Annotated in this window: 54 protein-coding genes, 3 pseudogenes and 2 riboswitches; of the genes and pseudogenes, 44 read left to right on the forward strand and 13 right to left on the reverse strand. The window is 49.6% G+C overall.

Features of this window, described 5'->3' with window-relative positions:
• Positions 1 to 208: 208 nt before the first annotated feature.
• Positions 209 to 1,156 carry a Gfo/Idh/MocA family oxidoreductase gene (locus tag AWJ19_RS15860; protein ID WP_068725107.1) on the reverse strand — a complete coding sequence of 316 codons (948 nt, stop codon included), beginning with the start codon at positions 1,154 to 1,156 and terminating at the stop codon, positions 209 to 211.
• Positions 1,157 to 1,442: 286 nt separating this feature from the next.
• Here AWJ19_RS15860 and AWJ19_RS15865 point away from each other — a divergent pair, with 286 nt between their 5' ends.
• On the forward strand, positions 1,443 to 2,900 hold the full coding sequence (locus AWJ19_RS15865; protein ID WP_082707920.1) for a glycosyl hydrolase: 1,458 nt from the start codon (positions 1,443 to 1,445) through the stop codon (positions 2,898 to 2,900).
• A gap of 117 nt (positions 2,901 to 3,017) precedes the next feature.
• On the forward strand, positions 3,018 to 3,980 hold the full coding sequence (locus AWJ19_RS15870; RefSeq protein WP_198536579.1) for a YafY family protein: 963 nt from the start codon (positions 3,018 to 3,020) through the stop codon (positions 3,978 to 3,980).
• A gap of 749 nt (positions 3,981 to 4,729) precedes the next feature.
• Here AWJ19_RS15870 and AWJ19_RS15880 read toward each other — a convergent pair.
• Positions 4,730 to 5,959: an MFS transporter gene (locus AWJ19_RS15880; RefSeq protein ID WP_068725113.1), complete on the reverse strand. Its 1,230-nt coding sequence runs from the start codon at positions 5,957 to 5,959 to the stop codon at positions 4,730 to 4,732.
• A gap of 147 nt (positions 5,960 to 6,106) precedes the next feature.
• Between AWJ19_RS15880 and AWJ19_RS15885 the strand changes: the two genes are divergently transcribed.
• The 3 genes from AWJ19_RS15885 (at position 6,107) to AWJ19_RS15895 (ending at position 10,087) form a co-directional block, all read left to right on the forward strand.
• The gene (locus tag AWJ19_RS15885; protein WP_082707921.1) at positions 6,107 to 7,906 is read left to right on the forward strand and encodes an ABC transporter substrate-binding protein; all 1,800 of its coding nucleotides are present in this window, start codon (positions 6,107 to 6,109) and stop codon (positions 7,904 to 7,906) included.
• A gap of 104 nt (positions 7,907 to 8,010) precedes the next feature.
• Positions 8,011 to 8,898, forward strand: a complete 888-nt coding sequence (locus AWJ19_RS15890; RefSeq protein WP_068725114.1) for an aldo/keto reductase — start codon at positions 8,011 to 8,013, stop codon at positions 8,896 to 8,898.
• Between the two features lie 193 nt (positions 8,899 to 9,091).
• Complete coding sequence (locus AWJ19_RS15895) at positions 9,092 to 10,087, forward strand: cation diffusion facilitator family transporter (protein ID WP_068725116.1); 996 nt, start codon at positions 9,092 to 9,094, stop codon at positions 10,085 to 10,087.
• Between the two features lie 93 nt (positions 10,088 to 10,180).
• Here AWJ19_RS15895 and AWJ19_RS35895 read toward each other — a convergent pair whose 3' ends face one another.
• Positions 10,181 to 10,348 carry a hypothetical protein gene (locus tag AWJ19_RS35895; RefSeq protein ID WP_167347615.1) on the reverse strand — a complete coding sequence of 56 codons (168 nt, stop codon included), beginning with the start codon at positions 10,346 to 10,348 and terminating at the stop codon, positions 10,181 to 10,183.
• A gap of 151 nt (positions 10,349 to 10,499) precedes the next feature.
• Between AWJ19_RS35895 and AWJ19_RS15900 the strand changes: the two genes are divergently transcribed.
• On the forward strand, positions 10,500 to 11,075 hold the full coding sequence (locus AWJ19_RS15900; protein ID WP_068725119.1) for a histidine phosphatase family protein: 576 nt from the start codon (positions 10,500 to 10,502) through the stop codon (positions 11,073 to 11,075).
• Between the two features lie 72 nt (positions 11,076 to 11,147).
• Here AWJ19_RS15900 and AWJ19_RS15905 read toward each other — a convergent pair whose 3' ends face one another.
• Positions 11,148 to 11,564 (reverse strand): hypothetical protein, encoded by a 417-nt coding sequence (locus AWJ19_RS15905; RefSeq protein WP_068725121.1) that lies wholly within the window; start codon positions 11,562 to 11,564, stop codon positions 11,148 to 11,150.
• The gene (locus AWJ19_RS15910) at positions 11,561 to 11,764 is read right to left on the reverse strand and encodes a helix-turn-helix transcriptional regulator (protein WP_068725123.1); all 204 of its coding nucleotides are present in this window, start codon (positions 11,762 to 11,764) and stop codon (positions 11,561 to 11,563) included. The genes AWJ19_RS15905 and AWJ19_RS15910 overlap by 4 nt, the downstream gene beginning before the upstream one ends.
• 1,247 nt (positions 11,765 to 13,011) lie before the next feature.
• Between AWJ19_RS15910 and AWJ19_RS15915 the strand changes: the two genes are divergently transcribed.
• The 4 genes from AWJ19_RS15915 to AWJ19_RS15930 all read left to right on the forward strand — a co-directional run bounded on the left by AWJ19_RS15915 (position 13,012) and on the right by AWJ19_RS15930 (position 16,457).
• Positions 13,012 to 13,263: a multiubiquitin domain-containing protein gene (locus AWJ19_RS15915; RefSeq protein WP_068725125.1), complete on the forward strand. Its 252-nt coding sequence runs from the start codon at positions 13,012 to 13,014 to the stop codon at positions 13,261 to 13,263.
• Positions 13,238 to 14,413, forward strand: coding sequence for a ThiF family adenylyltransferase (locus tag AWJ19_RS15920; protein WP_068725127.1), 1,176 nt, complete (start codon positions 13,238 to 13,240; stop codon positions 14,411 to 14,413). Before AWJ19_RS15915 ends, AWJ19_RS15920 begins: the two co-directional genes overlap by 26 nt.
• Positions 14,397 to 14,822, forward strand: a complete 426-nt coding sequence (locus AWJ19_RS15925; protein ID WP_198536580.1) for a DUF6527 family protein — start codon at positions 14,397 to 14,399, stop codon at positions 14,820 to 14,822. Before AWJ19_RS15920 ends, AWJ19_RS15925 begins: the two co-directional genes overlap by 17 nt.
• Before the next feature lie 411 nt (positions 14,823 to 15,233).
• Positions 15,234 to 16,457 (forward strand): aminotransferase class I/II-fold pyridoxal phosphate-dependent enzyme, encoded by a 1,224-nt coding sequence (locus AWJ19_RS15930; protein ID WP_068725129.1) that lies wholly within the window; start codon positions 15,234 to 15,236, stop codon positions 16,455 to 16,457.
• Positions 16,458 to 16,506: 49 nt separating this feature from the next.
• Here the strand turns inward: AWJ19_RS15930 and AWJ19_RS15935 are convergent, their stop codons facing one another.
• Positions 16,507 to 17,256 carry a DUF4184 family protein gene (locus tag AWJ19_RS15935; RefSeq protein ID WP_068725131.1) on the reverse strand — a complete coding sequence of 250 codons (750 nt, stop codon included), beginning with the start codon at positions 17,254 to 17,256 and terminating at the stop codon, positions 16,507 to 16,509.
• A 219-nt stretch (positions 17,257 to 17,475) separates the two neighbouring features.
• Between AWJ19_RS15935 and AWJ19_RS15940 the strand changes: the two genes are divergently transcribed.
• Entirely contained in the window at positions 17,476 to 17,832 is a 357-nt protein-coding gene (locus AWJ19_RS15940; RefSeq protein WP_068725133.1) for a hypothetical protein, read from the forward strand.
• Positions 17,833 to 17,918: 86 nt separating this feature from the next.
• On the opposite strand, the gene AWJ19_RS15945 is transcribed toward AWJ19_RS15940, so the two are convergent.
• The 3 genes from AWJ19_RS15945 to AWJ19_RS15955 form a co-directional block, all read right to left on the reverse strand.
• Complete coding sequence (locus AWJ19_RS15945; RefSeq protein ID WP_347231123.1) at positions 17,919 to 18,788, reverse strand: histidinol-phosphate transaminase; 870 nt, start codon at positions 18,786 to 18,788, stop codon at positions 17,919 to 17,921.
• A gap of 194 nt (positions 18,789 to 18,982) precedes the next feature.
• Entirely contained in the window at positions 18,983 to 19,933 is a 951-nt protein-coding gene (locus tag AWJ19_RS15950) for an alpha/beta hydrolase (RefSeq protein WP_068725135.1), read from the reverse strand.
• 295 nt (positions 19,934 to 20,228) lie between these two features.
• Complete coding sequence (locus AWJ19_RS15955; protein ID WP_068725137.1) at positions 20,229 to 21,542, reverse strand: amino acid permease; 1,314 nt, start codon at positions 21,540 to 21,542, stop codon at positions 20,229 to 20,231.
• A 119-nt stretch (positions 21,543 to 21,661) separates the two neighbouring features.
• Here AWJ19_RS15955 and AWJ19_RS15960 point away from each other — a divergent pair, with 119 nt between their 5' ends.
• The 3 genes from AWJ19_RS15960 to AWJ19_RS15970 all read left to right on the forward strand — a co-directional run bounded on the left by AWJ19_RS15960 (position 21,662) and on the right by AWJ19_RS15970 (position 24,729).
• Positions 21,662 to 22,576: a LysR family transcriptional regulator gene (locus AWJ19_RS15960; protein WP_068725139.1), complete on the forward strand. Its 915-nt coding sequence runs from the start codon at positions 21,662 to 21,664 to the stop codon at positions 22,574 to 22,576.
• Positions 22,573 to 23,505, forward strand: a complete 933-nt coding sequence (locus tag AWJ19_RS15965; RefSeq protein ID WP_068725141.1) for a tyrosine-type recombinase/integrase — start codon at positions 22,573 to 22,575, stop codon at positions 23,503 to 23,505. Before AWJ19_RS15960 ends, AWJ19_RS15965 begins: the two co-directional genes overlap by 4 nt.
• Before the next feature lie 252 nt (positions 23,506 to 23,757).
• Positions 23,758 to 24,729 (forward strand): glycosyl hydrolase family 53, encoded by a 972-nt coding sequence (locus AWJ19_RS15970; protein WP_068725143.1) that lies wholly within the window; start codon positions 23,758 to 23,760, stop codon positions 24,727 to 24,729.
• A 228-nt stretch (positions 24,730 to 24,957) separates the two neighbouring features.
• On the opposite strand, the gene AWJ19_RS15975 is transcribed toward AWJ19_RS15970, so the two are convergent.
• A complete protein-coding gene (locus tag AWJ19_RS15975) occupies positions 24,958 to 25,884 on the reverse strand; it encodes an L-lactate dehydrogenase (RefSeq protein WP_068725145.1) in 927 nt (308 codons plus the stop codon).
• A gap of 230 nt (positions 25,885 to 26,114) precedes the next feature.
• Here AWJ19_RS15975 and AWJ19_RS15980 point away from each other — a divergent pair, with 230 nt between their 5' ends.
• The 19 genes and pseudogenes from AWJ19_RS15980 (at position 26,115) to murB (ending at position 46,284) form a co-directional block, all read left to right on the forward strand.
• A complete protein-coding gene (locus tag AWJ19_RS15980) occupies positions 26,115 to 27,497 on the forward strand; it encodes an amino acid permease (protein WP_068725147.1) in 1,383 nt (460 codons plus the stop codon).
• A 24-nt stretch (positions 27,498 to 27,521) separates the two neighbouring features.
• Positions 27,522 to 28,703 carry a hypothetical protein gene (locus AWJ19_RS15985; RefSeq protein WP_082707922.1) on the forward strand — a complete coding sequence of 394 codons (1,182 nt, stop codon included), beginning with the start codon at positions 27,522 to 27,524 and terminating at the stop codon, positions 28,701 to 28,703.
• Positions 28,704 to 28,954: 251 nt separating this feature from the next.
• Entirely contained in the window at positions 28,955 to 29,581 is a 627-nt protein-coding gene (locus AWJ19_RS15990; protein WP_068725149.1) for a pyridoxamine 5'-phosphate oxidase family protein, read from the forward strand.
• Positions 29,582 to 29,743: 162 nt separating this feature from the next.
• The gene (locus tag AWJ19_RS35900) at positions 29,744 to 29,920 is read left to right on the forward strand and encodes a hypothetical protein (protein ID WP_167360582.1); all 177 of its coding nucleotides are present in this window, start codon (positions 29,744 to 29,746) and stop codon (positions 29,918 to 29,920) included.
• A 206-nt stretch (positions 29,921 to 30,126) separates the two neighbouring features.
• A complete protein-coding gene (locus AWJ19_RS15995) occupies positions 30,127 to 30,519 on the forward strand; it encodes a DUF2500 domain-containing protein (protein ID WP_068725307.1) in 393 nt (130 codons plus the stop codon).
• A 154-nt stretch (positions 30,520 to 30,673) separates the two neighbouring features.
• Positions 30,674 to 31,428, forward strand: a pseudogene (locus AWJ19_RS16000) (glucose 1-dehydrogenase).
• A gap of 189 nt (positions 31,429 to 31,617) precedes the next feature.
• Positions 31,618 to 32,040 (forward strand): cell wall hydrolase, encoded by a 423-nt coding sequence (locus AWJ19_RS16005; RefSeq protein WP_068725150.1) that lies wholly within the window; start codon positions 31,618 to 31,620, stop codon positions 32,038 to 32,040.
• A gap of 190 nt (positions 32,041 to 32,230) precedes the next feature.
• Positions 32,231 to 32,632 carry a spore coat protein GerQ gene (gerQ, locus tag AWJ19_RS16010; protein ID WP_241781775.1) on the forward strand — a complete coding sequence of 134 codons (402 nt, stop codon included), beginning with the start codon at positions 32,231 to 32,233 and terminating at the stop codon, positions 32,630 to 32,632.
• A gap of 311 nt (positions 32,633 to 32,943) precedes the next feature.
• Positions 32,944 to 34,260: a hemolysin family protein gene (locus AWJ19_RS16015; protein ID WP_068725152.1), complete on the forward strand. Its 1,317-nt coding sequence runs from the start codon at positions 32,944 to 32,946 to the stop codon at positions 34,258 to 34,260.
• Positions 34,261 to 34,432: 172 nt separating this feature from the next.
• Positions 34,433 to 36,349: an ATP-binding protein gene (locus tag AWJ19_RS16020; protein ID WP_068725154.1), complete on the forward strand. Its 1,917-nt coding sequence runs from the start codon at positions 34,433 to 34,435 to the stop codon at positions 36,347 to 36,349.
• 92 nt (positions 36,350 to 36,441) lie between these two features.
• Entirely contained in the window at positions 36,442 to 37,194 is a 753-nt protein-coding gene (locus tag AWJ19_RS16025; RefSeq protein ID WP_068725156.1) for a thioredoxin domain-containing protein, read from the forward strand.
• Entirely contained in the window at positions 37,194 to 37,625 is a 432-nt protein-coding gene (locus tag AWJ19_RS16030) for a disulfide oxidoreductase (protein WP_068725158.1), read from the forward strand. The genes AWJ19_RS16025 and AWJ19_RS16030 overlap by 1 nt, the downstream gene beginning before the upstream one ends.
• Positions 37,626 to 37,852: 227 nt before the next feature.
• Positions 37,853 to 38,012: riboswitch (cyclic di-AMP (ydaO/yuaA leader) on the forward strand.
• Positions 38,013 to 38,147: 135 nt separating this feature from the next.
• Entirely contained in the window at positions 38,148 to 39,965 is a 1,818-nt protein-coding gene (locus tag AWJ19_RS16035) for an APC family permease (RefSeq protein ID WP_068725159.1), read from the forward strand.
• A gap of 203 nt (positions 39,966 to 40,168) precedes the next feature.
• Positions 40,169 to 41,194, forward strand: a complete 1,026-nt coding sequence (locus AWJ19_RS16040; protein ID WP_068725161.1) for an iron-hydroxamate ABC transporter substrate-binding protein — start codon at positions 40,169 to 40,171, stop codon at positions 41,192 to 41,194.
• A 237-nt stretch (positions 41,195 to 41,431) separates the two neighbouring features.
• Positions 41,432 to 42,490: an iron ABC transporter permease gene (locus tag AWJ19_RS16045; RefSeq protein ID WP_068725163.1), complete on the forward strand. Its 1,059-nt coding sequence runs from the start codon at positions 41,432 to 41,434 to the stop codon at positions 42,488 to 42,490.
• Positions 42,490 to 43,524, forward strand: a complete 1,035-nt coding sequence (locus tag AWJ19_RS16050; RefSeq protein ID WP_068725165.1) for an iron ABC transporter permease — start codon at positions 42,490 to 42,492, stop codon at positions 43,522 to 43,524. Before AWJ19_RS16045 ends, AWJ19_RS16050 begins: the two co-directional genes overlap by 1 nt.
• A 31-nt stretch (positions 43,525 to 43,555) precedes the next feature.
• On the forward strand, positions 43,556 to 44,362 hold the full coding sequence (locus AWJ19_RS16055; protein WP_068725166.1) for an ABC transporter ATP-binding protein: 807 nt from the start codon (positions 43,556 to 43,558) through the stop codon (positions 44,360 to 44,362).
• Positions 44,363 to 44,397: 35 nt separating this feature from the next.
• Positions 44,398 to 45,216: a (2Fe-2S)-binding protein gene (locus tag AWJ19_RS16060; RefSeq protein ID WP_068725168.1), complete on the forward strand. Its 819-nt coding sequence runs from the start codon at positions 44,398 to 44,400 to the stop codon at positions 45,214 to 45,216.
• 156 nt (positions 45,217 to 45,372) lie between these two features.
• Complete coding sequence (gene murB / locus AWJ19_RS16065) at positions 45,373 to 46,284, forward strand: UDP-N-acetylmuramate dehydrogenase (RefSeq protein WP_068725170.1); 912 nt, start codon at positions 45,373 to 45,375, stop codon at positions 46,282 to 46,284.
• A gap of 88 nt (positions 46,285 to 46,372) precedes the next feature.
• On the opposite strand, the gene AWJ19_RS16070 is transcribed toward murB, so the two are convergent.
• Positions 46,373 to 46,714 carry a hypothetical protein gene (locus AWJ19_RS16070; RefSeq protein ID WP_068725172.1) on the reverse strand — a complete coding sequence of 114 codons (342 nt, stop codon included), beginning with the start codon at positions 46,712 to 46,714 and terminating at the stop codon, positions 46,373 to 46,375.
• A 185-nt stretch (positions 46,715 to 46,899) separates the two neighbouring features.
• Here AWJ19_RS16070 and AWJ19_RS16075 point away from each other — a divergent pair, with 185 nt between their 5' ends.
• From AWJ19_RS16075 to AWJ19_RS16120, 10 genes are all read left to right on the forward strand, one after another.
• Positions 46,900 to 47,640 carry a hypothetical protein gene (locus AWJ19_RS16075; protein ID WP_068725174.1) on the forward strand — a complete coding sequence of 247 codons (741 nt, stop codon included), beginning with the start codon at positions 46,900 to 46,902 and terminating at the stop codon, positions 47,638 to 47,640.
• Between the two features lie 76 nt (positions 47,641 to 47,716).
• Positions 47,717 to 47,760, forward strand: a riboswitch (PreQ1 riboswitch).
• Between the two features lie 78 nt (positions 47,761 to 47,838).
• Entirely contained in the window at positions 47,839 to 48,339 is a 501-nt protein-coding gene (queF, locus tag AWJ19_RS16080; protein ID WP_039873634.1) for a preQ(1) synthase, read from the forward strand.
• A 31-nt stretch (positions 48,340 to 48,370) separates the two neighbouring features.
• On the forward strand, positions 48,371 to 49,033 hold the full coding sequence (gene queC / locus AWJ19_RS16085; RefSeq protein WP_068725175.1) for a 7-cyano-7-deazaguanine synthase QueC: 663 nt from the start codon (positions 48,371 to 48,373) through the stop codon (positions 49,031 to 49,033).
• Positions 49,033 to 49,515 (forward strand): 6-carboxytetrahydropterin synthase, encoded by a 483-nt coding sequence (locus tag AWJ19_RS16090; protein ID WP_068725177.1) that lies wholly within the window; start codon positions 49,033 to 49,035, stop codon positions 49,513 to 49,515. The genes queC and AWJ19_RS16090 overlap by 1 nt, the downstream gene beginning before the upstream one ends.
• Positions 49,508 to 50,230 carry a 7-carboxy-7-deazaguanine synthase QueE gene (queE, locus tag AWJ19_RS16095; RefSeq protein WP_068725179.1) on the forward strand — a complete coding sequence of 241 codons (723 nt, stop codon included), beginning with the start codon at positions 49,508 to 49,510 and terminating at the stop codon, positions 50,228 to 50,230. The genes AWJ19_RS16090 and queE overlap by 8 nt, the downstream gene beginning before the upstream one ends.
• A gap of 180 nt (positions 50,231 to 50,410) precedes the next feature.
• Positions 50,411 to 50,929, forward strand: coding sequence for a cysteine hydrolase family protein (locus AWJ19_RS16100; protein WP_068725181.1), 519 nt, complete (start codon positions 50,411 to 50,413; stop codon positions 50,927 to 50,929).
• Positions 50,929 to 51,774, forward strand: a complete 846-nt coding sequence (locus AWJ19_RS16105; protein WP_241781768.1) for a VanW family protein — start codon at positions 50,929 to 50,931, stop codon at positions 51,772 to 51,774. Before AWJ19_RS16100 ends, AWJ19_RS16105 begins: the two co-directional genes overlap by 1 nt.
• Before the next feature lie 98 nt (positions 51,775 to 51,872).
• Entirely contained in the window at positions 51,873 to 53,009 is a 1,137-nt protein-coding gene (locus AWJ19_RS16110) for a zinc-dependent alcohol dehydrogenase (protein ID WP_068725183.1), read from the forward strand.
• Positions 53,010 to 53,238: 229 nt separating this feature from the next.
• Positions 53,239 to 54,153: a DMT family transporter gene (locus AWJ19_RS16115; protein ID WP_198536581.1), complete on the forward strand. Its 915-nt coding sequence runs from the start codon at positions 53,239 to 53,241 to the stop codon at positions 54,151 to 54,153.
• Between the two features lie 47 nt (positions 54,154 to 54,200).
• A complete protein-coding gene (locus AWJ19_RS16120) occupies positions 54,201 to 55,037 on the forward strand; it encodes a class I SAM-dependent methyltransferase (RefSeq protein ID WP_068725185.1) in 837 nt (278 codons plus the stop codon).
• Between the two features lie 103 nt (positions 55,038 to 55,140).
• On the opposite strand, the gene AWJ19_RS36700 is transcribed toward AWJ19_RS16120, so the two are convergent.
• The gene (locus AWJ19_RS36700) at positions 55,141 to 55,596 is read right to left on the reverse strand and encodes a substrate-binding domain-containing protein (RefSeq protein WP_082707925.1); all 456 of its coding nucleotides are present in this window, start codon (positions 55,594 to 55,596) and stop codon (positions 55,141 to 55,143) included.
• A gap of 266 nt (positions 55,597 to 55,862) precedes the next feature.
• Positions 55,863 to 56,036: pseudogene (locus AWJ19_RS36705) on the reverse strand (LysR family transcriptional regulator); the annotation flags it as partial.
• Between the two features lie 316 nt (positions 56,037 to 56,352).
• On the opposite strand from AWJ19_RS36705, the pseudogene AWJ19_RS16135 reads away from it, so the two are divergent.
• Positions 56,353 to 57,305 (forward strand): annotated as a pseudogene (locus tag AWJ19_RS16135) (phosphate ABC transporter substrate-binding protein PstS family protein).

Genomic DNA, 57,305 nt, shown 5'->3' on the forward strand with positions numbered 1-57,305 from the left:
TATCATTATTTACCTTATTTCAACATATGAAAAATTCACATTAGTAAAAACAAAGTAAACCTTTCGCTCTGCCACATACTACTCCACAGATAAACTTCTCCTCTCCCTATCCACAATAAAACATGAAAAAGGAAGGGGGCAACCCCTCCCGGAAATAACGAAACACAGACAATGAAATCTAAATATCCTCATAAAATCTGACTGGCCGCTAGTGGAGTAATTCTGTTAAGCGTTTTTTTAGCTCAAATGCAGTGTTGATAGCAGACAGGGCGTGATTCAGCGAAAGTACGGATGCTGTTCCGTCCCTGAAGCATTCCAGAGCATGCCGCAGGCTTTGCTCATAAGGGTTGACCTTGTCCAGCAGTATTTCCTGCCGGCCGGCCTGGCCGTAAACGTAAAGAGCAGTATCTATGCCGCCCTGCATATCATCTTTTTCATAAAATTCAAGCTTGGCGTGCTCAAAATAAGCCTCATATCCTACAGTAAACGGATAGGCCGAAGGCATTAAAGAGACTGCAGTAACCTGCGCATTAATCTGCGGTGTGTTGAAGGTAGCCTGTACCAGTGCCTGGCCTGCTTCTGCGTCCTGAGTACCCCAGACACTCGTTGCAGAAGCGCCATTCAGCAGCCAATTTATATAATCCAGCTCATGAATCATCAGATTGGTCGTAATGTTGTCCAGCCCCAAATCGCCCCACAAAGGCGGGGTTTCCCGGATCAGGCTCACCTTTAACAGCCGGCCGAATTTCCTTTGCTGAACGGCTTCATACAGATATTGATAGGCAGGGTCGAATTTAATGAACTGGTTGACCAGCACTCTTTTTTTATAATGGGTTTCAGCGCGCTTCATGGCTAACGCATCCTCGGCCGTCAGGCAGACCGGCGTTTCACAGAATACATGCTTCCCGGCTTCAAGCGCCATCAAAGTATACTGTTTATGTAAGGCTGAGGGCAGACATATGTCAATGATATCAAGGCCGGGATCATTAATGACTTCTTCAACCGAGGTGCTGGTTTCCACGCCTAGTTCTTCCTGCAATTTCTTAAGCTTCTCTTCATTTCGTCCAAAGACGACTATGCGTCCGGCAATTCCGGATTGATGGAACAAGCTGGCATGGTAAGCACCAAACCCGGTCCCGAGTATCCCAATATTCATAACTAACAGCTCCTTTTGTGTTATACAACCATAATAAATAACTATTATTGACAACAGAGTGGCAAGAATGTCCATGAACTTTTACGGATTTTTGTCAGAGTGTCCCCTTTTAAAGTGCAAGATAGATTACAAAGTTTCACTCTTGATTTTAAGGATATATATGGTAAAATATAAAAATAAAACGAACATACGTTCTTGTTTGGGTGAGGTTTTCTAGTCCACAGTATTCCAAATCCGGTGGTTTAACCGCCTTTATATAGATATTTTCCGACGAGGAGTGGTGGGAATGGATAGGAACGATAGAATGTGGCAGATGATCAGTGCGGTGAAATCTACGGTTACGGACCCGGCGTGGACAGCCAGCTATAAGGAGCTGCTCAGGCAGCCTGTTAATCCTTGTATTAGTGATGGAGCTAGAGAACTGCTGGAATTGTTGTATTCGGTACAGGGCAAACGAATGTTAACCGGCCAGCATGAGTATTTAGAAGCCCCCAATAACTATAGCGGACAAATTTATGATAAGACGGGTAAACGGCCCATGCTAAAGGGTTTTGAGTTTGGCGGCATCAGCGGTCAGAACGAAGCGCTTCTGGCAGAGCAGAGAGATAAAATTGTTACTGCGGCCAAGGCATGGCATGATGCCGGAGGAATCGTTACCGCTACCTATCATCAGGTGTATCCTGGGACTGCCCTGGAATGGCCCAATGTTAAACGTAAAACCACTCCGGATGAGTTTGACCAGATTCTTACACCGGGGACGGTTCTTCATACAGCCTTTCTTGCTGCCATTGATGAGGTGGCTGTCTATCTAAAACAGCTTAGAGACTATAAGGTTCCGGTACTCTGGCGGCCTTATCACGAGATGAACGGTGACTGGTTCTGGTGGGGAGACAAAACGAATTTCAATGCTTTATGGGAGCTCATGTATCAGCGGTATACCCGTTATCATGGACTTAACAATCTACTGTGGGTATGGAGTGCAAATGCCAACAATGAGTGGACCAAGCCTGCCAGAGATTACTATGTCGGGCATAACCGGGCGGATGCACTCGGATTTGATATCTACGACAATGCTTATTACTATTCCAATTACGACGAGCTGCTCTATCTGGCAGAAGGTAAGATTATCAGCGTAACGGAGAATGGGCAGCTCCCGGACATGACCCGGACAAGCCTTCGCCAGTTCAAATTATCGTGGTTTATGACATGGGGCAGTTATTTGACAGACAAAAATACCGATGCAGTTATTCAGACAGTTTATAACCATCCGTTTGCACTGAACCGCGGAGACTCTTTTACACCGGTCGTTGTTCCGCCTGCCTCAGCGGCTGACGGTATATTGGGAAACTACTATTTCGGCCAGAACTTCAATACGCTGAAGGTTACCAAAGTAGTACCGACCGTTAATTTCAATTGGACTTCCAGCACTACCATTAATTCATGGAACATGACGGTAAGATGGACCGGTTTTGTGCAAGGCGTCCATGATGAGGAGTATACGTTCTATGTCCAGTCGTCCGATGGTGTCAGACTTTGGATTGATAATATATTAATTATTGACGACTGGACGGTACATGGAACACTGGAGGTATCGGGAACTGCAGTGCTGGCCGCCGGCAAGCAGCATCGCATCAAGCTGGAGTACTTTAACAACCAGGATACACTGGCTAATGTTAAGCTCTCCTGGGAAAGTGCAAGCACGGTAAAAGAAGTGATCCCGCAAACTCAGCTCTACAGTGTATAAAGGCTCCGGCCGGAAGCTTTGCCTGATGTTTGTTTACAACCGTTCTTTTGGTCTGATACATTGAATATATAAGCACTTATTGACAGAAGAACGGCAAGAACTAAGGTTGAGAGGCTGATGGCTGTGCGTGTACACCGGTTAATTGCTATTATGCTGCTGATTGAATCCCGGGGGAAAATCAAGGCAAATGAGCTGGCAGCTGCTCTGGAAACCTCCGTCCGGTCCATATACAGGGATATCGATGTGCTGGCGGAAGCCGGAATACCTATCGTGACTACAACCGGACCGAACGGAGGGATTTCCCTCATGGAGGGCTATACAGTCAATCTGCGCCAGTTGAACGGGGATGAGCTGATCCATCTTTATTTAACCGGTCTGGGGTTTCATCAGGGCATGCAGAAGGAATCCACGCTTAAGCTCAAGAACGCATTATTGAAGCTTGAGAAGTCAATGCCGCCGGCTTACCGGGAGGACATTACCAAGGCCAAAAATGTCTTTTACTTCGATGAAACGCCGTGGTGGAACGAGCGTCCTGCAGTTCCTTTTCTGGAGAGGCTCCGTGCCGCTCTATGGCACTCTCATAAGCTCAGTGTGGAATACCGCAAGGTTAACGGGGAACGTTCCAGCCGTACGCTGCGGCCTTACGGGCTTGTGGTAAAGCAGGGGGAATGGTATCTGGTCGGCTACTGTGAAGATGCTCAAGAACTGCGTACGTTTAAATGTGAACGGATTACAGCGGCAGAACAATTGGAAGAGGAATATACGATTCCTTCAGATTTTTCTCTGGAGGAATACTGGAGGGGTACGGAGAAGAATTTTAGACAAAACCGCAGAGCAGAGGAGTATTATCCTGTAACTCTCCGGTTGGACAAACCTCATCCTGAGCTCGTTAACCGGCTGGAGGTAATGAATAACGTTGCAGATCATAAGGCTTTTATTCTGACCGTTAACATGTACAGCTATGAACAGGCTTGTGAGAAGGTGATGCAGCTGCCAGGTGACGTTGAGGTTCTGGAGCCCATAATACTGAGGGAATACATAATGGAGAAAATTAAGCTTTTACAGAAAATGTACTTTTAGTTATGGGAATTACTGGATATAGAAATGAAAAACAATTTTAGTTAACATATATAATATTATGTAAACAATAATACGTTAATGCTGTACCTTGTCAGCGTGACTGGCGCCATTTCAAAACTTTTTTGATTGATAATCCATTCAGGTCGAGGTAAAATTATACATTGGTTGAAAAGCGCGGAAAATGGATGTGCATCTATTCCATTCACGGTTTGGTTAGCAAGTTTGAGACGAGAGGAGTGACTTCCGCTGAAAAGCATTAAGCCTGGCCGCGGCCCTTCCGGCATGAGTGCAATCGGGAGTATTGCTGTAGGAGTATTTGGAGTCTTCTGGACGATAACAGCGGCACAGATGGGTGCGCCGGTATTTTTTGTAGCATTCGGTGTTATTTTTGTCGGGTTAGCTATAGTGCAGGGGATATATCACTTTAAGAACGCGACCGGGAAGAACCGGATGTCCCTGATGGACATTACAGACAGACATGAAGAGCCTGATCCTCTGGACACCTTTTTTCAAAAATCAGTAGACTCTGATCATTATAACCACGAGTCCCATGAAAGTGATAACACTCTAAGTTATTGTCCTTATTGCGGCAGTAAAGTAACTAACGCAGCCTACCAGTTTTGCCCGAGATGCGGAAAGGCTTTGGAGTCATAATGCTCATATGAACGGAATCTATTTAACGCAAACAGCGGCAGCCCCGGACCATGAGGTCCTGAGCTGCCGCTGTTTGTGTGCGGTGAATGTCCGGGTTAAGCGCAGATTTTGGCCTCTGCCAGCTCTCTGGCTTTCAGCCTTTTATGGGCGGTAATCAGAAACGGCAGACCGAGAGCTGTGGTCAGTGCCAGAGGGACAAATACAGCAGGGCCGCTGGAAGCGCCGAACTGATCCAGCAGCAGGCCGCCGAGAATCGGGGCCATAACCCCGCCGAACCCGTTGAAGCCGATTGTTCCGAAATAGGTGCCTTTCCATTCCGGCTTGGCAATCCGGTCAATCAGCATATCCATCATCGTGAACAGCAGCACTTCGCCGATGGTGAACAGAATTACTCCGGCCATCAGGAGCCCTATTCCGCCGGCAGCGCCGAACAGCAGCATGCTAACGGCGACGCAGATATTGCCTAGAATCAAAGGAACAATTGGCGAAAACCTGTTTGCCGTGCGGACAATCGGGTATTGGACTACCAGTACGGTAACCGCGTTGAGCGACAGCATATAGGAGAAGACCTTGCCGCCGTCTGTGAAATGAGTGTTCATCGCCAGATACTGCGCCAGTGTGGAACTGAAATGCCCATAACCAAGCACGCAGAAAATAGTGCCGAGCAGTACAGGCAGGAAGACCCGGTCCCGGCCTGTAACGGCCAGTGCTGTGCTGAGTTTGGGTGCGGTGACCTCTGAACGTCCTGGCAGTGTGTTATGGTGAATCCGGAACTGCATTAACAGCACAAGCCCGTAGGCAATATAGACGATTCCTGCAATCACGAAAGGAAAAGTCGATTCGGCGGAGCCGAGCTGCAGGCCGATAATCGGGCCGAATACCACGCCAAGGTTAACCGCAGCATATCTCAGGTTGAACACAAGCAGCTTATGCTCAGGCGGTGTAATGTCTGACAGCATGGCCCGGGAGGTGGGCTCAAACACTGCACGGCAGATCCCGTTCAAAGTATTAACAAGGAAAAAGACCCATAAATGCTGGGCGGCGGCAAAGCCGAAGAAGACACAAGCCCATCCGAAGACGGACACCAGCATAACGATTTTGCGGCCGATCACATCGGAAATGTAACCGCCGTAGAAGCTGATCATCACCCCGGCTAGTGAGCTGACCGCTACGGTAAAACCGGTCTGGGTAGGTGAAGCCCCGAGCACCTGGGTCAGATAAATGGACAAGAACGGAATACTCATGGAGGTAACCAGGCGGCCGAACATCGTACCGATAATAATGGTCCAAGCGAGCGGATGGATGTGCTGTAGATAATGTTTCATAAGTCAGGGAATCTCCTAATCTGCTGGATGAATTTTGAGGACTGCCTATTTCAGGCGGTGTCATATATAATTATTGTAATATTTAAAGGGGGAAAGAAAAGTGTAAGGTTTCCCCCTATCCTTTCACCTTTAACAGGAGCATACCCAATGGATAACCATATCGTACACTATCTCCGCATATCGGCCGGGTTCAACAGCCTCTCCAGACTGCAGGAGCCGCTTCCGGCAAGCATTGAGGTGCTGGCGGAGGTGCTGTGCTGCACCCCGCGCAATGTCAAATTCATATTGCGCCGGCTTGAAGAGAAGGCCCTGATTCAGTGGCGGCCCGGCAGAGGCAGAGGGCATTTCTCGTCTATTACTTTTCTGCGCAGTATGGAAGATGTACTGGAAGACCAGCTGCTTGAGCTGGTCAATAACGGAAAAATCAAGCAGGGGATCGAGCTGATCGGGCTGCCCGAGGTGAATAGTCCGCTGAGGGAACGTCTTCTGGCTGTTCTGAACAAGCAGATGGGCTACCACAGTGAAGCGGAGTCAACAACCGGTCTGGACGTCCTGCGGATCACCAGCAACCGGCAGATGGAGGAGCTGGACTCCGCTTCTGTGTACACCGCGTTTGAGGCTTTTTTGCTCGGGCAGATATACAGTACCCTGTTGACCTACGAGGCTTCCAGCGGCAGCTTCACCCCGGGCATTGCCCATATGTGGGAAACGAACGAGGATTATACCAGCTACATTTTCTACCTGCGCAAAGGGGTCCGGTTTCATCACGGCCGGGTTATGACATCCAGAGATGTAAAGGATACGCTGGTGCGGCTCAAGGATAAGAACAGCCCGGCGATCTGGCATGTCCGCGACGTAGCCGGTATAGAGCTGTTAGGAGATCACCGTATACGGTTTGATCTGTCGCGTCCGAACCGTTTTTTTCTGCATACGCTTAGCTCCGTCTATATGTCGGTTCTGCCCTGCGACCAGGAGTTTAATGCTGCCCGTCCATCGGGAACCGGACCTTACCGGGTAATCAATCTGAGCGATGATGTGCTTGAGCTTGCAGCATTCGATGATTATTACGGAATCCGTCCGCTGCTTGACCGGGTAGAGATATGGTCATTGCCGGATAAGTGGGCCAGTGTACGCCAGTACCAGCTGCCTGAAGCAGGGGAGATCCGACCGTCGCCGGCGCTTTGTACCAATAACAGCATTGACTATCCGGCTACAGGCTGCAGATATATCCTTACGAATTTCCGCAAAGAAGGGCTGCAGCATGACCCGCATTTCCGCCAGGCCATGAGCCTGCTGTATCACCCGCTTGCCTTGATTAAAGAGTTGGGCGGGAACCGGCTTACTCCGGCTGCCAGCTTTTTACCCTGGTTAAGCCGCCGGATGGACTGGACCGAACCCGGTATGGCTCAGATCAGGGAACAGCTGCAGCAAAGCAGCTACAACGGTGAAGTCATCACTATTGCTTATACAGCTGCCAAGAAAGAGGAGCGTGAGGAAGCCCAGTGGCTGCAGCAACGCGGAGCAGTGGCCGGGATAAGAATCAGCTTGCTGGAATATAAGGATTTTCAGCTGGATGAGATTATCGGGAGGGCGGACTTTGTGTTTGCCGAGGAGGTGCTGGAGGATGACTGGCAGTGGGGGATGATTAACTATTTTGTCAACCGGTCGAATCATTTGCACAGACTGCTGCTGGAGCACCAGCTTACGCAAATCCGGCAGGCCGTCGACTGCTTTGCAGGACTGGATGAGCACAGCAGAAGCAATCTGCTGGAGCAGACAGAATCCATACTCCGGGATCAGGCATGGGTGCTGTACGGCTGTCATCTGAACAAAAGAGCCCAGCTTAATCAGAGCCTGTTTGGTCTGCATACCGGCTCCTTCGGCTTCCTGGATATCTCCAAATTGTGGATTAAATCAAGCTTTCCGGAGTCTGGCGGCCGTCCATAACGTTTCCTTTTTGTACCGGGGGGTATAATGTATAAGATGTGCCAGCTTCATAGACAGTTCCCGGCTCCCCCAATTCATACCCACTACTAAAGGAGGAAACTACTATGGAAAAACGCAAATACGGCAATACAGACATGGAAGTAAGTGTACTGGGCTTCGGCGGCTCTGAAATCGGCAGCTCGGATCAGAAAACGGTAGACCGGCTGCTGGGAAGCGCAGTGGACGCCGGGCTTAATCTGATTGATACAGCGGAATGCTACGGCAACAGTGAAGAGCTTATCGGCAAAGCGCTGGGCTCACGGCGGAGTGATTATTATCTGTTCACCAAATGCGGCCATTCCGCAGGAATGGATTATCCGGACTGGGATCTGGTTTTACTGGAAAAGAGTATTGACCGCAGCCTCCAGCGCCTTCAGACCGACTATGTTGATATGATCCACCTGCATAGCTGCCGGGAAGAGGTTCTGCGCGACGGGGCGGTCATTGAAGTGCTGCAGCGGGCCAAGCAGGCCGGCAAGACTCGTTATATCGGCTACAGCGGCGACCGGAAGGATGCGCTGTATGCGGTGCAGACCGGCGTATTTGACAGTCTGGAAATCTCGGTCAATCTCGCCGATCAGGAAGCCATTGACCTGACCTTGGACGAGGCAGCTAAACGGAACATGGGCGTAACCGCAAAACGCCCGATTGCCAATGCAGCCTGGATGTTTGAGAGTATGGACGAGAGCGAATACCCTTTTATCTACTGGAACCGGCTGCGTGAATTGTCTTACGGCTTCTTGGCCGACCCGCAGGAAAGTGTGGAGACTGCCCTGCGCTTTACGCTCAGCACACCCGGTGTGCATACCGCCATTGTCGGAACCACCAAGCCGGAGCGCTGGCAGCAGAATGCCGGATTGCTCAGCAAAGGCGCACTGCCGGCTGACCAGTACGATGAGATCCGCAGCATCTGGCGGAGCATCGCCGGGGCAGACTGGGTTGGACAAACCTGATAAGCCTGTACTAAGCCGCCTGATACTAGAATGGATAATCTATACCTTGTTGAAGCTCACGCCTGATTAAGGGTGTGGGCTTTTTAAGTTCCACATGAAGAACCGAACGAATGCCCGGCTAAGCCTGATAGAAATCTGATCCTTTAGGTTAAGTAAATACATATGCAAAACGTGTGAGGAGGCATCATGACCTATGGCAGAGAATGCAGAAAGTATTAGAAGCTTAATTAGGAAAGGAAACAAGTCTTCAGGATCTGCAGCAATCGGGAATACATGCATCGCTGTTGTTAAAGGAGTTGCCTTTGCGCTGACCGGCAGCGGTTCGATGTTTGCCACGATGATGCATTCGATCGCTGATGCCGTTAATCAGCTGTTCGTTTTTACCGGCAGTGTGCTCGCAGAGAAGCGGCCGACCCGCCGGTTCCCGGACGGCTTCGGACGGGTCATTAATCTTTTTTGTATGATAGCGGTAATAGTGGTTACCATTATGGCTTATGAAACGATGCTCGAAGGCTTCCATCTGCTGCAGCATCCGGCTGAAGAAGCAGGCGGCTACTGGATCAATGTGCTGGTACTGGCGCTGTCGATCGGAGCGGACGCCTTTGTATGGGTGAAAGCGATGAATGAAGTGCTGCACGATGCCCGTGTGGAAGCCAAGGGCTTCCGCAAGTTTACAGCCTCACTCAAAAACGTTAAACGGGCCGCACCGCCGACACGGCTTGTCTTTTACGAAGACCTTGTTGCAACAACCGGGGGGCTGCTGGCGATGATTGCTGTACTGGTGACTGCGCTGACCAGTTTCCATCTGCTGGACGGGATCACAAGCATCCTGATTGCGTTTATGATGATCGGGGTAGCCTTCCGTGTCGGTTATGACAATATGGTCGGATTGATCGGTGTAGCGGCACCGCCGGAGATTGAGGAGAAGGTAGCGAAGATTATTTTTGAAGAGCCCCAGGTTACCGACATTTTCCAGATGCGTATTCTGCAGGAGGGCCGGTACTACCATGTTGAAGGGCTGATCGAGCTCAAGACCGGGCTGACACTGGCTGATGCCGATGACATCAAATTTAAGGTGAGGGACAAGCTGCTGGCTGATCCGCATATTTCGGATGTGACCTTAGGGATTCTTGAGGATAATGGAGTCCGTAACTGGATGCCGCGGAATGAATTGCAGGACTTGACCTGAGCGGATAAAGAAAAGGGGAGTGCCGTATGAAACGGTGCTCCCCTTTGTTATGAGTGCTTTTTTTACAGCTTGAATTACATTTGCCAAAGTACGTTAGACCGCCTGCTTGCCGTCACACTTTTTGCAGACATCCAGCTTCCCGCCGTCGGCGCTTTTGCCGATATAGAGCAGCTTGATCCGTGTGCTTCCACAGATTGGACAGGTTCCTCTGCTGCGGGACGGCATCCGCCAGAGTGCTTTGCCGCGTTTGTTCTTGGACATGAGTATTCCCACCTTCACTCGTAATACCCTATCCTATGCCTGTCCCGTCCGTACTATTACTTCGTATATTTGACATTCCAGTTATTTCTAATATAGTGTGAGGGTTGTAATTCATTAATCATCCGGAAAACTGGAGTACAGGGGGAAGCAAATGCACACTTCGATTTATATGGTAAGACACGGTGAATCACCAACGAATGAGAGGAATCATAACGAAAGAAGCAGAGGTTTAACGGAAAAAGGAAAGAGGGATGCGCTGCTAGTTACTGAAATATTGAAACAAGAAGAGATAGAGGTTTTTGTCTCGAGCCCTTATCTGAGGGCCATCTTAACCATTGAGGATTTGGCTGGGGCCAGTGGCCAGGAGGTGCTATTATATGAAGACCTTAAAGAAAGAATCTTCCTGAATGAAGACAAACGCTTGCCTGATGAGGAGCTGATCCCATTATTGGAGCTATCTTTTGTTGATCCTGAGTTTGCTTTGCCGGGCGGGGAGTCTAATGCAGATTGTCAGGGCAGGGCAATAGCCGTCGTAAAAGAGTTATTGAAGAAATATAACGGATGCAAGATAGCTTTAGGGACACACGGGGCCGTTATGACTTTGATCATGAATCATTATGACAAAAACTACGATTTGGATTTCCTGCTAAACATGTCCAAACCTGATGTGTACAGGCTGGATTTTGACGGGGAAGAGCTGGTGAATGTGATCCGGTTATGGAACTAGTGGTTTAATAATCGAAGTACAGCAGCGCCAGCCGCAGGACTATCGTTCATTTGCGGGCTGGCGCTGCTCTGTTCACATGCTTTTCTGGTATTGGACCATCAGATAATGACTCATGAAATGGTAGATCAGAAAGACAACAACTACAGCAAGTGTCACCCATAAAGGAGCTGAAATAAGAATCGTAACATAGGCGATCGCCATGATCAGCCACTGGGTAATATCTGCGGCCTTGGCTTTGGCGCGGTTGCGGATTACTGTATTCCGTTCATCGTGATAATCAATGATGGCCTGCTTTTCAAGCCCGGGGTTTTTGCGTGCTGCACGAATCATCAACAGATTGGATATACTGACCCCCGCACTGCCGGCCCCGATACCGATCAACGTACCCGAGACAGCCTTAAATTCCTCAATGTTAAAAAAGAAACTCGCCGCAATTGCGCAAATCCCGGCGAACAGCAGTATTACGTAAAAAGCTGGTGATCTTCTCATTTCTCTTCCTCCTCGTAGATGAAAATCTCCTCAACGGACAGATTGAAAAAACGGGCGATTTTGAAAGCCAGAATGATGGAAGGGTTGTATCTTCCGTTTTCGAGTGAGCCAATCGTCTGTCTGGATACCTCCAGCGCTGCGGCAAGCTCTTCCTGTTTAATGCCATGCTGCTTGCGTATTTCCTCCAGCCTGTTTTTCAAAGGATCACCTCACTGTGAAAGGATGGAAAGTATACTTTCCATAATTAAAATATCATTAAAACCGGCAAATGTAAAGCCTACTTTCCATTTTGTTGAGGAATCTAAAGGAGTATCACTTTGCTTAAAAAGTTGTAAGAGGACAGGAACACATATTCATTGAACCCCACGTAGTCGAGATTTAAAGTATATATATTCTTGTCCCGAGCAAAGGGCAAGAACATGTACTGTTTCATGATTTGATAATCATCTAAATATATATTAAGTACATTAAAGATCAATCTGACTGCCTGATATTTCGGGGTTCATTCCAGAACACATCTTTGGCTGAATTTGCGGGCGTTTAAGCAGCAGCTCTGATCGTAGCAAGGAAGCGTGGGGAATATTCTTTAAGGAAGGTCAACTAAAAAATAAATAAAAAGAATTGTGCAACCCTTATATTAAGAGAGATAAGTAGATGAATTATGTAAAATAAATGGTACAGCGTAACAGTTGCCTCAGTAATTCGTCCGCTGCCTCAATAAGATTTTATAACTCCAGAGATTCCTGAGAAACAATACTTAATTCATCACTTGATCTCCAATCTAATTTGTAAGTATTTCTTCTAGATCATGATTTATCCCAAGTTGTTCCTAATGCTCGGAATAGGTTTCGGCAGTAATATGAATTTATAAACAGTTTCTCTGACTTCACTTAATAATGCGTTGACTAGGTATTATAATATACCGGACTTATCAGTCCCAGGTTCACCTACAACTATATGCCCCCTAATTGATCTTAAAATAACCGAGGGCATAATTGGGTTTTGGGACACTATTGATGAGGGGAAATAAAGTTCGTTAGTGGAAAAAAGTGTGTTAGCGGGAACTAAACAAATAAAAAGAGTGGTTTCGAGCAAAAAAATATGTGGGATTATGTGATAAAACAAAAGAGATGATATCATCAGAAGTAATCTCTTTTGTTAATAAAGTTATCTTACAAATCGGGCTACTGAAATTATGCAGTCGGATTGGAAAAGCAATGAGCATTTCACGAAATATATGAAAATCACAGAAGTATTTAAAGGAGAGGCGCTTTCATAGCGTCTCTTTTATGTCGCATACTGTTAAACAATGTCGTTCACACTTTTTTGATATTCATATTGACACAATATATTGTATTAAAATTAGAGTTTAATTGTGGACAAACAATATATATAGTGTTATACTGCATACGAGAAATCCATAAATTTCTAGTAGGGAGTGGTTAAAATGAACGAGAAGACAAAAACTGTGACGATCATTGTCAACGGTAGACCACATGAGATTGAAAAGAAAGAAGAACTTACGTTTCAAGAAGTGGTTGTAATTGCGCTTGGTTCGTATGAAGAGTCCGAAACTACGGCTTATACGGTCACTTATACGAAAAATAAACATGGCGAAACAGTTTACCTCGAAAAAGGTGAGGAAGTCAAAGTGAAAGATGAGATGATCTTCAATGTCACGCGAACTGATAAATCTTAGCCCGGACCTTAAACGGTTGGAAGATGAAGGGTATAATCTCGATGTAAGGGGTGCTTTTGCACTTGTGCATGGCGTTCCTTACGTAAACGAAGATCGCGAGATTAAATACGGAACGCTTATCTCCGATCTTACGCTTGCGGGGGATCGGACAACAACACCATCTAGTCATGTAATCTTTTTCGCTGGTGAATATCCATGTAATAAACATGGACAACGGCTTTCATTTCTTGAGCATACGTCTCATACTGAAGTTGTTTTTGAGAATGTAATAAGAAACCACTCATTCTCCAACAAACCTCCACAAGGATACAAGGATTACTACGAGAAATTTACGCAGTATATCAACCATCTTTTCACTCCTGTTTCTGCTTTGGATAAAAGCGTCAAAGTCCGAAACTATGAGAATCCGATTCCATCAAATCATGTCTCTGTATTCCAGTACATGGATACGAACTCTGCAAGGTCGCATATTACGCCGATTGCCGAAAAGCTTGCTAATCAAAGAATCGCGATAGTAGGCTTGGGTGGGACAGGCTCGTATGTATTAGATTTTGTATCAAAAACGCCCGTCTCTGAAATTCATCTTTTTGACGGTGATGCTTATTTGCAACATAATGCATTTAGAAGTCCAAGCGCCCCCTCATTAAATACGCTTGGCTCTCAATATAAGAAAGTGGATTATTTCCATATGGTGTACTCAAATATGCACAAGGGCATCATTCCGCATGATTATATGTTGACAGAAGACAATGCAGAAGAATTGCTGGTTGCGGACTTCGTATTCATCGCAATTGATCATGGTGAGAGCAAGAAAAGGCTTGTAGATGTGCTCATTCGCGCTGGAAAGCCCTTTGTTGACTGTGGAATTGGCGTTCAGATTGTAAACGATTCGCTAATTGGACATGTGAGAACAACGACATGTACATACGATAAGAGTGATCATGTTTATGAGCGAATACCGTTTAATCAAGGTGGTAACGATGCGTATTCGACTAATATCCAAATCGCAGAACTCAACTCCCTGAACGCATCATTCGCGGTTATTAAATGGAAGAAGCTTTTGGGCTTCTATCAGGATTTAACGAAAGAAATGGATGCCACTTATGAACTAAATACAGGAGGATTGGCAAAACGTGACTTCCTCGATTAAATGTATTGAACCTGTATTTGTAGAAGTCATCCCTAACTCGCTTGAGCAAGGCAAACTGTACATTAGTCTTAAATACAACGCGGTTCTCCATCTTTGCGCTTGTGGGTGTGGCAATGAGGTATCAACTCCACTCAGTACAACGCAATGGAAACTGTTTAAAAACGGTAATAGCGTCTCGCTCAAACCATCTATCGGCAACTGGTCATATCCCTGTAAGTCTCATTATTTCATAACCAACAATGAAATCCAGTGGGCGGGGCGTTGGGGAGAAGAGAAAATTAAAAGCGCTAGAAAAATCGACGAACAAGTTAGAAAAAGACATAACACTCGTTCGATACAAAAACAGTCAAAACAACAACCTTCAAAACCTAAGAAAAAGAGCTTATGGGCGTGGATATTTGGAGATTGATTTTAGAGACAATCAGCTTAAAAGGTTGGTTGTCTTTTGTTTTTAATCTTTCATGCTATTGAAGGGAGGCAACAACATCAGTGATCTTACGAACAAACTCCATGATAAAATAGAAGGATACTAGGGCATATTAATTTACATTCAGAAAAGAACTTGAATATTAGAGATTGAATGATGGGTATCTGTTAGTACATTATTTGAGCCCAAAGCAGGTTATTTCGGCCTGAAAAAAACAGCGTATAACATAAATTATACGCTATTTTAGTTTAAATCGATTTTAAGATACGTTCACGGACAATATTCCAGCTTAAATCAAGTGAATATTTACCATTATTGACCAGTTGGAATGCACTGCATCCTTATCTGCACCCCGCATGCTATAATGATTCAAAAACAGACAGGTGGAGAGATATGACGACCAGCAATTCAGGCTCCGTCCAAAAGTGGAGATCGGACAAGCTTTCCCATTTAGGCTCATCCATTTTTGCAGAGGTGGCAGAATGGAAGGAGCAGGCACGAAAGTCCGGACTCGGGGTTATTGACCTTGGCATCGGCAGCCCCGACCAGGCACCGGCCCCGGAGATCCGTGAAGCATTGAGTGCAGCGGTGCTACGTGATGACAGTTATTCATACCCTGCTTCCAAAGGAAGTGCAAATTTCCGCGAACAGGCTGCAAAATGGATGAACTGGCGGTTTGGCGTAGAAGTGGATCCGGAGGAGGAGCTGGTCTCTTTAATGGGTTCCCAGGACGGGCTGGCCCATCTGGCCTTGGCCGCATGCAATCCGGGGGATCTGGCGATTGTGCCTGACCCGGGTTATCCTATTTATTCAGGCTCACTCGCTATTGCCGGTGTGAAGGCCTGGCCGCTGCCGCTGCTTGCAGACAATGATTTCCTGCCTGATCTGGACAGCATTCCGGAAGATGTATGGCAGAAGGCTGTTTTTATCCTGCTTGCCTTCCCGGGAAATCCGATTTCGGTTACGGCGGACTATGCTTACATGGAGAAGCTGGTAGGGCTGGCCCGGAAGTGGGAGGTGCTGATTATCCATGATCTGGCTTACTCAGAGATGGGCTTTGACGGTTACCGGCCGTTAAGTATTCTGCAGGTGCCTGGAGCGATACATACGGCAGTGGAGTTTCATTCTTTCTCCAAAAGCTTTAATATGGCCGGCTGCCGCATCGGTTTCATGACCGGTAACCGTGAAGCGGTGGGGGCGCTCCGTGAACTCAAGAGCAATGTGGATTACGGTGTATTCAATCCGGTGCAGGAAGCGGCAGTTCTTGCCCTGGAGCTGGCGATGCAGGGGGACGGACGCCTGGAGGTCGCGCCGCTCTATGAACACAGACGGAATGTGTTCATGCAGGCGCTGGCAGAGGAAGGCTGGACAGTGCCAAGCCCGAAAGCCACGATGTTTATCTGGGCGCCGCTTCCGGAGGATTATTGTGCCGGTCAGCCGGGGCGGTCGCGGCGGTTTGCACAGGAGCTGCTCCTTAAGACCGGGGTGGCGATTATCCCGGGGGATGCTTTTGGCGTACAGGGCGAAGGGTTTGTGCGGATTGCGCTGGTGGAGGATGAAGCCAAGCTGGTGGAGGCGGCCCGGAGAATCGGCAGGTTTGTGCGGGCACTAAGGTAGAGAGAAGCAAAACAGGGCTTCCCGGACGGAAGTCCTGTTTATGTTGGTTTTATGTGCTGCTGATCCGGTTCTGGCGGTATTTGGGGAACAGGCAGACACCGAGGAGGCCCAGACACCAGGCATCAACGATCCTTACCACATGTACGCCATAGCTTGACAAGGACACTGGAGCAGCGAAATACCAGAGGAGCAAAAGGAAACCGGCCAACAGGCATACGGAGGACCAGAAAAGATATTTTTGCTTAACGGATTTGCTGGAAGGCTCCTGCTTAACGGAACGGCTCCTGAGAACCAGGTATCCGAAAATCAGACTAAGCCCGAATACTGTGCTGCCATGCTGCAGGAATTTGTATAAAGGGATATCATGGCCGTAGACACTGAAGATGTGGTTAAACAATCCCGGAAATTTAGTCACCATAAACCCCTGCTTGTGGGTGAAGGCATCCCAGGCCACATGCGTAAGCATGCCGAAGAGTGCTGAATAGATGAAGACGAATATCCGGGTTACAGGACTTGCAGCTGTTCTATGTGTGTAAGTGTCTTGAAGAAAATGCGGCAGATGGCTCATTAAAGTCCGGTGAACAAAATAATGATAGACCAGACAGATGACCGCAACCAGCGGCAGATTGAACACAAGAAATCCAGTGAAGGTATGGCCAATCTCGGCGACAGGCCTGCCTCTGACAAAATACTCGAAATCCGGTGACATGCTTCCAAGGACCATGGCAGTAAAGTGTACATAAGTGCTTTTACGGGAGAAAGGTAGAATGATTGCCGGGTGTGCAAAGGTTAAGGGCATATTATAAGGCTCCTGATTCAATGTTAATGGACAGTGCAAGCAGTAATTTATGACAATAGGGATAGGCTCTTTAATAGCTATTATACTTTATTGCCCCCTAGAGAAGGTGATTAGTTTCTGACTAAATAAGTTAACATAATAAATAATATGTTACCTTTTATTCGTAATTATAGAATCAGGGTAATAAAGAAGCATCAACAACTCAGAGGAGGAACAATCATGAGCTTTAATCTCGGAGGACTGGGCGATAAGGTTCAGGGCCTTATGAATTCAGTCAAAGACGGTAATATCGGCGAGCTGCTGCAAAAGCTTCCGCTTGACCAGCTTCCGCTGGATCAGCTGTTACAAAAGCTGCCGGTCGACCAGCTGCTGTCCAGCTCGTTCCTGCAACAATTCACCCCGTTTCAGTCTCTGAAGGAGCTGCTGCAGAGCGGCGGCTTTACGGGCTCCTCAGCGGAGGACCTGAAATCCCTGCCCCAGGATCAGCTGAATGAGCATGTGAACCAAACAACCTCCTTCGGTTCATTGAAGGATATGCTGGTGAAGGCTGCGGAATTTTATACCCAGAGAAAATAACGGCCAAAAATGTGGCAGTGGGGACGTATTTCGTTCTTGGCTGCCACTTTTTTTGATAAAGGTATCTTTATCTATCCTTCCTATCTTCATAAATAATACTGCGCAGCTGTTGCTTCCATTTCCTCATTCGTCCCGATGCTGATTCTCAGATAGTTGTCAATCTTTGGCCGATCAAAATGTCTGATCAGAATTCCCGCATTGCGAAGCTGTTCAAAGATGTATTTTGCCCCTACAGCGGGGTGGGAAATAAAGATGAAATTAGACTTTGAATCCGTGACATAGAAATGCATTGCTGTAAGCTTGCGTATCGTTTCATTTCGGGTATGGATGATTCTGCTAACTGTTTGCTTATAGTAATCTTCATCGTTAATAGCCGCTTGCGCTCCAGCCAAAGCAAGTCTATCCAAGGTATAAGAATTGAATGAGTTTTTGACGCGGTTCAGTCCTTCGATTAGCTGAGGATTTCCGATAGCATAACCTACACGCAAGCCGGCCAGGGCATACGATTTGGAAAGAGTGTGTATAACAAGCAGGTTGGGAAATTCGTCCACCAGGGAGACTAAAGATTCACCGGCAAAATCGATATACGCTTCATCTACGATTACAATGTGTTCTGTATTGGCAGTGAGCAGAATCCGAATGTCCTCTATGCTCAGGGCAAGCGCCGTTGGCGCATTAGGATTGGCAATGATGATACTGCTGTTTTGAGCAGCAAAGTGTGTTACGGGTATAGTGAAATCTTCGTTAAGGGGAATGAGTGTGTATGGAATTTTATAAAGTTCAGCATAAACGGGATAGAAGCTGTAGGTAATATCAGGAAAGCAGACAGGGCGAGCTTTATCAAAAAAAGCCTGAAACGCAAAGGCCAGTATCTCATCTGACCCATTGCCAACAAAAACTTGATCTGTACTTACTTTTCTGGCTTTGGCAATGGCCTCAATCAGCTCCCGGCACATATGGAGTCAATGAGCGGGTAGTGTGATTCCAATATTTACTCATCAGGCAGATCCTCCTATATACTCTTTCAGGAAATAATATCTAATAAATCACAAAAAGAGTATTAAAAATATTGCAACACGCCCGCACGGATTATTCTCCGAATGCGGGCTTGTCTTTGTCCTGTATACGAATCACTTGTATAAAGAGAGATTTAGCTCTTCAGCCAGGCAGTTGCCAGCATCAGGGCGCCTTTTTTCGCTTCGGTATCTGCCATTGCATTCAGCATCACGAAGTCATGGATGATGCCCTGGAATCGCACTGCTGTTACAGGCACTCCGGCTTCGCGCAGCTTATTGGCATAGGCTTCGCCTTCATCACGCAGCACATCTGCTTCTCCGGTAATAATCAGCGCTTCCGGCAGACCGCTCAGCTGCTCCAGACTGGCCCGAAGGGGAGAGGCGGTGATCTGCGCCCGTTCTTCGGGGTCAGTTGTATATTGATCCCAGAACCATTGCATTCCTGTACGCTGCAGGAAATAGCCTTCTGCGAACAGATGATACGATTCCGTATCAAATGCTGCATCCGTTACCGGATAGAACAGCAGCTGCTTGGCGATCTTTGGTCCGCCGCGCTCCTTAGCCATCAGGGTAATGGCAGCTGTCATATTTCCGCCGACACTGTCACCGGCTACGGTCACATTACCGCTGTCCAGCCCACTTTTACCGCCACTCTTTGAAATCCACTCCAGAACGGCATAGATTTCTTCAATAGCAGTAGGGTATTTAGCTTCCGGGGACAGGCTGTATTCAGGAAAAACGATTGCAGCTTCAGCACCGACTGCAAGCTCACGGATGAGCCGGTCATGGGTGTGACTGTTGCCGAACACCCAGCCGGCGCCATGAATATAGAGGATGACCGGCAGGTCGTCACCGACTCTGTTCAGCGGACGGATAATCCGCACGGGCACACTACCGCCGGGACCGCCAGAGACGGTAAGGTCCTGAATGTCGACCGCTGGTTTATCTATTTCGCCTGACTGAACACTGTTAACCGTTTCCCGGCCTTTTTCCGGACCAAGGTCAGGCAGAAAAGGAGGCTCCGAGTTATCATTCGCAAATTGCAGGGCTGCTGGCTCAAGTACGATTTTGTTATAATCAGACATATGTTTATCTCTCCTTCTCGTTATGAATAATGGTATGCTCTCTTCCATCCATAACCCGATGCGGACAGTCTGAAACGATTCACATAAGCCGGTAAAGCAAAGACACTGTTGAAGAAAGGTTAAAAAGTAACTTTTTTACTAAAACATCAGTCTATACCACACTTTGAATCAGACCTCGGCGGTGTTTGCTGTTGAAGTTAGATAGCTTGGGACGAATATTAAAGGCCGCGATTCCCTATAGATTGGGATTTCGCGGCCTTTTTATGTGTGGCAATTGCACCCATTCACATTTGAATCAGATAACATTGGACTTGTTCTGTTGAGTTTCCTTCTCAGGCAGATCAGGTAAAGAGCTGCGGCTGTTCCGGAGCCAGACAATGGCGGTGAAGCAGGCTACAATTACAACCGGGTAGCCAATCGCCCAGCCGGTAAATGGAAATACGGCCACAGTAGCGATGAAAGAAATCCAGCTGATTGTTACGCCGAGCCGGCTGCCTTTCAGCAGCCGGATGCCTGCGGCACAGCCTCCTATGTAGGTCAGAATAAAGGTGGCGTTCGGAAACTGGATCAGGGTGGTAATAGACAGCAGTCCGCTTCCGTAAAGGAATAGTACCACAGCATAACAGCCCAACAGGAACATCGTGGCACCCGATGGTGTCTGATACCGTGCTGACAGACGGCTCATCCACCGTGGCGCATAGCCCTGGCGGGCTAAAGCAAAAGCCACGCGCGAAGCGGCACTGGTGTAAGCGATGATGGTCGCAGTACAGATGAACATCCCCGTAAGTCCGGCGATAAATCCGCCCCATGCTCCCAGCGGCTGGCTGATGATCCAGACTAGTGAGGAGTCGGCGCCGCCGCGCAGATAGCTTTGTGTGCCGACTGTCGCCAGCGCAGACAGGAAGTACAGTACCCCTACAATAACCGCAGCAACGGTCACACCTTTAATGGCCGCCCGCTGCGGATCTTTAAATTCTTCGGACAGATGGGAGACCGCTTCCCAGCCGATAAAGCACCAGAACAATATCGCCGCGGCTTGCCCGATGCTGGTCCAGCCGTGAGGCATAAATGGGGTAAAATGTGCACTTTCCATCCGGGGAAGCGCTGCAGCGAATGAGAAGACCAGCACGGAGACAATTGCGATCACGACGGCGATTTGCACTTTGCCGGCCACCTGCATCCCGATCCAGTTCGTAATCAGTCCAACTGCCAGCATAGCTGAGGCCAGGGCAATTCTTGCCCCGTCACCCCAGCCCATCGCGGCAGTCATATAGCCTGCTCCCGTCAAGGCAGCTACCGGTCCGCCGATTGGGACGGACATCAGGAAGAACCAGCCGACCATTGCCCCGGCCCGCGGCCCGAAGGCCAAAGTGACGAAATGAGAGACTCCGCCGGCGTTTGGATACTTGGCCGACAGCAGTCCCATCGACAACGCCAGCGGAAGAATGAGAAGGGTCATGAAGCCCCAGGCCAGCAGGGATGCCGGTCCGGCCATTTCTGCCGCCAGGCCGGGCACGATCAGCACCCCTGATCCGAGCACGGCTCCAATATAGAGGGCAATGGCCTGCGGCATGCCGATATTACGTTGTAAGGAATGATTTTGCTTCATCTAATTGTCCCGCTTTCCTTGTATTTATGTATAGAGTATCAGATAATGGATCCATTGGAAAAACGGAATTATTAAATGATATCCATTCAAAATACCGATAGGAGGCCGGCAAGCGATTTATGGAATCACGGCATTTATTCACCTTTCTGGTTGTAGTCGAGGCTGGCAGCTTTACGAGGGCCGCTCAGAAGCTGGACTATGCGCAATCAAGTATTACGGCGCAGATTCAGGCGCTGGAAACAGAGCTGGGCCAGCCTTTATTTGACCGGATCAGCAAAAAAATTATTCTGACCGATGCCGGGCGCCGCCTGCTGCCCTATGCCCAGGAAATCTCCCGGATGCATGCCCTGGCTCAGGATGCGCTGCGCTCCGAAACAGAGCTGTCAGGCGTGCTGCGCATTGGTGCACCGGAATCGCTGGCTGCTTTTCGCCTGCCGGGAATTATCAAGGAATTCCGCGGCAGCCATCCGAAGGTGCAGATTACCCTCAAGCCGGGAGCCTGCTGGGAGCTGACCGAGTTCGTCCGTACCGGAGAGCTTGATCTTGCTTTTCTGCTTCAGCCCGAAACGGAATATAAGGACTTAATCTGCGAAACTCTGATTCATGAGGCTATGACCCTGGTTGCGCCGCTCGATCATCCGCTTGTACGTCTGAAGGAGGTGGTTCCGCTTGATCTCAAGGATCAAACGATCCTGCATACAGAGACAGGCTGTACCTACCGTATATTATTTGAGCGTCATCTCAACAGCCATGGCGTTTTTCCTGATCCGAATCTTGAATTCTGGAGCATCGAAGCGATCAAGCAGTGTGTGATGTCCGGTCTGGGCATATCCTTCCTGCCGCTGATTACGGTCCGAAACGAGCTTGCGGAAGGCAAGCTGGCACGGCTGAACTGGAATGATGAATCCCAGCGGGTAGCTACACAAATCGTTTATCATAACAAAAAGTGGATGTCACCTGCACTGAAGCAGTTTTTGCAGATGGTTCAGAACCATGCAGCCAAATGGCGCAATAACGGAGGTGAACAGCAGTGACTGAATACGAGAATGATTATGAAGAGGAGCTGGAGGCTTTTCTGATCTGGATGAAGGATGCCGGATTTACGGCGTACACGCAGAAATCTTATCTGGCGGATGTACGGGAGTTTCTGAACGGGCTTAACGGCAAACGGCTGGAGTCCGTCAAAAAGCTGCATGTTGTCTCGTATCTGACCTCTGTACGTGAGCGGGGAGTCAGCGACTCAACACGTAACCGCAAGCATGCGTCTATTAACTGCCTGTTCCGGGCACTGATTGAGCTGGAGCTGCTTACTGTTAACCCTGCGGCAGGCATTAAAAAATCCAAAACCGAAAAAAACCGTGAGCCGGTTTATCTGGATGAAGGCGATCTGCAGCAGTTTTTATCAGCGGTCAGCGGTAAATACCGTAGCCGCAACCTGGCAGTCTTCCTGTTAATGTCGTACATGGGACTACGGGTAGGAGAAGTGCATACGCTTAATCTTAATGATTACAGTCCGGACCGGCGTTCGCTTCGTGTGTTTGGTAAAGGGCGCAAATGGCGGAATGTCCCGGTTCCGGATGCTGTCGCCCCGTATCTGGAGGAAGCGATTGCCGGGCGGTTGTCACCGTGGCGCAGCAAGGAGGAAGCGATGTTTATCTCGCAAAAAGGCCGGAGGCTTTCGATCCGCGGGATTCAGGGCATCGCAGCCGGTACGTTTGAGCGTTTCCAGCAGAGTGTGCCCGAGGCGCACCGCCGGCCGTATTCAAGCCATAAGCTGCGGCATTCCTTCGCTACCATGCTGCTGCGCAAGGGAGCAGATTTGCGCACGGTACAGGAGCTGCTGGGTCATTCTTCGATTCAGACAACGACTGTCTATACGCACATTACGAGCCGGGAGAAGGAAGAGGCGATGGCTAAACTTGAGATTAGCATACCGGTAAAGGAAGCAGCAATTACGGAGTAACTGAATTTTTAATCATACAAGGCAGAGTACAGCTTATTTTTCGCTACAACCATAACTTTTATCAGCCGGAGGACGTGTACGTCCACGGTTTTTTTGCGTTCCAGCAGCACGAGTATTTGTTAGTATAAAGTTTTCTTTAATTATAACTTGTTATTATTTTGTTTTTCAATTATCCTAACAAAAGATAGACAGTATTATAAATGTTATACAGCGGAGAGAAGCTGATGACTTTATCAATGGGAGGATACAGCGGTGAACGAAACATTTTTTAAAGGAATGACTTATGGCTGGGAATCAACCAGAGGGGCGTACAGACAGCCCTATGCCGAGGATTCTCTTAGAAAACTGGCGGAAACGGGAAGTGAATGGATTGCGCTTTCCTTTTGGACATGGCAGGATACGGTGCATTCCACAGAGATTTATTTTGACTACGGATATACGATGACCGACCGGGATATTGAGCATACCGTGAAGCTTGCCAAGCAGCTGGGACTGAAAGTCTGCCTTAAACCTGTGGTTAATTCCAGGGACGGGATATGGCGGGCGCGGATCGGCTTTCCTGAGGATGGCGACGTTTACTGGGCAGCCTGGTTCAAATCCTATACTAACTTTATTAAGCATTATGCTGAGCTGGCGGAGGAGCTGGAGTGTGAGTTGTTCTGCATCGGCTGTGAGATGGTGGCTACAGAGTCGAGGGAGACAGAGTGGCGCAATCTGATCAGTGAGGTCAAAGGCTTATACACCGGACCGATCGTATACAATGCCAATCACGGAAAAGAGGAAGGGATCGAATGGCTCGACGAAGTGGATTATATCGGAACAAGTGCCTATTATCCGGTAGCTTCAGTTCCGGGGGATACCTTCGAGAATATGCGGGCCTCCTGGGAGCAGCAGAAGCCGCGGCTGAAGGCACTATCTGAACGGTTCGGCAAGCCGCTGGTCTTTATCGAAATCGGCTGCCGCAGTGCGCTGGGCTGTGCAACCATGCCTTGGGATTTCTCGCATAAGGAGCTTCCCGTTTCCCAGCAGGAGCAGGCGAATTTCTACCGGTCGGCGCTGGAGACATTCTGGGACGAATCCTGGTTTGCCGGTTTCTTCTGGTGGGACTGGAGCACCAAGCTGTATCCGGCAGAAGAAGCTGCTGCTAACGTCGGATTTGACATTTACGGCAAAGAAGCGGAGCAGGTTTTAAGAGACTACTATAAGCGTCCTGTAATCCGGTAAACTGGTAATCGCAACCATGATATTTAATTCATTGTCAGGCAAAAATGTTTCATGTTATATTAACAAAATGACATGGTAAGTAAACTCCGTCCTTTGGCTGCGGCGATTCGCAAACCCCGCTGAAGGACGGATTCTGTTGTGTGCGGGGCTGCATACAACAAGGGCTATCTTCCGGTCCGAGTAATGCGACCGGGAGATAGCCCTTTGTTAATAACCGGGGATATTAACTTACAGCTCGAGCTTGGAAATCTCTGATTTCAGCTTGTCCGCAGATTTCTGGAACAAGGCCTGTTCCTCCTCATTGAGCGGCAGGTCCAGAACTTCGCGTACGCCGGAGCGGTCAACGACACATGGCGCACCGAGGAACACATCGGAAACTCCATTGTAATTGTTAAGCAGGGTCGAGACATTGAGCACAGCGCCTTCGTTATCAAGAATGGAAACGACAATCCGGTCCAGCGCCAGCGCAATCGCGTAGGACGTGGAGCCTTTGGCGTCTATAATTTCATAGGCGGCATTTTTGGTGTCTTCAAAAATATCCTGGCGTTCAGCTTCATCGAAGCCCAGATCGGTCCCGGCAATATTGGCGAGACTCCATACCGGCAGCTCGGAATCCCCGTGCTCACCGATAATCTGTCCGTGAATGCTGCGCGGATCGATTTCCTTATGCTTACCGATCAGGTACCGGAACCGTGCGCTGTCCAGCACTGTACCCGAACCGATGACGCGTCTGCGGTCAAAGCCGCTGATCTTCAGGGTGGCATAAGCCAGAATGTCCACCGGATTCGTGGCAATCAGCAGGATGGCATGATGATTGTATTTGGTGATTTTTTGGATGATGTCTTTGAAAATGGAGATGTTCTTTCGCAGCAGATCAATCCGGGTTTCGCCCGGCTTCTGCGATGCGCCGGCGGTTACGATAATGATATCCGCTTCCCGGCAATCTTCATAGGTTCCTGCCCATAACTTCACGCCGCCGACAAACGGCATGCCGTGATTCATGTCCAGCGCTTCTCCAAGTGCCTTCTGATGATTGACATCTATTAGTACTAATTCTTGCATACGTCTGCGAAGCAGCAGGGTATAGGCAGTTGTTGTTCCTACTGCACCGGTGCCGATGACTACGACACGATTGGGCTTAAATGGGGGGGCCATTGATACATCTCCTCCGAAATTCGAATTTTTTGTGTCCAATCTTAACCATCATAATCGTTAAATGTAGTGTTTTCAAGCATCCTGTTTTTAATCCATTACCCCGGAAGCGGGCATGCTAACAACAACTTTTGGCAGAAATGAGTCTGCTATCCGGCTGAGGCTTTGTTATAGGCCTGCTGACCACTCGTCATTGAGCAACATCATTATTATTGACAGGAGAGAAAAGAAGTATGGATTTATTCCGCAAAAAACCGCTGGCTGCACCCCTGAGTGACGATGCCGGCAAGCTCAGCAAAACCCTGGGAGCCCTTGATCTCACTGCCCTGGGGGTTGGTGCGATCATAGGTACCGGTATTTTTGTTATGACAGGGGTTGCTGCTGCCGAGCATGCTGGTCCCGGACTGGTGCTTTCCTTCGTGCTCGCGGGAATCGCCTGTGTGCTGTCCGCACTTTGCTATTCCGAGTTCGCTTCCACACTTCCGGTATCCGGGAGTGCCTATGCTTACAGCTATGTTGCATTTGGAGAGCTGCTGGCCTGGATTCTCGGCTGGGATCTGGTGCTCGAGTACGGGGTCGCGGCAGCGGCGGTCAGCAGCGGCTGGTCCGGTTATTTTCAGGGGCTGCTTGACGGCTTCGGAATCCATTTGCCCACGGCGCTGTCCGGGGCTTATAATGCGGACAAAGGAACTTTTATCAACCTGCCCGCCGTGGTTATTATCCTGCTGATTTCCTATTTGCTGACCCGCGGCGTTAAAGAAACGGCACGGTTCAATGCCATTATGGTTGTGGTGAAGCTGGCTGTAGTCCTGCTGTTCATCTTTACCGGAATATTCTATGTTAAACCGGAGAACTGGACGCCTTTTCTTCCATATGGTTTCCACGGGGTAGTGAACGGGGCGGCAACCGTATTTTTTGCCTACATCGGCTTTGATGCCTTATCGACTGCTGCTGAGGAGGTTAAGCGCCCGCAGCGTGATTTGCCGATCGGGATTATTTCATCACTGGCCATCTGTACAGTCCTTTATATTTCAGTATCGCTTGTGCTGACCGGTATTGTGCCTTATCAGAACCTAAATGTCAGCGACCCGGTGTCCTTCGCTCTGCGGTTTGTTGATCAAAACATGATCGCTGGTCTGATCTCTGTCGGAGCCATAGCAGGGATGACTACAGTCCTGCTGGTTTTGCTGTTCGGACAGACTCGTCTGCTGTTCGCCATTTCACGGGACGGGCTGCTTCCTGAAAGTCTGGCCAAAGTTAATCCCAAAACACAGACTCCGGTGCGGAGCACCTGGATGGTCGGCGGAATCATTGCCGTGTTTACCGGCTTTGTTCCGCTTGACCGCCTGGCTGATTTGACAAGCATAGGTACGCTGTTCGCATTCCTCGTCGTTTCACTGGGAGTTATTGTGATGCGCCGTACGCATCCTGATCTGAAGCGGGGGTTCAGAGTGCCTTGGGTACCGGTCATTCCGCTGTTAAGTGCGGCGGCCTGCGGATATTTGATGTATAATCTGGGCAGGGAAACCTGGACCGGCTTTATCATCTGGTTGATTCTTGGACTTCTGATCTACTGGCTGTACGGATACAAGAACAGTAAACTGTATAAGAAATAAAGCTTTACGAAAGGAGAGAGGGCGTTGTCATCCATAACTGCAGGCTATAAGACGCTGAGAATGGCCGCTGCTTTTCTCTTCATCCTGCTGATTCTCTCGGCCTGCTCTTCGTCCCCGGCGCCAGTGCCTACCCTGCCGCCCCAGCCGACCGAAGCACCGGAGGAAGGGCAGACGATCACGCTGATTACACCCGGCGATGCCAAAAATGTAACCAATGAGAGCACACCGAAATATCAGATCCAGACCCGTCTGACGGATTTCCGGCTGCTGAATGAATCGGTAGGGCTTGCGTGGGGTGTGACCAAAAAGGAACTGCGGATCTACATGACCATGGACAATGGCGGAACCTGGGTAAATATCTCGCCCTCGACCAATGTCCAGTTTATGGCTAATCCGGTTTACGGTGAAGAAATCTTTTTCACTGATCCGGATAACGGCTGGATTATCCGCAGCGCCTTTGGCATGACGGAAACGGTTGTCCTGCGGACAACTGACGGCGGCCAGAGCTGGAGGGTATCTTCTTTTCCGGATTCCAATAATGTGTCGTCAATCTATTTCAGCTCTCCTCAGTCCGGCTGGCTGATGACCTCCTGGGATGCCAATACCACGAAATCCAGCAAAGCACTTTATGCCACCAAGGATGGCGGGGCAACCTGGACCATGGTTATGCAGAATGAACAGTATAATCCGAACCTGCCGAATAATACGATTCCGATGGCCGGAATTGTGACCGGAATGATCTTTAAGAATTCGACCCACGGACTGGTTACCCTGCAGACCGGTGCGCTGCCCAAAATCTATATGACCAGCGACAGCGGTGCGACCTGGCATCCGGGGCAGGAGATCCTGGTAAATGAAGAGTGGAAAGGCTGTGACAAGGTTATTACCGGAGAACCGGAGTTTTTCGGCGGTGACAATACAACCGGCTTCCTGCCGGCAGCCTGTCAGACAGACAAACAAAACAGCGTCTCTTATAACGGTTACTTTACTGCAAACGGGGGAGATAACTGGAGGTTTGTTGATTTTGCGCTGAATAGCCAGACTGGCATTAACCGCTATCTTCCTCCAGTGTTTATTAATGCTTCAACCGGATGGATGTTAAGCGGTAACCTGATTTACAAGACCCTGAACCAGGGCCAGACCTGGACCCGACTGCGGCCAGCAGTGTTCTGCAATCGAAGCTTCTTGAATATCCGGAGATTGTAAAGCTTCAGTTCATATCCGCTGATGTGGGCTGGCTGCTGATCCAGAAAGAGGAGGACCGCAGGTCTATCCTCCTGCAGACTACCAACGGCGGGATCAGCTGGCGGGTGATGTAACACTTTTACGAATATTTGGTAAGAGGAAGGCTGCTGCGTGCAGTCTTCTTTTTTTGCCTGGAGGCTCATTTGGAAGCAAGGCTATGATACAATGGTAGGCAGATTTGTTCGCGAAATATTTACATACGGAGGAAGCTTATGACTGACTATCAGAGCATTGAAACGGAAGCGGAGCTGCGCGAATTACTGGGATATCCGGGAGAGCTGGTGCAGCATAAAGTAATCGGAATCATTGATGAGCATTGCCGGCGTTTTATCGCCCAGTCTCCGATTCTCATGCTGGCTACTTCGGATCAGGAGGGACATGCCGATGTTTCGCCCAGAGGGGATGCGCCCGGATTTGTATTGGTTCTGGATGAGCACCGTCTGGTTATTCCCGAACGTCCCGGTAACCGCAGAATGGATTCGCTGATCAATCTTTTGTCCAACCCGCGGGCCGGGCTGATTTTTATGATACCGGGGCTTGAGGAAACCTTGCGGGTTAACGGGCGGGCAACGGTCATCCGGGACGAGCAGCTGCTTCGTAGTATGGAGGCTCATGGCCGAACACCGCTGGTCGGAATTATGATAGAAGTAGAGGAATGCTACACCCATTGTGCAAAAGCGTTCAAGCGTTCCCGCCTGTGGAATCCGGAATCCTGGCCTGCCAAGGAGAGTCTGCCTGACATTCCGGAAATGATAGCGGATCATGTAAAGCTGCCTGGCATCGGTGCGGAACAGGTGAAGACCTCATTACACGAGAGCTATACTAAACGGTTATATTAGATGAGGCTTTGTCTAAAAAATGAACAAAATCACGTATTTTAAATTTTCCTTAAAAATGTGAAAAAAATCACATGACAAACAATAATGCTTGTGATATATTTAACACATAGAAAACAAGTTCATTTTTTCACAAACTTTCATCCACGAATAGGAGAGATTATAATGAAAACTTTTGAAACGGATTATGTGACTAGAAACCTTCTGCAATTGTGCTATAACTGCGATGACGCTCACCTGTGTGAAACAGAAGAACAATGCAGAGCTTGCTGGGCTGAGAACGGCATGATGCCGGCTGAAGAGAATGAAACCAAACAATTTCTTGATCTCGTACATGCATAATAGAATAGAGAAGCAATACACTCTCAAAGACCACATACGTTCTCATAACTGAGGACAGAGTGGTCTTTTTTGCTGTTTGGACCAGGACAATTGTGTTTTTTGTGATGCTGTAATGACAGGATGAGGCATATACATGTACAGAAGCATCCGGCAGGCACGCCGGAAGCGGCAAGTACTTGGGGAATAAGGGGGAATAAGTCATGGGAATGGGCTCGGATCCTTCTTGGATGTTCGATCTTACCGGGACGGTAATACCGATCTTCCTTCTGGTTATGATTGGAATAGTCGCGGTATCTGCAGGCAGAGGCTTGTTTCAGTGGAGCCGGAACAACAGCTCTCCCCTGCTCACTATCCCCGCCCGTATTGTCAGTAAACGCAGTGAAGTCCGCCAGCAGCAGCTGCAGGATGACAGCCAGTCCAGCCGGACCAGCACGACTTATTATCTGACTTATGAGCTGCAGGACGGGAAACGGATGGAGTTTAAGGTAGACGGCAGTGAATTCGGCATGAGCGCAGAAGGGGACAGAGGTCTGTTAACCTATCAGGGAACCCGGTACCATGGTTTTCAGCGCCATCCACATTACTCGACTGCGGAGTAAGTATGGATCGTAATAATGAGTATAGGCAAATGTTAATCCTGCACCGTGTTTACTATATAACAGAATTTGCTGTACAATCCCCTTGTTTCCACTCCCGGAACAGGGGGATATTTATATTATGCGCAATTTACAAATACAAGGAGGAGATGTGTTAATGACATATGCAGATAAAACCGTTATTGTCACCGGCGCGGCCGGGGGATCGGCAGAGCGGTTGCAGCGGCTTACGCGGCTGAAGGAGCAACGGTAGTGGTGGCTGAGCTGGATGCTGCTCTAGGCCAAGCGGCCGCTGAGGAAATCACTGCAGCAGGCGGTCATGCTGAATTTGTGCCCTGTGATGTCAGCAGGGAAGAGGATATTGTAGCGCTGGTTGCCCATACGGTGTTCAAGTTCGGGACCGTTGATATTCTAATTAATAATGCAGGTATTGCCAATCCGCATTCTGCCGGATTCTATGAGCTGTCCGCCGATGAATGGGACAAGGTGCTGAATACAAATGCCCGCAGCGTCTTTCTTGCGACCCGGGAAGCAGCCAAATTCATGAGGATGAATCCTGACGGCGGGGCTGTCGTCAATCTGTCCTCTACACGCTCGCTGATGTCTGAGCCGAATACAGAAGCTTATGCGGCTTCCAAGGGAGCTATCTCGGCATTGACGCATGCTATGGCTGTTACTTTAGGTGAGGACGGAATTACAGTGAACTGTATCAGTCCGGGATGGATTGAGACAGGTGATTACAAGGAGCTGCGTCCGGTTGATCATAAGCAGCATCCGGTCGGCCGGGTAGGCAGACCTGAGGATATCGCCCGGGCATGTCTGTATCTTACAGAGCCTGAGAATAACTTCATCACTGGTGCACAGCTGGTGATTGACGGCGGAATGACCCGCAAAATGATCTATGAGCCTTGATATGCTGTAACGGTACGGCGGAAAGAAATTAGGCTCTGACTGTCACCTCTTGGGCGGATGCACATACAATACAGCGAGCAGTACAGAAAAGTGGAGACTTGCGCAGCGGGTCATGACTGCAGACCGGTATAGAAAGTTGCGGGCCGCAGAGCCTGACCTTAGCTCGGCAAGTGCAAAGAGGAGGATAGCATGGCCGTCATCAAAACAAATTCGGAAGATGTGAGGGTGCTGGCACGGCTGATGAGGGCGGAAGCGGAGGAGGATGGGGATTCCGGCATGCTCATGGTCGGCAATGTTGGTGTGAACCGGATTCTCGGAAATTGTCTGGACTTCAAAAACATCCGGAATGTGAATGATATGGTGTATCAGAGTCCGGGCGGCTTCGAGGCCCCGCAGAAGAGCTACTTTTACCAGCGGGCCAGAGAGTCAGACATCAGGCTGGCTAAGCGGGTTATAGCTGGTGAAAGAATCAGGCCTGCTACTAACGCACTTTGGTTCTTCCGTCCTGTCGGCGCCTGTCCGGCGCAGTGGTATAACCAGCAGAATACCGGACGTTATAAGGCCCATTGCTTCTTTACCCCGACTGCTGAGGATTGCCCGGCTGTATTTTAGGCATCACGGGCTGCAGGAGACAGCTTGGCTGAACGAATACGGATTGCCGAAGCTGTCTCCTTGAGCCAACATTTACTTAGGAGGTTTTTTACAAATGATTAGTCAACCTTACCGTCCCGTTACTTATATGATCGGCAGCAATCCTTCGGGCAGCATGATGCCGATGGGTTCAATGCAGCCTGCAGGAACTATGGCCCCTGTGAGCACTATGCCCCCTATGAGCACCATGCCCCCAGTGAGCACCATGCCCCCTCAGGTTACAAGCGGAAGCCCGATGACTCCTACCGGAGCAGTAGTGCCTACAACCGCGCCAGTCTTTGAGCAATCCTATATCGAGAATATTTTCCGGCTGAACCTTGGCAAGATCGGAACGTTCTACTACACATACGAAAACAATAAAGAATGGAATGCCAAAGTTTACAAAGGCGTGCTGGAAGCTGCCGGCCGCGATCATATCATCATCAGTGATCCGGTTACCGGACAGCGCACTGTGCTGCTGATGATCTATTTCGACTATGCAACCTTTGATGAGCCGCTCGTTTACCAGTATCCGGGTGTTATCGGCAATCCGCCTACGCGTAACTGCCGCTAAATCTCGAATCTCATTATTCATACGGAAGGCAGATCCCCGGCGGCGGGGACTGTCTTTCTTTATGTTTTCTAGTACCATAGATGACGGATTGGCAACGAAATCATATTTTTACACTAATAATACCTGTTTTTGTGCTGCGGATAATACTATAATACAGTATATCTTTAACATTCGTGATTGTAGTCGGGAGATGAAGACATTGGGAAATTGATGATGAAAGGAACAGCTGAAATGACGCAGGCTGATACTCTGAACAAACGAAGGAGGTGGGCCTATCCGCCGAACAAGGACTCGGTGGGTAGGAGGATAATTTGAGTGACCCTTTACCCGGTATATTACATGTAGGTCTCATTATTTTGCTTGTGCTGTTTAACGGCTTTTTTGTTTCGGTTGAATATGCAATGGTCAAGGTACGCAGCGGCCGCATTGAATCGCTGATTGAAGAAGGCAGCAAAAGAGCGCTCGCAGCTAAAAACATCGTGCACAATCTGGACGCTTATCTGTCTGCCTGCCAGCTTGGCATCACACTTGCCTCGCTAGCCCTGGGCTGGCTTGGAGAGCCGGCTGTTGCTACGATTGTTGGGCCGCTTGTAACAGGCTTAGGCTTTGGCGATGCAGCCGTTTATGTAATTTCACTTATTATTGCTTTTATGTTTATTACGGTTCTGCATATTGTCCTCGGTGAGCTCGCCCCGAAGACGATTGCGGTGAACAAGGCGGAGGCGGTACTTCTGCTAACCTCCGGGGTCATGAATGTCTTTTACCGGATCATGTATCCATTTATCTGGATCGTGAACGGATTGGCCCGGGGACTGCTGCGTATCTTCCGCCTGTCACCGGCTTCGGAGCTGGCTACGGCGCACACCGAGGAAGAGATCCGCATCATTATGCAGGAGAGCAATAAGAGCGGGCTCATCGATAATACCGAAATGACCCTTGTAGACAATATTTTTGAATTTGCCGATACCATGGCACGGGAAATTATGATCCCCCGGACCGAAATGATCTGCCTGAACAGCCATCTTCCGGTTGAGGAGAACCTGGAAATTGCCTTTGACGGCATGAGAACACGGTATCCGGTCTGTGACGGCGATAAGGATCATATCCTTGGATTCATTCATATCAAAGATCTGATCCGGGACAATACGCCTAACTATTCCGACTTGATACGTCCTATCCTAACGGTTCCGGAGTCCATCCAGATTAGCGCCCTTCTGAAGGTGATGCAGCGGGCAAAGACGCAGATCGCGGTTCTGATTGATGAGTATGGCGGAACCTCCGGTATGGTAACCCTTGAAGACATCATGGAAGAGATTGTCGGGGAAATACAGGATGAATTTGACGAAGAGCGTCCCGGCATCGAGAAGCTGGGGGAGGATGAATACTCCATTGATGGTCTCATGCTGATTGAAGAAATCAATGATTTGCTGGGACTTCATATGGAGACCGATGACTATGATACAGTCGGAGGCTGGATGTATTCCAAGCTTGAGGTCAATCCTCCGCAAAAAGGCCAGAGCGTCGAGTTTGGCAGCCATCTGTTTGTCGTGGAGGAAACCGAGAACAAACGTATTTCCCGGATCAAGCTGCTGAAGCTGCAGGTTCTGTCCGAGGAAGCAGGAGCTTAATTCTAGTGTTATGAGGCATGGTGCATAATTTGTGCGCTATGCCTTTTTTTGTCTGTAAAAATCCTTTCGGGTGTAAGAATATACCATTATTTAGCCGATTCGTGCTGTTTCTTGGAGGGTATAAGTAGTGTAAATACATTAGTTATATTCAGTAAAGAAAGGAGAGGAGCGCATGCTGCAACACCCGGATCATTACCGTGACCTGCTGGTGCTCTTTTCTGTTGTTATAGCGCTGCTTTCCTGCTTCTCCGCTCTTGATCTGGCAGAACGTCTGATTAGGGAGAGCAGAGGCCATAAATTCATCTTTATGTTGTCTTGTTTTTTAGGCACAGGCATGTGGAGTATGCACTTTATCGGGATGCGGGCAATGCGGACGGAAATGACTTTGGCTTATGACTTGCCGCTACTGCTGTTGTCCCTGCTTGTACCGATTGCAGCTTCTTACGCGTTGTTTCTGCTTTTCAGCAGCCCCTTTACACGCAGCCGGTTTTTTTTGGCGTTCGGCGGGGTTCTCTTCAGCGGCGGCCTTGTGATTATGCACTATTGCGGCATTCTGTCGATGAAATTTTACGGAGACTATGAGCAGAGCCTGCTCTCCATCCTAACCTCCTTTGCCTTCGCCCTCGTTGTTCCGGTGATTGCCTATTTCTACAATCCAGGCTGGATCGCAGGTCCTTATAATATGTTCACTCTCAAAAAAGTACTGCTTGTACTTGTGCTTACCGCGTGCCTGAGCGGGTCACACTATGCCGCCATGGCCGGTGTATCGTTCTCGAATACAAGCGCTTTTAATTATACAGGAACTGTCCCGCTGCTGCCTGATTCACTGCTGGGCGTATTATTGGGAGGCTCGTTTTTGCTGATTGTAACGCTGGTTCTGATTCTTCTGTACAGGGACCGGCAGCGTGTTCTGTTCTCTGCAAGCTTTAATGAGCAGCGCTACACGGCTTTATTTGAATCCAGTCCCGACATGGTGCTGTGTATTGATCCGGCCCGCAAAAAGGTTATAAGCTCCAACCCTTCACTTCAGCATATGACCGGCTACCAAAAGGAAGAGTTAAGCGATTATAATAGCATTCTCTGCACCCCAAAGGATAAAGCTACACTTAAGGAAGCAGTGAAAAGGGCAGTGGACGGGTATTCCTCCAAGCTTGAGCTTGAAATCCGTCTAAAGGACGGCGGCACCATGATCTGCAGCACTACCGTTTTCCCGCTTGTTCATGACACCCAGAAGCTGGTTTATCTTGTTGCTGAGGACATTACAGCCTTTATTCAATTCCAGCAGCAGCTGATTGTCGCCAAGGAAGCGGCAGAAAGCGCTGACCGGATGAAAAGCGAGTTTCTGACGACCATGAGTCACGAGATCCGTACGCCGCTGAACGGCATTATCGGCATCAATCAGCTTTTAACCGAGGATATAGACAATCAGGAGCTGCAGGAGCTGCTGCGGCTGCAGTACAACAGCAGTCAGGCGCTGCTCAGTGTAATCAATGATGTGCTCGATTTTTCGCGGCTTGACTCGGACGGGCTGAAGCTGCAAAACGAAGTATTTCCGCTGCAGGTACTGCTCGGGGAATGCTCCAATCTGTTCGAGGCTACTGCCAAGGAGAAGGGGCTGGAGCTGAAGCTCGGGATAGCAGCAAATGTTCCTGAAATGGTAAGCGGCGACAGTGTGAGAATCCGCCAGATCCTGGTTAATCTGATCGGGAATGCGGTTAAATTCACTCCCGGCGGCATGGTGTCGGTAGAAGTGGCATACAGCGGTTCACAAGCAGGTGAGGGTGAATATACATTTAAAATTAAAGATACCGGTATCGGCATTTCGCCAGATAAGCTGCCGCTGTTATTTCAGCCTTTTACACAGCTTGATGCGGCGCATAACCGGCATTATCCCGGCACTGGCCTTGGGCTTGCAATCTGCAGGAAACTGGTCGAGCTGATGAGTGGCCGGATTAAGATTGAATCCGAGCCCGGGAGAGGGACAGAGGTCATATTCTGCCTTACGCTCCAGTCCGGCGACAAGAATTGCAGCGGGGAAAGAGAGAACAGCTTAGCGGCAACTCAGCCGCTGGAAACTGAGGCTGTATAAGCTTAGGTTTGCCAAAGAGAGAAGTTTAATTATATAATTTTAAATTATATGATTTAAATTTATTGTCCCGCAGGACAGAAAGGAACTCTCACTTGGGCAAAAACAAACGTAAAAGCGCTGCTCTTCCCCAGAAGAGTAAAAATGAGAAGCTTGTAGCGCAGATGGAACAGCAGAAGAAGAAAACATTGATAGTGATTGTTGCGACGATCGCCTTGGTTGTCATTATTTTTGTGGGATTATTTTTACTGGCTTCAAGAGACTCATCAACAGGAACTTCAGCCGAACCGGTTGAATTTAACTACAGTGAAATGACTAGACTTGGCAGTGAGGACGCACCTGTCAAAATCGTCGAATTCGGCGACTACAAATGTCCGGCTTGCGCCCAGTTCGCAGGTGCCATTAAGCCGCAGATTGTACAGGAATATGTAAATAAGGATAAGGCCGCTCTATATTTTGCAAATCTGGCCTTTATCGGGGATGACTCAAAAACTGCTGCTCTTGCAGCCCTGTCTGTCTATCATCAGGACAGCGATGCATTCTGGACATACTATGATGCTATTTATGCTAACCAAGGTGATGAGAACAAGGAGTGGGCGACAGAGGACTTCCTGGTTGAGCTGGCGCAGAAAGAGGAGCTGCCAATTGATTATGATCTGCTCCGCAAAGACATTGAAGACAAGACCTATAACAGCCAGCTGGAAAGTGAGATTCAGCTAGCCTCGGCTTCCGGGGTTTCTTCGACTCCAACCCTCTTTGTGAATGGGGTAATGGTTGATGAGCCATTCAACATGGAGGCTATTGATGCCCAGATTCAGGCCGCTTCCGAAGCGGTGGTTGCCGAGTGATGAAGTTCACCGCCTTCTGCCGGCGCCATTGTCTGTATCTGGCCTGGTTTGTGTCGATCGTTGCTGTTGCAGGCAGCCTTTATCTGAGTGAAGTACTGAAATATGAGCCCTGCAAGCTGTGCTGGTTCCAGCGTATCTTTATGTATCCGCAGCTGTTTCTGCTGGGAATTGCCACGTACAAAGGGGATAAAAAGATTATTCCCTACGTCCTGCCGTTAAGCATTATCGGGGGAAGCATCTCCATTTACCACTATGCTGAGCAGAAGATTCCTGCGCTGAGCAAGGTGCTTCCATGTACAGTTGGCGTTCCCTGCAATCAGGATTATATTAATCTTTTAGGCTTCATTACTATTCCGTTGATGGCCCTTACTGCTTTTACCCTGATTACAGTTTTATTGTGGACAGGACGCAAAGATACAGACGTAGAATAGGCAGCAGGCAGGCGAAATTCCAGGCAAAAAGAATTCCTGATTTTTTTGTCACAATTAACATCCAAAACACGCTAAAACCACGGTACAGAGGGATAATGCAAGAGAATGAAAGATCCACTTATCCCTTATCATGGAATTGCGTGTTTTGGATGTTTTTTCATTCCTTTTCATTTGTTTCACTGCTTTACTGGGAATGCTTTGTAGACTATCATTAAGCCTTGTGAGAAGTTGAATACGCGCTGAATTTTCCGTAGGGAAATCGGGGGAACCAAACTCGGCTGCAAGGCCGACGGGGTGAATCGGAAACAGGCCAAAAAGGCTGTAACCGTAGGGCTTTCCACAGTCCGAATCCGCCAGCTAACCTCGTAAGCAAAGGTGGGATAATGACCATGCTCATGGCATGCGGATCATTTCCGTATGCTTATTTTTGTGCCTGCATTTATGAAAACCTACCTATGAAAACGATGAAAACAGCGCACGGTATAACCGGTTCAACTAACAAAGAGAGGAACTGTTACTACAATGGTAAGCAAGGTAAAACGACTATTGATCGGACGTCCGATGAAGTCGAACGAACTCGATCATGAAAAGTTATCCAAGGTGAAAGCACTGGCTGTCCTGTCTTCTGATGCGCTATCGTCTGTAGCCTACGGAACGGAACAAATTCTCCTGGTACTGGTGGCTGCAGGCTTCACTGCCATCTGGTACTCTCTGCCAATCGCGCTTGCCGTATTGGGCCTGCTGGCCATACTCATTTTGTCCTACCGGCAGACGATCTTTGCCTATCCGCAGGGCGGCGGGGCCTACATCGTGGCCAAAAGCAATCTGGGTGTTCCTACCGGCCTGTTAGCCGGCGGCTCTTTATTGGTTGACTACATTCTTACCGTTGCGGTTAGCGCCTCGGCGGGGACAGACGCGATTACATCGGCTTTTCCAAGTCTGCATGACCACTCAGTTCTTATTGCAGTTTCCGTTATTATATTGCTTACAATTGTCAATCTGCGCGGGGTTACGGAATCGGCTTCCTTTATTGCAATCCCGGTATATTTGTTCGTCGGCTCGATCTTTTTTCTCATTGCTGCGGGTGTAATCAAATATCTGACAGGCGGCGCCCATGCTAGTGTACCTGAAATCGGCTCAGCAGTATCCAATGTCAGCCTGTTCCTGCTGCTCAAAGCGTTCAGCTCCGGCTGTTCGGCCTTGACCGGGGTAGAGGCGGTATCCAATGCCATTCCGAACTTCAAGGCTCCTGCGGAAAAGAATGCCGCCAAAACCCTGATGATGATGGGATTGATCCTTGGCGTAATGTTTACAGGCATTACCCTGCTGGCTTACTGGTACGGAGTTACCCCGGATGAAAAAGCCACAGTAGTGTCCCAAATTGCCGAGTCGACCTTTGGCCGCGGCGGTTTGTACTTCTTCATTCAAGGGATTACGGCTGTCATCCTGTTCCTGGCGGCAAATACTGCCTACTCGGCATTCCCGCTGCTCGCTTTTATGTTCGCCAAAGATAAATATTTGCCCCATGCCTTCATGGTCCGCGGAGACCGGCTGGGCTTTTCTAACGGTATTATTTTCCTCGGAGTTCTGTCGGCACTGCTGGTAGCTGCATTTCACGGGAATACGGAAGGACTGATTCCGCTGTATGCTGTCGGTGTGTTCATTCCGTTCACCTTATCCCAGCTTGGAATGATGGTGCACTGGTACAAAACGAGACCAAAGGGCTGGCAGAGCAAGTTTGCAGTAAATACGGTCGGTATGCTGACCACGCTAACCATTACGCTAATCTTTATTATTACGAAGTTTTCCAGCGTATGGATGGCCTTCATCTTCCTGCCGGTTGTAATGCTGGTATTCCACCGGATTCACCGTCACTATCTAAATACTGCAGACCAGCTGCGGATCTGCCCGTCAACCGACAAGCCTTGCATTAAGGGCAGCACGGTTGTAGTCCCTGTAGCCGGTGTAACCCGTGCTGTATTACATTCCATCAGCTATGCCAAATCCCTTACGGACAATGTCGTAGCTGTATATGTAGGCTTTGATGAAGAAGAGATTCACAAAATGGAGCAGAAGTGGGAGGAATGGAATCCTGGCGTGCGCCTGATCGTCCTCCGTTCCCGGTACCGGAGCATCATCCGACCGCTGGTCAAGTTTATTGATACAGTGGAGTGGAAGACCGCTTCAACGGACCATATTACTGTACTGATTCCGCAATTTATTACGAAGCACTGGTGGCAGGCCATTCTGCATAATCAGACCAGCCTGTTCATCCGTTCTTATCTGATGAATCAAAAGGATATCGTAGTAGCAACCGTTCCATATCATTTGCACAAATAGTCATACAACACAAGCTGGCGGCTGTCTCCGTATGTAACGGGGCAGCCGCTTTTTATAATAGGAAAAATCCGGTTCGGAATTCCAGCCTGTTCAGGGTAATATTAATATTATATTGACATGGATAATGAGAATCAATATCATTTAAAGAGTTAAGTCTATAAGTTATGAACTTACTGGACAGACATACACAGGAGGGGTAATAAATGTTTTCATTCGAACCAAAGAAATCCATGAAGCTGGCGCTTGCCGGACTTCTGACTATGACCATGCTGCTGACTGCCTGCGGCAATAACAACGGCGGGAATGAGGCGAATGCGACAACGGCTCCGGCTTCAACGGCTGAAGCAACCGCGGCGGCTACTGCAGCTCCTGCTGAAACTGCTGCACCTGCTGCAGAAAAAACGGTCACAGACGCTATGGGACATAAGGTAACAGTCCCGGCGAACCCGCAGCGCGTACTCGGTTCATATCTGGAAGATTACCTGGTGACGCTCGGAGTAACTCCGGTAGCCCAATGGTCCGTGACCAACGGCATTCAGGATTACCTGTCGGACGAACTTAAAGATGTGCCAACAATCAGCTTTGATCTTCCGTTGGAGGCTGTAACCAGCTTCGCACCGGATTTTCACATTGTACAGTCTGAAGGCTCTGTTCAGAACGGCCTGTATGACCAGCTGAACAAGATCGCACCTACTTATGTGCTTGGCGACGAAGTCAGCAAGGATTGGCGCAAAGCGCTGCTTACGATTGGTGATCTGCTGAACAAGTCACCTGAAGCTGAGAAAGCGATCGCGGATTATGACCAGAAGGCTGCTGACGCCAAGGAAAAAATCAGCGCATCGTTCGGAGATAAATCCGTAGCAATTCTGTGGCTGGTGCAAAAAAGCTTCTTTATCGTAGATGAAACCCGGTCAAGCGGAGCGGTTCTGTACGGGGATCTTGGCCTGCAGCTGCCGAACCTGGTTACTGACATTCCGGCAGAATCCAGAGCGACCTGGAATTCGATTACCCTTGAGAAGCTGGCCGAACTGACGGCCGATCACATCTTCCTTGTTAACAGCGACAAAACAGACGCATCGGAGATTCTAGAGGGACCGATCTGGCAGGGGATTCCTGCCGTGAAGGCAGGCAATGTGACCGAGCTTAGCGCAGATGGCAGCTGGCTGTACAGTGGTGCTTATGCCAACACCAAGACTATTGATGATGTTGTCAGCGCGCTTGTGAAATAAGTTAGCAAAAACAGAGTCGGTTAACTCCCGGTGTGCAGGTTATTGTATCTTACAAAGATACGAAGCCTGCCTCTTTTTTTAACCAGCTTAAGGACTGTGTGAACTCTTGTACTACTTTCATATATTTGCGATAATGATGATTGAGAAACAATATCAGTTGAATGATAAACAATTTCAATTACATGATAGAAGCAATGAGCTCAGCTTGTTGAATTCATTCCACTAAGGGGAAGACTTATGGACTCATCTACACATTCGGCATCCGGCAGTCCGCATACAGGAGCTGTGAAGCTGCTGCAGTCGCGGCCCGCAGCGGCAGTTATGATCTTGATTCTGGGAATCGGCGCGATTCTGTTCGGCCTGGCGCTGTCGGTATCAGTAGGTGCGGCGGATATTGGGCTGGCCACGGTCTGGGAGGCGGTCTTCCGGTTTAATCCGGATCTGCAGCAGCATCAGATCATCCGTGAACTGCGGATTCCAAGAGCACTGGCTGGAGCTCTTGTAGGTGCCTGCTTTGCCGTAGCCGGTGCTATAATGCAGGGAATGACCCGTAATCCGCTGGCTGACTCCGGCCTGCTTGGACTAAATGCAGGTGCAAGTGCCGCCCTGGCATTAACCTTTGCCTTTGCTCCTTCGGTTTCCTTTCTGTACATTATGGTGTACTGCTTCATCGGCGCTGCTGCAGCATCACTGCTGGTATTCGGCATCGGGTCGCTTAGCCACAGCGGTCTGACACCCCTGCGGCTGACGCTGGCCGGTGCGGCAGTAAGCGCACTCCTGCTTGCTGTGAGCCAGGGAGTGGCGATTCTGTTCAATCTATCCCAGGACATCGCCTTCTGGATGGCGGGTGGTGTTGGAGGCGCCAACTGGACCCAGCTTAAAATCATGACGCCATGGATTGCCGGAGCGCTCATTGCTGCGTTGCTGCTGTCAAGATCCATCACCCTGCTCAGCCTGGGCCAGGAGGTGGCAGCCGGTCTAGGCCAGCGTACGAGACTGGTACAGCTTGCCGGAATGATTGTCGTTGTGATTCTGGCAGGAGCTGCCGTTTCAACGGTAGGGCCTATCGCTTTCGTGGGATTAATGATTCCGCATATTACAAGGTATCTGGTCGGTGTCGACTACCGCTGGATTATTCCCTGCTCGGCGGTACTGGGAAGCCTGCTGATTGTCTTTGCCGATATTGCCGCCAGAATGATTAACGCTCCCTATGAAACGCCTATCGGCGCGCTAATTGCCGTTATCGGTGTACCGTTCTTTGTCTATCTGGCAAGCAAGCGGAAGGGGGAGCTGTAATGAGCCCTGTTAATGCCTTTCTTTCGGGGAAGCAGCGCCGCAGCCGTCATTTCACTATCCTGCTGCTTCTGGGAATTAGTATTATCGTTATGTTCATTGTCAGCATGAATACAGGGCTTATGCGTTTAACGCCGCTGGAAGTCTTACATACCCTTTTTGGTGACGGAACCCGGCAGCAGAAGCTGATCCTGTTTGATTTCCGGCTGCCGCGCATCGTTATTTCTCTGCTTGTCGGTGCCGGCTTTGCCGTTTCCGGCTGCATTCTGCAGAGCCTGTCGCGTAATGCGCTGGCCGAGCCGTCCACGCTGGGAATCAACGCCGGAGCCGGCTTTGCCGTCATCATCTTTATTTCGTTCGTTCCGGCCACCGCGGCAGGGCCGATCTTCGTCCTTCCGCTGATGGCTCTTCTGGGAGCGGTGCTTACCGCCGCACTGATTTATTTCTTGTCTTACCGGCGGGAAGACGGCTTGTCGCCAACCCGGATGATCCTGATCGGGATTGCCGTGGGCGCCGGCATCTATGCCTTCCAGCTGATCTTGTCCCTTCGGCTGGACCCGCAGAACTTTCAGTTCGTATCGATTTGGCTGGCCGGTAAAATCTGGGGCGGTGACTGGCGGTTTGTGCTGGCGCTGCTGCCCTGGATTGTAATTATCCTGCCTTTTGCCTTCTACAAGTCCCGAGTACTGAATCTGCTGAATCTCGGCGATCAGACCTCGGCAGGGCTGGGAATGCCGGTTGAGAAGGAACGGCTCGTACTGCTTGCAGCAGCAGTAGCACTGTCGGGTGCCTGCGTTGCCGTCAGCGGCGGCATCGGCTTCGTCGGACTGATTGCGCCTCACCTGGCCCGGCGGCTGGTCGGGCCGAAGCACCAGGTGCTGCTGCCTGCCAGCGCTTTAGTAGGTGCGCTGCTTCTAATTACAGCAGATACCGTAGCCCGCTGGATTCTGCAGCCGGCTGAAATTCCTACCGGTATCATCGTTGCGCTCATCGGAGCCCCGTATTTCTTGTATCTGTTAGCCAGATCCAAGGCTTGAATCTAATACAAACAATTAAGGAGTGGAGATTATGTCAGAACGTTTAAACACAGAACAATTAAGTATCGGGTACGCTGAAGCAACGATTGTCAAAGGGCTGAACCTGTCACTCCCGACAGGTAAAATTACTGCGCTGGTTGGAGCTAACGGCTCCGGCAAATCTACAATTCTTAAAACAATGGCACGGATTATGAAGCCAAAGAGCGGTAGTGTGATGCTGGACGGCAAATCAATCCATACCTTATCCACCAAGGAAGTGGCCCGCCAGCTGGCGATCCTGCCGCAGAATCCGACGGCTCCGGACGGATTGACGGTGTCTGAGCTGGTTGGTTACGGCCGGTATCCCCATCAGAAGGGCTTCGGCACAATGACGCCCGAAGACCGCGAGATTATCGCCAATGCGATCACTGTGACCGGTATGGAGGAATTTCATGACCGTCCGATTGACCGCCTGTCGGGCGGTCAGCGCCAGCGTGCCTGGATTGCTATGGCTCTGGCCCAGCAGACGGATATCCTGTTCCTTGACGAGCCGACCACGTTCCTCGATATGGCCCACCAGCTTGAAGTACTGCAGCTGCTGCAGAAGCTGAACCAGGAAGAAGGCCGCACGATCATTATGGTGGTGCATGATCTGAATCATGCTTCCCGTTACGCACAACATATGGTGGCGATCAAAGCCGGTACAGTTGTCAGCGAAGGGACTCCGTCCGAGGTAATGACGCCTGATGTACTCCGCAAGGTCTTCGGCATTGAATGCGACATCGTTGCCGATCCGCGTACGGGTGTCCCGCTGTGCCTGCCGTATGAGCTGGCCGCTTATAAAGCCGCCGGTTTGTAATCAATCAAGGTTACGCATAAAGAGGAGGAAATGTAATGAACGATGCACAACAAGAGCAGATACAGGACTTCGGCAGCAAGTTTGATCTGCATCCCGGCATTCCGGAAGGAACAGTGCATTCCTTTAATGCCGCTGAGATGGCAGATGAAGCGGGTATGAGAGCTTTTGTCGAGTGCTACAGGCCGCTTATCAAAGGGCTGGATGACAAAGTGGCTGCCTCTTATTTTGCCGGAGCCTTCGGTAATGTGGCCCTCGCAGTCCAATATGCTCTTTCTGTCTATTCTGCCAGTCCTGATGTCAGTCTGCCCGGCTTGTCTGTGCATCTCATCCCGGCCAATGGATATTGGCGTGTAGCCTTTTCCCTGAACAAATGGTCATTCATTCCGGCTCCTGCGGACGCGAAGGAGCGGACGGACTGGCGCAATGTACAGCTGACGCAGTTCTACCGGAATACGGCTGAACCGCTGCTGACTATGTTATCTAGCGTTACCGGGCTTGCCGGGAGCGAAATTTGGGGCCAGCTGCCCACAAAATTTAACTATTATCTTGAGGTTTTCACCTCCGGTGATGTTCCCGCAGGCTTGCTGGAGACTTTGCAGGAAGATTACCGGTATCTGCGCGAAGAAATGCCTGCGGCAATATTCGGCTTGAAGAGAAATCCGTTTCACGTTCAGGTGCGCAGGATCGAATCGCTGGCTGATCCGGATAAGACTGTGAATATGCGTAACCGCTGCTGCCTGTATTACCGGACAGAAGGGGGTAGCTATTGCTACACCTGCCCCCGGCTGAAGGAAGAAGAGCGTGCGGCCCGCCGGACCGAATTCCGCAGTACTGCCTCTGCAGGCCAGGCTTAGATATAATTCGCCGGATTGCCGCATAAACTGGATACACAAAGCATCAGCCGCAGGCTCCCGTCATTGACAAGGGAGCCTGTTCGTTGTTACAGTTGGGGATGCCATTAATTCAGGCTGATAGCCGGCTCATGTATTGATTGTAAAGGAGCATGAAACATGAATATAAGCCAAGTTGAACAGGATCTGCAGCAGCTTCTTCCGGTCGGAACGGTAAGAAGCCGGGAAATGCTGAAAACTTATGTATTTACACAAATCGGCGGGATAGCCGATATTCTGGCTGTACCTGCAAGCTATGAGGAAATACAAAATGTGGTTACATACGCCCGTGAGCGTAATATCCCGTTAACCGTCCTTGGAAACGGGTCAAATGTCATTATACGCGACGGCGGCATACGCGGAATCGTGCTGTATACTTCGGTTTTGGATAAGATGGCCATTGAGAACGGGCTGCTGGTTGCCCAGTGCGGTGCCAAAATTATTGATGCCTCGGCCTATGCGCTGGAGCAGGAGCTGACGGGGCTGGAATTTGCCTGCGGTATTCCCGGAACAGTAGGCGGCGCGCTTTATATGAACGCCGGTGCCTACGGCGGCGAGGTCAAGGATGTGCTGCACAGTGCCCTGGCCGTTAACAAAGAAGGACAGCTCGTAACGCTGCAGGGGGAGGAGCTGCAGTTTGGATACCGGCACAGTATTTTTGCCGGAGGAGATTATATCGTGCTTGAGGCGCGCTTTGCCCTGCAGCCGGGAGATCCGGCGGCCATCAAAGCGAAGATGGATGAGCTGACCTATCTAAGGGAATCCAAGCAGCCGCTCGAATATCCTTCCTGCGGCAGTGTGTTCAAACGGCCGCCGGGCAGGTTCGCCGGGCAGCTGATTCAGGAAAGCGGGCTGCAGGGTGTACGGATCGGCGGAGCGGAGGTATCCCGCAAGCATGCCGGGTTTATCGTGAATGCGGATAATGCAACGGCTAATGACTATATCGGCCTAATCCATCATGTCCGGGCTGCGGTCAAGGATAAGTTCGGTGTAGAGCTGGAGACGGAAGTACGAATTATCGGGGAAGACTGAACAGGAGGCCGCAGCACTAGTCTGCGGCCTCCTGTTCTTTTAATATGGAACCTGATGTTTAAAACTTAATGCAATTAACTATCATGAGTTAAGCTTCACTGATAGTAATGGTGTACCGGGCCCGCTCAGTCTGCAGCTCAGCTTTATCAGCTTCCGCTGAATGAACCTGCAGTCCGCTGACCGCCAGTTCATAGCTTGGCTGCGGCAGGGGGACAAGTTCCCCGTCTCCGTTCAAAGTGCTGCCGGTGCCTCTCAGTATAAGGGCATCGCCCAGATAATCGTCAATTACATCCTCGGAGCTCCGGTAATCCACACTTTCCAGGCTGAAGTGAACGGTGTCCACATCCTCAAGCTCCTGCTTTTCAATGACAATAGTTTTACCCGCTCCTGAGGCTAGCCATTCTTGAAGCTGCTGTACCGCTTGTTCCATAAGCTGATCCCATCCTTGTATAGGAGATTATATTTTAAGTTACCCCTTTAGGGCCAATTGAATCCATCCCATCCCTTATAATCCGGTACCAGGCATTAGCCGGTATGTTTGCTGTATGCCTTAGAAGTGTACAATAAAGTTATGCGTGATGAGCGCAATGCTACTAACAAAAGAAGGTGAAGCGGATGTGGAACGCCCTGTTGTGGGGAGCGGTATCCGGTTCGGCGGTGCTGATTGGTGCGCTGGCAGCCCTGTTTCTGCGTATCCAGACCAGGTGGATCGGTTTCATTATGGCGTTCGGCACAGGCGTGCTGATCGGTGCTGCCGCCTATGAGCTGCTGGATGATTCTGCGAATGACGGCGGACTGGTTCCGACGATCATCGGTTTTATTGCCGGTGCGCTGGTGTTTACAGGGTTTGACTGGTACATTTCACGCAAGGGAGGATCGGGACGGAAGCGTTCGGTCCGTTCCGGGAAGAGCGCACAGCCACATAGCGGAAGCGGACTGGCGATATTTGCCGGCACCGTGCTGGATGCCATTCCGGAGTCCATTATGATCGGGGCAAGCCTGATCTCGGGAGAAGGGGTAAGCCTTCTGCTGGTGATTGCCATTTTTATCAGCAATATTCCTGAAGGACTGTCCAGTACAGCCGGACTCAAGCAGGACGGATACAGCAAAAGCAAAATAATCCTGCTGTGGCTCAGTGTGCTGGTTATTTCTACTGTAGCTTCTGGAGCAGGCTATGCGTTTATGGATCATGCGAACGGTTCTACAACAGCGCTGATTGCTTCTTTTGCCGGAGGAGGAATTATTGCGATGGTTTCTTCCAGCATGATGCCGGAGGCCTACGAGGAAGGCGGGCCGCTGACCGGTCTGGCTGCTGCACTGGGATTGCTGTGTTCACTTATTCTGGATCATCTGTAAAGCTTGCCAGAAGACAACGAAACATGGTATAGTTCAAGGCGCTAATACAAGCATAAGAAGAATTCTGTGCGTTCGCACAGGAGAGGTTCGCAAACTCCCTCTATAAAAAACTATTTAGTAGAGCCAAGTTTTCGAAATCTCGTTCTTCTTTCCTGTTGCCGGCAGAAAGCCGGGGGGAAAAGAGAGGGGTTTTTTGTCATGTCAGAAGGCAGACTGAAAGAGGAAATGCCGGAGGTTACCCTATTGGGCAACCAGGGAACCAAGTATAATTTCGGTTACGATCCGGAAGTGCTGGAAGCGTTCGATAACAAGCATCCCGGCCGCGATTATTTTGTCAAATTCAATTGTCCGGAGTTCACCAGCCTGTGTCCTGTAACCGGTCAGCCGGATTTCGGCGTGATGTACATCTCGTACATTCCCGATATCAAGATGGTGGAATCCAAGTCGCTTAAGCTGTACCTGTTCAGCTTCCGCAATCATGGTGATTTTCATGAGGACTGTGTCAACATTATTATGAATGACCTGATCTCCCTGATGAATCCGCGTTATATTGAAGTGTGGGGCAAATTCACGCCGCGCGGCGGCATCTCCATTGATCCTTACTGCAATTGGGGGCGTCCGGGAACCAAGTATGAGGCCATGGCCGAGCACCGGCTGATGAATCATGACCTGTATCCTGAGAAAGTGGACAACCGGTAGGCGGAAGGCAATGGGAGGAGAGAGTGAACGTATGAATAAAAAAGCACTCGTCGTGTTCAGCGGCGGCCAGGACAGCACTACCTGCCTCGTATGGGCGCTGAAGCATTTTGAAGAGGTACAGGTTGTTACTTTTAATTATAACCAGCGTCATGCAGCCGAAATTGAAGTCGCGAAAGAAATTGCCGCTAATTTCGGCGTGAAGCAGCATATTCTGGATCTGGGACTGCTTAATCAGCTGGCACCCAACGCGCTCACCCGCGATGATATAGCAATTGAAGCCGGGGAAGACGGGGAGCTGCCGAGCACCTTTGTGGACGGGCGCAATTTGCTGTTCCTGTCGTTTGCCGCCATTATGGCGAAGCAGCTGGGCTATGCGAATATCATAACCGGTGTGTGCCAGACTGACTTCAGCGGTTATCCTGACTGCCGGGATGTGTTTGTAAAATCACTGAATGTGACGCTTAACCTGTCAATGGATTATGAGTTTGTTATTCACACCCCGCTGATGTGGCTCGATAAAAAAGAAACCTGGAAGCTCGCCGATGAGCTTGGCCAGTTCGATTATGTCCGTGAGCATACCTTGACCTGCTATAACGGTATTATCGGCAGCGGGTGTGGCACCTGTCCGGCCTGTCTGCTGCGCCAGCGCGGGCTTGAACAGTACGTGGCAGAAAGAAAGCAGGGTGATCTGTAATGCTGGGTGAAGTAACCGTCTGCAAAATATTCACCTTTGACTCCGCACATCAGCTGGTCGGCCACAAAGGCAAATGCAGCAATCTGCACGGGCATACGTACCAGCTGGAGGTTATGCTCAAAGGCAAGCCGCGGACAGAAGCCGGCCACTCAGATGAAGGCTTTGTCATTGATTTCAGTGATATTAAAGCGACCGTACAGCAGCAGCTGGTAGACCGGCTGGATCATGCTTTTCTGGCCATGGGCAATGAGCCTGTGCTGGAAACCCTGAAGCAGACCGGCTCCAAGGTAGCGCTGCTCGGCTTCCGTACAACAGTAGAAAACATGTCTGCATACATTGCCCACCGGCTGAAGCTGGCAGACCTTCCATTGTATTCTGTTAAGCTGTGGGAGACACCAACCTCCTGGGCGGAAGTGCTGGCTTCAGACATTCCGGAAGACGGGCCTGCCTACCGGATACACGGAGGCTGTGACTGTGAGTAAAATTCCGGTAATTGAAATTTTTGGTCCGACGATTCAGGGAGAAGGCGCCGTTATCGGCGTAAAGACGATGTTCGTGCGCACTTACGGCTGTGACTATCGCTGCAGCTGGTGCGACTCGGCCTTCACCTGGGACGGCTCTGCCAAGGATATCGTGCGGATGCTGGAGCCGGAGGAGATCATGAATGAGCTGCTTGCCCTGGCCGGCAGCAATTTTGACTCCGTGACCATCTCAGGTGGCAATCCGGCACTGCTCGGTGACAGCATGGGGCAATTTGTTGATCTATTGCATGAGCGCGGCATCCAGGCAGCAATCGAAACCCAGGGGAGCCGCTGGCAGGACTGGTTCTATGAGATTGACGCTCTGACGATCAGCCCGAAACCGCCAAGCTCAGGCATGAAGACGGACTGGGCGATACTGGACAGTATTCTCGAGAAGCTGAAAGTGCCTGGCAAAGGAACTCACAGCCTGAAGGTCGTGGTGTTCAATGGGGAAGACTATGCTTATGCCAAAACGGTACATCAGCGTTACCCGGGAGTACAGCTGTTCCTTCAGCCTGGTAATGATGATGTGACGGAGCAAGGAGATATATCGGCACGTCTGCTTGGACGCCTGGAATGGCTGTTCAATCTCGTTATTGCCGATCCGGCCATGAACCGGGTAAGAGTGCTGCCGCAGCTGCACGCGCTAATCTGGCACAATAAACGGGGAAAATAGCTGGCACCGACTTAAGAGGCAACTGTGATTATCTGATGATAATTGCGGTTGCCTCTTTTTGCTGATCTTTTATACTTTAATAAATGATAGAATAGATTTGAATAGGGGAAAACCGGAATGGAGTTCGAAGGGCCGGCATTGACCGAATCAGAATTATTTTATACAGGGAGGATTTTAGCGATGACTAAGGCACTGCTGATTATTGATGTACAGGAAGCAATGTTTTCTTATCCGGGAATGAGTCTGTTTGACGGGGAGCAGGTGATGGACCGGATTGTCTCCCTGCTGGACAAAGCCCGTTCGGCTGGCGCTCCTGTCGTGTATATCCAGCATACAGAGGATGAGGAATATACCCGGGGGCTGCCGACCTGGGAGATTAGCAGCCGGATTACGCCGCGTGAAGGAGAAACGGTTGTGGAGAAGCCGACCTGGGATGCGTTTCACCGCACCGTACTGCATGAGGAGCTTCAGCGTCAGGGTATTACAGAGCTGGTGATCTGCGGGATGCAGACGGAATTCTGTCTCGATACCACCTGCCGGCGTGCTTATAGTATGGGCTACCGGAATATTCTGGTACAGGATGCGCACAGTACCTTTGATAACGGAAATCTCAGCGGGGAGGAAATTGTCCGGCACCATAACGGGGTGCTCGGCGGAAGATTTGCCAGACTGCAGCGTGCGGACGAGATCGGGTTTTGATGAGCCAGGCCAAGTCGGCAATGAAGCCAATCCGCCGTTCCAGGCTGCGTTTGTATGCCGGAAAGCGGTACTTCATCTGTAAAAGATATTGGCAGTGGCTGATCCGTCCAGGCAATAGGGCAAAGACCTTCAGCAAAGATACACTTACATATAAGGCTGCAGAGCATTCAACCCCGCTGCTGCGGAAGCTGCGTAATGTAGACATGCAGCTGCAATACAACAAAATCACCAACCTGACGATCGCTGCCTGCAGACTGGACGGGCTGCTGATCCGTCCGGGTGAGACCTTTTCCTATTGGCGGAGTATCGGGAAGCCGACCCGCCGCAAAGGTTATGTGGACGGGATGGTATTATTCTATGGCGGTTTCCGCTCCGGAACAGGCGGCGGTTTATGCCAGCTGTCCAATCTGATCTACTGGATGGCACTGCATACCCCTTTGACAGTAACGGAGCGTCACCGGCACAGCTACGACGTGTTTCCGGATGAACGGCGCACCCAGCCTTTTGGCAGCGGGGCCACCTGTGCCTATAATTATCTTGATCTGCAGCTTACGAATCATACAGATCATACTTATCAGCTGAAGCTGCATCTGGATGATACATTTCTGTACGGGGAATGGCGCTGTGACAACGAGCCATTGTACTCCTATGAGGTATATGAGGCGGATCACGTCATCAGCCTCGAGCCTTGGGGCGGATACATCCGCAGCAACCGTATCCGCCGCAAAGTGCTGACCCGCAGCGGAGAACTGGCCGGGGATGAGGCTGTGGCGGAGAATCATGCCCTGATGATGTATTCACCGCTGCTGTATCCGCCTGCCGGAACGGAAAGCGGATCCTCGTAACAGATACAAACTTTCGACGAAGGGGATAATCCGGGGGATTTTGGGGTTATAACATAATAGGATTTGTTAACTCTACCTTCGAAGGAGTGATCCTCATCATGAGAGCTGTTACGTACCAAGGGAAGAAGAAAGTGGAAGTCAAGGATGTTGCCGATGCCAAGCTGGAGAAGAAGGATGATATTATCGTCCGGATCACCTCGACGGCAATCTGCGGTTCTGACCTGCATATTTATAACGGTGAAATTCCGGGCATGCATGATGATTATGTGATCGGGCATGAACCTATGGGGATCGTTGAAGACGTAGGACCCGAGGTGACAAAGGTTAAAAAAGGCGATCGCGTCATCATCCCGTTCAACGTAGCCTGCGGACAATGTTTCTTTTGCCAGCATGAGATGGAGAGCCAATGTGATCACGCGAATGATGCGAAGGATACCGGCGGTATGCTCGGTTATTCCAATTCGTACGGCGGTTTTGCCGGCGGGCAGGCGGAGCTGCTTCGTGTACCCTACGGTAACTTCGGACCGTTTGTCGTGCCTGAGGATGCGGAGATGGAGGATGAAAAGCTGCTTTTCCTGTCTGACATTGTACCGACTGCCTGGTGGGGTGTGGAACACGCCGGTGTTAAGCCTGGTGATACGGTAATCGTGCTCGGCTGCGGTCCGGTCGGGCTGCTGACCCAGAAGTTTGCCTGGATGAAGGGTGCTTCCCGTGTCATTGCGGTCGATCATGTGCAGTACCGGCTGAATCACGCCAAGCTGACCAATAATGTGGAAATCTTCAATTTTGAAGAGATCAAAGACTTTGAAGCGCATATGAAAGAGATTACGCGCGGGGGAGCAGATGTTGTTATCGACTGTGTCGGCCTTGACGCCAAGAAGACTGTGGTGGAAAAGGTGGAGACAGCGCTGATGCTTCAGGGCGGTTCGCTTGGTGCATTTCGGATCGCCTCGGAGGTAGTGCGCAAGTTCGGCACCATCCAGCTTGTTGGCGTATACGGCCTTAACTATAACATGTTCCCGCTGGGTCATCTGTTTGAGCGCAACATTACCCTCAAAATGGGCCAGGCCCCTGTAATTCATTACATGCCGCAGCTTTATCAGATGATTAAGGAGAATAAATTCGATCCTACAGACATTATTACCCACCGGCTGCCGATCAGCAGAGCGGAGCATGCCTACCAGGTGTTTGGCGAGAAGGAAGAGGATTGTATCAAGGTAATACTGAAGCCGTAGCAGCCAGAAAGGATAAGGACAGCCCGCTTGGAATATCCGGCGGGTTTTTTGAAAATATAAGCATTTATATGTTTCACGTCATAAATAATCCTTCTATTTCTCGCAGAAACGGATACCGTCCCTCAAAGGACGGCAAAGCCGTTTCTTCTTGTTGACTGAAAGGGCAATCAGGATATAAGCTCTAATATGGCTTGTAATTTTGTCTTTAATCCTGAAAGGAAGCTGCCCTGTGAATATCAAAAAACCTCCGGTTCCGGTTCCGCTGCTGATGCTGGTCGGAATTGTGGCCATCTCGTTCTCCGCCATTTTTATCAAATGGTCATCTGCCCCGGCCTCCGTTCAAGGGATGTACCGGCTGCTGTTCACCTCACTGCTGATGCTGCCCTTTGCCCGGCCTTACAGCGGAGCAGCCTTCGCGCTTAAAAAGAAAGACTGGCTTCTGCTCGGATTCTCCGGTTTCATGCTGGCACTGCATTTTCTGCTTTGGATGGGCTCACTCAAGTTCACCTCTGTAGCAAGCTCAACCATGATTATGGCGCTGGAGCCGGTGTTCATCATGATCGGTTCATATGTACTGTATAAGGAAAAAAGCACAAAATCAGCGATTCTCGGCCTGGGAATTGCCATATTCGGAACGGTATTCATCGGCTGGGGCGACATCGGCCTGTCAGCTGATAATTTAAAGGGCGATCTGCTGTCGGTCGGCGGTACGGTTGCTGTATCGGTACATATGATGGTAGGCCAGCGCCTGGTGTCCCGTATACCGTCTTATTTGTACAGCCTGATCGTTTTTATTTCTGCTTCCTTTGTTTTTGCCGTTTATAACCTGGCTGCCGGAATACCTTTCTTTGATTATCCGCCTAAGGAGTGGGGCATTTTTGTGCTTCTGGCTATCGTGCCTACCGTATTCGGCCATATCCTGTTTAACTGGCTGCTGCAGTACGTATCGGCTACGACAGTCTCCATGAATATTCTTGGCGAGCCGGTTGGCGCCAGCATTCTTGCCTTTCTGCTGCTCGGGGAGAAGCTCAACAGCCTGCAGTGGGCCGGAGGGATTCTTGTCATGGGAGGACTGGCAGTTTATTTGTATGCCGGACGTAAAAAAACAGCACCGGCTGCGGAAACTATGCCATCGGCATCATAATGATTACGGAAAACATAATTTGATTGTTTAAAGGGGGATTTAATATAATGAATGAACAAAATTTGGATGAACAACAAGATCCGCAGGCTGTGATTGCGTCCAGTGAAGAGACATGGAACGAGGATACGTATGCTGCCTGGACAAGCAGGTTCGGGAAACCGGCAGAAGCAGCAGCAAAGCTGGCGAAAGACCCGCAGGGAAGACTATATCCGCTTCAACCTTATCTGGGTGAGGTTGCCGGTAAAAAAATAATGAACCTGATGGGTTCAAACGGAATGAAGGGGGTAGCACTGGGCTTGCTTGGAGCAGAGGTAAGTATAGCCGATTTCTCTGAGGCAAATGCCAGATATGCAGCTGAACTGGCGGAAGCGGCAGGCGTGGAGCTGAATTATATTGTGTCCGATGTGTTGAAGCTGCCTGAAGAAGTGCTGAACAGCTCATTCGACATTGTATTTGCCGAAATGGGGATTGTCCATTATTTCACTGATCTTGCACCGTTTATGGATACGGTCTACAGGCTGCTTGCTTCTGGAGGCCGGTTTATCCTGCGTGATTTTCATCCTGTCACAACCAAGCTGATTTCCTCAAAAGGCTCCACCGCCAAAGTGCGCAAGCACAAGGTGGACGGAGATTATTTCGACACCGCGCTGGAGGAGAAGAAGGTATCCTACTCCAAATACCTCCCGACTGCAGGGCAGCAGCCCGGAAGTGATGTGAAGCACAGTGTAGTATACTGGCGCCGCTGGACATTGGGTGAGCTGGTAACGGCAGCGGCACGCAGCGGGCTTGTCATCTGCGAACTGGTTGAAGAGCCCAATCTGTCCTCGGACGTCTATGACAAGGGTATTCCCAAAACCTTTACCCTGGTGGCCGAAAAAAGATAGCATAACAAAAGGAACAAGCAGACAGTGCTTCGAAAGTGCTGCCTGCTTGTTCCTTTTTCTATTGTAATTAAGTTAATGGCATTAATTATAATGATTAATGCCATTAATTGTTCTGCAGATCCATGCCTGCAGCCATATCTATAAAAGCCTGCTGCAACGGTGTCAGTGTATGATCCTTACGCCAGGCAAAGGCAAACCGTGCTGCGGGCACAACTCCTGGAAGCGAAGCCCAGCGCAGGCTGTCAAGCGCCAGCTCGGAACGGATTCCCGCCAGGGAAAACACGCCTACCGACCCGCCCTCCATAACGATCCTTTTATATGCTTCCGGATTATTTACAACCGCATGATTCCACAGACGTACAGCATTGGATTGTGCCCAGCTGTCAGCAGCATTGGACAGATAGGAAGCTGATTCATGCTGAATCCATGGTTCAAGGGCTATGCCCTCCGGGGTAAGCTGGGCTTCCCGGGCGAAAGGATGGTCAGGAGCAAAAATAAGTACAGTGTCATCCCCGCAAATATCCTGCGTCTGGAAGGACTCATCTTCATTCTCCGCCATATAAAGCACTGCCAGCTGTATATCCCGCTGCGCAGCCGTTCCCTGACTGTATTATCGTTATGTACGCTGAGCACGGCATCGATACCCGGATGCAGATTAATGAATTGGGACACTATTTTTGGTAAAACATATGTACCGGGTATATAGGAAGCTTCCAGCTCCAGATTACCCGAATTGAGGGAAGAGAACTGCTTGAGGCTGCGCTCCGCTTCAACGGCCAGCGACACGATACGTACAGCATACTGATAAAGCGCCCGGCCCGCCTCTGTCAGCAGAACGCGTCCGCTGCGGTATTGGAAAAGGGAAGTGCCAAGCTCAGACTCCAGGCTTTTCATATGAAAGGAGACGGTCGGCTGCTTCAAGCCGAGTTCGGCGGCCACATCTGTAACCTTTTTATATTTTTCAATCAGGACCACAATTTGCAGTTTCGTTATATTCATGATTTCCTCCGGCTGAATGATGTTCAAATGTTAGTTTATCTCTCTAATATAGATTATATCTATAACAATATACATTTTCTATTAGTATTTTTATCTTTCGTTTTACAAAACGAAGACTTTTCTCTAACGAACGAGCTCTAGAATAATAAGAGTAAAGCGGAGAGAAAACATAGAGGAAGCTTCCAAAGTGAGTTTTGTAAGAAGCAGATTCAATGGACACAAACACACAAAACCTAAGCTTATGCTTCCGAAGCGAGTTTTGCGGAGTGAGTAAAAAAAGCATGGGCTAACAAAACTTTAGGAGGAACAAAAAACAATGCAATTCAGAAAATCGTGGATCATGGCTCTGGCACTAACAAGCGTAGTAGCACTTTCGGCATGCGGTAACAGCAACAATGCGGCAACGAATAACGGGGGCAATAACGCAGCTGCGACAAACACACCTACAGAAAACAGCAGCGGTGCAGAATTAAGCGGATCAATCCTGGCTTCGGGATCTACAGCACTTCAACCACTGGTAGAGCAGGCGGCTGAAAGCTTCATGGATGCTAACAGCGGCGTTGATATTCAAGTACAAGGCGGCGGCAGCGGTACTGGTCTTACCCAGGTTGCTGAAGGCCAGGTAGATATCGGTAACTCCGACGTATTTGCAGAAGAAAAATTGAAGGATGCCGATGCTGAAAAAGCAGCTGCACTCGTTGACCACCAGGTAGCGGTTGTTGCCATTGCTGCAGTATCTAACCCGGATGCGGGTGTAGATAACCTGACTAAACAGCAGCTGGTTGACATTTTCACCGGTAAGATCACCAACTGGAGCGAAGTTGGCGGTGCTGACCAGGCGATCCAGATCATTAACCGTCCAAGCAGCTCCGGTACACGTGCTACCTTTGAAGCTTTTGCACTTGGAACAAAGACTGAAGATCTTCAAGGTTCCGTACAAGAGGACTCCTCCGGTACTGTTAAGAAAATGATCGGCGAAACTCCGGGAGCAATTGGTTACCTGGCGCTGTCCTACCTCGATGATACTGTAAAAACACTGAACTACGAAGGTGTTGAGCCATCCGTAGACAACGTAGTGAGCGGAGACTATCCGGTATGGGCTTATCAGCACATGTACACTAACGGTGAACCGAATGAAGTTGTAAAAGCATTCCTTGATTACATGCTGACTGATGAAGTACAGAACGGTGATGTGGTTGAGCTGGGATACATTCCGGCGAATGCAATGCAGGTTTCCCGCGCGTTGACGGCAACGTAACAAAGAAATAA

It is taken from the genome of Paenibacillus sp. DMB5 (assembly GCF_001517085.1).
GTDB lineage: Bacteria > Bacillota > Bacilli > Paenibacillales > Paenibacillaceae > Paenibacillus_AQ.

Coding starts and splice junctions, on each gene's coding strand:
- AWJ19_RS15860 (WP_068725107.1), bottom strand. CDS start 1,156: ATGAATATTGGGATACTCGGGACCGGGTTTGGTGCTTACCATGCCAGC.
- AWJ19_RS15865 (WP_082707920.1), top strand. CDS start 1,443: ATGGATAGGAACGATAGAATGTGGCAGATGATCAGTGCGGTGAAATCT.
- AWJ19_RS15870 (WP_198536579.1), top strand. CDS start 3,018: ATGGCTGTGCGTGTACACCGGTTAATTGCTATTATGCTGCTGATTGAA.
- AWJ19_RS15880 (WP_068725113.1), bottom strand. CDS start 5,959: ATGAAACATTATCTACAGCACATCCATCCGCTCGCTTGGACCATTATT.
- AWJ19_RS15885 (WP_082707921.1), top strand. CDS start 6,107: ATGGATAACCATATCGTACACTATCTCCGCATATCGGCCGGGTTCAAC.
- AWJ19_RS15890 (WP_068725114.1), top strand. CDS start 8,011: ATGGAAAAACGCAAATACGGCAATACAGACATGGAAGTAAGTGTACTG.
- AWJ19_RS15895 (WP_068725116.1), top strand. CDS start 9,092: ATGGCAGAGAATGCAGAAAGTATTAGAAGCTTAATTAGGAAAGGAAAC.
- AWJ19_RS35895 (WP_167347615.1), bottom strand. CDS start 10,348: ATGTCCAAGAACAAACGCGGCAAAGCACTCTGGCGGATGCCGTCCCGC.
- AWJ19_RS15900 (WP_068725119.1), top strand. CDS start 10,500: ATGCACACTTCGATTTATATGGTAAGACACGGTGAATCACCAACGAAT.
- AWJ19_RS15905 (WP_068725121.1), bottom strand. CDS start 11,564: ATGAGAAGATCACCAGCTTTTTACGTAATACTGCTGTTCGCCGGGATT.
- AWJ19_RS15915 (WP_068725125.1), top strand. CDS start 13,012: ATGAACGAGAAGACAAAAACTGTGACGATCATTGTCAACGGTAGACCA.
- AWJ19_RS15920 (WP_068725127.1), top strand. CDS start 13,238: ATGTCACGCGAACTGATAAATCTTAGCCCGGACCTTAAACGGTTGGAA.
- AWJ19_RS15930 (WP_068725129.1), top strand. CDS start 15,234: ATGACGACCAGCAATTCAGGCTCCGTCCAAAAGTGGAGATCGGACAAG.
- AWJ19_RS15935 (WP_068725131.1), bottom strand. CDS start 17,256: ATGCCCTTAACCTTTGCACACCCGGCAATCATTCTACCTTTCTCCCGT.
- AWJ19_RS15940 (WP_068725133.1), top strand. CDS start 17,476: ATGAGCTTTAATCTCGGAGGACTGGGCGATAAGGTTCAGGGCCTTATG.
- AWJ19_RS15945 (WP_347231123.1), bottom strand. CDS start 18,788: ATGTGCCGGGAGCTGATTGAGGCCATTGCCAAAGCCAGAAAAGTAAGT.
- AWJ19_RS15950 (WP_068725135.1), bottom strand. CDS start 19,933: ATGTCTGATTATAACAAAATCGTACTTGAGCCAGCAGCCCTGCAATTT.
- AWJ19_RS15955 (WP_068725137.1), bottom strand. CDS start 21,542: ATGAAGCAAAATCATTCCTTACAACGTAATATCGGCATGCCGCAGGCC.
- AWJ19_RS15960 (WP_068725139.1), top strand. CDS start 21,662: ATGGAATCACGGCATTTATTCACCTTTCTGGTTGTAGTCGAGGCTGGC.
- AWJ19_RS15975 (WP_068725145.1), bottom strand. CDS start 25,884: ATGGCCCCCCCATTTAAGCCCAATCGTGTCGTAGTCATCGGCACCGGT.
- AWJ19_RS15980 (WP_068725147.1), top strand. CDS start 26,115: ATGGATTTATTCCGCAAAAAACCGCTGGCTGCACCCCTGAGTGACGAT.
- AWJ19_RS15990 (WP_068725149.1), top strand. CDS start 28,955: ATGACTGACTATCAGAGCATTGAAACGGAAGCGGAGCTGCGCGAATTA.
- AWJ19_RS35900 (WP_167360582.1), top strand. CDS start 29,744: ATGAAAACTTTTGAAACGGATTATGTGACTAGAAACCTTCTGCAATTG.
- AWJ19_RS15995 (WP_068725307.1), top strand. CDS start 30,127: ATGGGCTCGGATCCTTCTTGGATGTTCGATCTTACCGGGACGGTAATA.
- AWJ19_RS16005 (WP_068725150.1), top strand. CDS start 31,618: ATGGCCGTCATCAAAACAAATTCGGAAGATGTGAGGGTGCTGGCACGG.
- gerQ (WP_241781775.1), top strand. CDS start 32,231: ATGGCCCCTGTGAGCACTATGCCCCCTATGAGCACCATGCCCCCAGTG.
- AWJ19_RS16020 (WP_068725154.1), top strand. CDS start 34,433: ATGCTGCAACACCCGGATCATTACCGTGACCTGCTGGTGCTCTTTTCT.
- AWJ19_RS16030 (WP_068725158.1), top strand. CDS start 37,194: ATGAAGTTCACCGCCTTCTGCCGGCGCCATTGTCTGTATCTGGCCTGG.
- AWJ19_RS16035 (WP_068725159.1), top strand. CDS start 38,148: ATGGTAAGCAAGGTAAAACGACTATTGATCGGACGTCCGATGAAGTCG.
- AWJ19_RS16040 (WP_068725161.1), top strand. CDS start 40,169: ATGTTTTCATTCGAACCAAAGAAATCCATGAAGCTGGCGCTTGCCGGA.
- AWJ19_RS16045 (WP_068725163.1), top strand. CDS start 41,432: ATGGACTCATCTACACATTCGGCATCCGGCAGTCCGCATACAGGAGCT.
- AWJ19_RS16050 (WP_068725165.1), top strand. CDS start 42,490: ATGAGCCCTGTTAATGCCTTTCTTTCGGGGAAGCAGCGCCGCAGCCGT.
- AWJ19_RS16055 (WP_068725166.1), top strand. CDS start 43,556: ATGTCAGAACGTTTAAACACAGAACAATTAAGTATCGGGTACGCTGAA.
- AWJ19_RS16060 (WP_068725168.1), top strand. CDS start 44,398: ATGAACGATGCACAACAAGAGCAGATACAGGACTTCGGCAGCAAGTTT.
- murB (WP_068725170.1), top strand. CDS start 45,373: ATGAATATAAGCCAAGTTGAACAGGATCTGCAGCAGCTTCTTCCGGTC.
- AWJ19_RS16070 (WP_068725172.1), bottom strand. CDS start 46,714: ATGGAACAAGCGGTACAGCAGCTTCAAGAATGGCTAGCCTCAGGAGCG.
- AWJ19_RS16075 (WP_068725174.1), top strand. CDS start 46,900: ATGTGGAACGCCCTGTTGTGGGGAGCGGTATCCGGTTCGGCGGTGCTG.
- queF (WP_039873634.1), top strand. CDS start 47,839: ATGTCAGAAGGCAGACTGAAAGAGGAAATGCCGGAGGTTACCCTATTG.
- queC (WP_068725175.1), top strand. CDS start 48,371: ATGAATAAAAAAGCACTCGTCGTGTTCAGCGGCGGCCAGGACAGCACT.
- AWJ19_RS16090 (WP_068725177.1), top strand. CDS start 49,033: ATGCTGGGTGAAGTAACCGTCTGCAAAATATTCACCTTTGACTCCGCA.
- AWJ19_RS16100 (WP_068725181.1), top strand. CDS start 50,411: ATGACTAAGGCACTGCTGATTATTGATGTACAGGAAGCAATGTTTTCT.
- AWJ19_RS16105 (WP_241781768.1), top strand. CDS start 50,929: ATGAGCCAGGCCAAGTCGGCAATGAAGCCAATCCGCCGTTCCAGGCTG.
- AWJ19_RS16110 (WP_068725183.1), top strand. CDS start 51,873: ATGAGAGCTGTTACGTACCAAGGGAAGAAGAAAGTGGAAGTCAAGGAT.
- AWJ19_RS16120 (WP_068725185.1), top strand. CDS start 54,201: ATGAATGAACAAAATTTGGATGAACAACAAGATCCGCAGGCTGTGATT.
- AWJ19_RS36700 (WP_082707925.1), bottom strand. CDS start 55,596: ATGGCGGAGAATGAAGATGAGTCCTTCCAGACGCAGGATATTTGCGGG.